Source organism: Bacteroidota bacterium (assembly GCA_020161395.1).
In the GTDB taxonomy this organism is placed as follows: Bacteria; Bacteroidota; Ignavibacteria; order Ignavibacteriales; family Ignavibacteriaceae; genus UTCHB3.
Genome location: JAIUOE010000005.1, coordinates 1 through 57,671 on the forward strand (window position 1 = coordinate 1; position 57,671 = coordinate 57,671).

General features: G+C 42.0%; 43 protein-coding genes (1 of these 43 running past the window's edge). 18 read left to right on the forward strand and 25 right to left on the reverse strand.

Annotated features, from left to right (window positions below; translation table 11 throughout):
• The first annotated feature begins 238 nt into the window (after positions 1-238).
• The gene (locus tag LCH52_09265) at positions 239-1,996 is read left to right on the forward strand and encodes an ABC transporter ATP-binding protein/permease (GenBank protein ID MCA0388670.1); all 1,758 of its coding nucleotides are present in this window, start codon (positions 239-241) and stop codon (positions 1,994-1,996) included.
• A 373-nt stretch (positions 1,997-2,369) separates the two neighbouring features.
• Here the strand turns inward: LCH52_09265 and LCH52_09270 are convergent, their stop codons facing one another.
• The 4 genes from LCH52_09270 to LCH52_09285 are packed head-to-tail and all read right to left on the reverse strand — an operon-like array spanning position 2,370 to position 10,233.
• Positions 2,370-4,340, reverse strand: coding sequence for an ABC-F family ATP-binding cassette domain-containing protein (locus LCH52_09270; protein ID MCA0388671.1), 1,971 nt, complete (start codon positions 4,338-4,340; stop codon positions 2,370-2,372).
• 30 nt (positions 4,341-4,370) lie between these two features.
• Complete coding sequence (locus LCH52_09275) at positions 4,371-5,399, reverse strand: bifunctional phosphoglucose/phosphomannose isomerase (protein MCA0388672.1); 1,029 nt, start codon at positions 5,397-5,399, stop codon at positions 4,371-4,373.
• Between the two features lie 11 nt (positions 5,400-5,410).
• Positions 5,411-7,387, reverse strand: a complete 1,977-nt coding sequence (locus LCH52_09280; protein MCA0388673.1) for a DUF2723 domain-containing protein — start codon at positions 7,385-7,387, stop codon at positions 5,411-5,413.
• Positions 7,387-10,233 carry a hypothetical protein gene (locus LCH52_09285; GenBank protein MCA0388674.1) on the reverse strand — a complete coding sequence of 949 codons (2,847 nt, stop codon included), beginning with the start codon at positions 10,231-10,233 and terminating at the stop codon, positions 7,387-7,389. The genes LCH52_09280 and LCH52_09285 overlap by 1 nt, the downstream gene beginning before the upstream one ends.
• A gap of 187 nt (positions 10,234-10,420) precedes the next feature.
• Between LCH52_09285 and LCH52_09290 the strand changes: the two genes are divergently transcribed.
• Positions 10,421-13,003 carry a T9SS type A sorting domain-containing protein gene (locus LCH52_09290; protein MCA0388675.1) on the forward strand — a complete coding sequence of 861 codons (2,583 nt, stop codon included), beginning with the start codon at positions 10,421-10,423 and terminating at the stop codon, positions 13,001-13,003.
• Positions 13,004-13,111: 108 nt separating this feature from the next.
• On the opposite strand, the gene LCH52_09295 is transcribed toward LCH52_09290, so the two are convergent.
• Positions 13,112-13,366, reverse strand: coding sequence for a type II toxin-antitoxin system RelE/ParE family toxin (locus LCH52_09295; GenBank protein MCA0388676.1), 255 nt, complete (start codon positions 13,364-13,366; stop codon positions 13,112-13,114).
• Positions 13,366-13,563: a hypothetical protein gene (locus LCH52_09300; GenBank protein ID MCA0388677.1), complete on the reverse strand. Its 198-nt coding sequence runs from the start codon at positions 13,561-13,563 to the stop codon at positions 13,366-13,368. Before LCH52_09300 ends, LCH52_09295 begins: the two co-directional genes overlap by 1 nt.
• Positions 13,564-13,870: 307 nt before the next feature.
• On the opposite strand from LCH52_09300, the gene LCH52_09305 reads away from it, so the two are divergent.
• A complete protein-coding gene (locus tag LCH52_09305) occupies positions 13,871-14,302 on the forward strand; it encodes a hypothetical protein (protein MCA0388678.1) in 432 nt (143 codons plus the stop codon).
• A gap of 16 nt (positions 14,303-14,318) precedes the next feature.
• Entirely contained in the window at positions 14,319-17,375 is a 3,057-nt protein-coding gene (locus LCH52_09310) for a T9SS type A sorting domain-containing protein (protein MCA0388679.1), read from the forward strand.
• Positions 17,376-17,525: 150 nt separating this feature from the next.
• Here LCH52_09310 and LCH52_09315 read toward each other — a convergent pair whose 3' ends face one another.
• Together LCH52_09315 and LCH52_09320 are read right to left on the reverse strand one after the other, a co-directional pair.
• Complete coding sequence (locus LCH52_09315; GenBank protein ID MCA0388680.1) at positions 17,526-18,734, reverse strand: sodium ion-translocating decarboxylase subunit beta; 1,209 nt, start codon at positions 18,732-18,734, stop codon at positions 17,526-17,528.
• 15 nt (positions 18,735-18,749) lie between these two features.
• Complete coding sequence (locus LCH52_09320) at positions 18,750-19,094, reverse strand: OadG family protein (protein ID MCA0388681.1); 345 nt, start codon at positions 19,092-19,094, stop codon at positions 18,750-18,752.
• Positions 19,095-19,368: 274 nt separating this feature from the next.
• Here LCH52_09320 and secA point away from each other — a divergent pair, with 274 nt between their 5' ends.
• The 3 genes from secA to LCH52_09335 all read left to right on the forward strand — a co-directional run bounded on the left by secA (position 19,369) and on the right by LCH52_09335 (position 25,834).
• A complete protein-coding gene (gene secA / locus LCH52_09325; GenBank protein MCA0388682.1) occupies positions 19,369-22,449 on the forward strand; it encodes a preprotein translocase subunit SecA in 3,081 nt (1,026 codons plus the stop codon).
• 14 nt (positions 22,450-22,463) lie between these two features.
• Positions 22,464-22,802, forward strand: coding sequence for a P-II family nitrogen regulator (locus LCH52_09330; protein ID MCA0388683.1), 339 nt, complete (start codon positions 22,464-22,466; stop codon positions 22,800-22,802).
• A 74-nt stretch (positions 22,803-22,876) separates the two neighbouring features.
• Positions 22,877-25,834 carry a tetratricopeptide repeat protein gene (locus LCH52_09335; GenBank protein ID MCA0388684.1) on the forward strand — a complete coding sequence of 986 codons (2,958 nt, stop codon included), beginning with the start codon at positions 22,877-22,879 and terminating at the stop codon, positions 25,832-25,834.
• On the opposite strand, the gene LCH52_09340 is transcribed toward LCH52_09335, so the two are convergent.
• The 5 genes from LCH52_09340 to LCH52_09360 are packed head-to-tail and all read right to left on the reverse strand — an operon-like array spanning position 25,831 to position 29,593.
• Positions 25,831-26,379: an RNA methyltransferase gene (locus tag LCH52_09340; GenBank protein ID MCA0388685.1), complete on the reverse strand. Its 549-nt coding sequence runs from the start codon at positions 26,377-26,379 to the stop codon at positions 25,831-25,833. The genes LCH52_09335 and LCH52_09340 overlap by 4 nt on opposite strands.
• Positions 26,372-27,442: a 23S rRNA (adenine(2503)-C(2))-methyltransferase RlmN gene (gene rlmN, locus LCH52_09345; GenBank protein MCA0388686.1), complete on the reverse strand. Its 1,071-nt coding sequence runs from the start codon at positions 27,440-27,442 to the stop codon at positions 26,372-26,374. The genes LCH52_09340 and rlmN overlap by 8 nt, the downstream gene beginning before the upstream one ends.
• Complete coding sequence (gene queG / locus LCH52_09350; GenBank protein ID MCA0388687.1) at positions 27,435-28,358, reverse strand: tRNA epoxyqueuosine(34) reductase QueG; 924 nt, start codon at positions 28,356-28,358, stop codon at positions 27,435-27,437. The genes rlmN and queG overlap by 8 nt, the downstream gene beginning before the upstream one ends.
• 14 nt (positions 28,359-28,372) lie before the next feature.
• Positions 28,373-28,708, reverse strand: a complete 336-nt coding sequence (locus tag LCH52_09355; GenBank protein MCA0388688.1) for a Rieske (2Fe-2S) protein — start codon at positions 28,706-28,708, stop codon at positions 28,373-28,375.
• Between the two features lie 39 nt (positions 28,709-28,747).
• Complete coding sequence (locus LCH52_09360; GenBank protein ID MCA0388689.1) at positions 28,748-29,593, reverse strand: MBL fold metallo-hydrolase; 846 nt, start codon at positions 29,591-29,593, stop codon at positions 28,748-28,750.
• A gap of 39 nt (positions 29,594-29,632) precedes the next feature.
• On the opposite strand from LCH52_09360, the gene LCH52_09365 reads away from it, so the two are divergent.
• Complete coding sequence (locus tag LCH52_09365) at positions 29,633-31,225, forward strand: hypothetical protein (GenBank protein MCA0388690.1); 1,593 nt, start codon at positions 29,633-29,635, stop codon at positions 31,223-31,225.
• Positions 31,226-31,316: 91 nt separating this feature from the next.
• Here LCH52_09365 and LCH52_09370 read toward each other — a convergent pair whose 3' ends face one another.
• The gene (locus LCH52_09370) at positions 31,317-31,649 is read right to left on the reverse strand and encodes a 4Fe-4S dicluster domain-containing protein (protein ID MCA0388691.1); all 333 of its coding nucleotides are present in this window, start codon (positions 31,647-31,649) and stop codon (positions 31,317-31,319) included.
• 189 nt (positions 31,650-31,838) lie between these two features.
• Here LCH52_09370 and LCH52_09375 point away from each other — a divergent pair, with 189 nt between their 5' ends.
• On the forward strand, positions 31,839-32,141 hold the full coding sequence (locus LCH52_09375; GenBank protein MCA0388692.1) for a hypothetical protein: 303 nt from the start codon (positions 31,839-31,841) through the stop codon (positions 32,139-32,141).
• Positions 32,142-32,598: 457 nt separating this feature from the next.
• Here LCH52_09375 and LCH52_09380 read toward each other — a convergent pair whose 3' ends face one another.
• On the reverse strand, positions 32,599-33,111 hold the full coding sequence (locus tag LCH52_09380) for a zf-HC2 domain-containing protein (protein ID MCA0388693.1): 513 nt from the start codon (positions 33,109-33,111) through the stop codon (positions 32,599-32,601).
• Positions 33,108-33,674 (reverse strand): RNA polymerase sigma factor, encoded by a 567-nt coding sequence (locus LCH52_09385; protein MCA0388694.1) that lies wholly within the window; start codon positions 33,672-33,674, stop codon positions 33,108-33,110. Before LCH52_09385 ends, LCH52_09380 begins: the two co-directional genes overlap by 4 nt.
• A gap of 164 nt (positions 33,675-33,838) precedes the next feature.
• Here LCH52_09385 and LCH52_09390 point away from each other — a divergent pair, with 164 nt between their 5' ends.
• Together LCH52_09390 and LCH52_09395 are read left to right on the forward strand one after the other, a co-directional pair.
• Positions 33,839-34,186 carry a hypothetical protein gene (locus tag LCH52_09390; GenBank protein ID MCA0388695.1) on the forward strand — a complete coding sequence of 116 codons (348 nt, stop codon included), beginning with the start codon at positions 33,839-33,841 and terminating at the stop codon, positions 34,184-34,186.
• A 1-nt stretch (position 34,187) separates the two neighbouring features.
• Positions 34,188-34,547 carry a hypothetical protein gene (locus tag LCH52_09395; GenBank protein ID MCA0388696.1) on the forward strand — a complete coding sequence of 120 codons (360 nt, stop codon included), beginning with the start codon at positions 34,188-34,190 and terminating at the stop codon, positions 34,545-34,547.
• A gap of 90 nt (positions 34,548-34,637) precedes the next feature.
• On the opposite strand, the gene trxB is transcribed toward LCH52_09395, so the two are convergent.
• From trxB to LCH52_09420, 5 genes are all read right to left on the reverse strand, one after another.
• Positions 34,638-35,594 carry a thioredoxin-disulfide reductase gene (gene trxB / locus LCH52_09400; protein ID MCA0388697.1) on the reverse strand — a complete coding sequence of 319 codons (957 nt, stop codon included), beginning with the start codon at positions 35,592-35,594 and terminating at the stop codon, positions 34,638-34,640.
• A gap of 82 nt (positions 35,595-35,676) precedes the next feature.
• Positions 35,677-36,801: a radical SAM family heme chaperone HemW gene (hemW, locus tag LCH52_09405; protein MCA0388698.1), complete on the reverse strand. Its 1,125-nt coding sequence runs from the start codon at positions 36,799-36,801 to the stop codon at positions 35,677-35,679.
• A gap of 1 nt (position 36,802) precedes the next feature.
• The gene (recN, locus tag LCH52_09410) at positions 36,803-38,527 is read right to left on the reverse strand and encodes a DNA repair protein RecN (protein ID MCA0388699.1); all 1,725 of its coding nucleotides are present in this window, start codon (positions 38,525-38,527) and stop codon (positions 36,803-36,805) included.
• 140 nt (positions 38,528-38,667) lie between these two features.
• Positions 38,668-39,102, reverse strand: a complete 435-nt coding sequence (locus LCH52_09415) for a DUF1232 domain-containing protein (GenBank protein MCA0388700.1) — start codon at positions 39,100-39,102, stop codon at positions 38,668-38,670.
• Positions 39,103-39,112: 10 nt separating this feature from the next.
• Positions 39,113-41,113 carry a S9 family peptidase gene (locus LCH52_09420; protein MCA0388701.1) on the reverse strand — a complete coding sequence of 667 codons (2,001 nt, stop codon included), beginning with the start codon at positions 41,111-41,113 and terminating at the stop codon, positions 39,113-39,115.
• Between the two features lie 419 nt (positions 41,114-41,532).
• On the opposite strand from LCH52_09420, the gene LCH52_09425 reads away from it, so the two are divergent.
• Positions 41,533-41,913: a hypothetical protein gene (locus LCH52_09425; GenBank protein ID MCA0388702.1), complete on the forward strand. Its 381-nt coding sequence runs from the start codon at positions 41,533-41,535 to the stop codon at positions 41,911-41,913.
• 82 nt (positions 41,914-41,995) lie between these two features.
• On the opposite strand, the gene rfaD is transcribed toward LCH52_09425, so the two are convergent.
• Complete coding sequence (gene rfaD, locus LCH52_09430) at positions 41,996-42,970, reverse strand: ADP-glyceromanno-heptose 6-epimerase (protein MCA0388703.1); 975 nt, start codon at positions 42,968-42,970, stop codon at positions 41,996-41,998.
• Positions 42,971-43,086: 116 nt separating this feature from the next.
• On the opposite strand from rfaD, the gene metH reads away from it, so the two are divergent.
• Positions 43,087-46,788: a methionine synthase gene (metH, locus tag LCH52_09435; protein ID MCA0388704.1), complete on the forward strand. Its 3,702-nt coding sequence runs from the start codon at positions 43,087-43,089 to the stop codon at positions 46,786-46,788.
• Between the two features lie 36 nt (positions 46,789-46,824).
• Here metH and LCH52_09440 read toward each other — a convergent pair whose 3' ends face one another.
• Positions 46,825-48,012 (reverse strand): SpoIIE family protein phosphatase, encoded by a 1,188-nt coding sequence (locus LCH52_09440; GenBank protein ID MCA0388705.1) that lies wholly within the window; start codon positions 48,010-48,012, stop codon positions 46,825-46,827.
• 34 nt (positions 48,013-48,046) lie between these two features.
• Entirely contained in the window at positions 48,047-51,676 is a 3,630-nt protein-coding gene (locus LCH52_09445) for a PAS domain S-box protein (protein MCA0388706.1), read from the reverse strand.
• Between the two features lie 145 nt (positions 51,677-51,821).
• Here LCH52_09445 and LCH52_09450 point away from each other — a divergent pair, with 145 nt between their 5' ends.
• Together LCH52_09450 and LCH52_09455 are read left to right on the forward strand one after the other, a co-directional pair.
• Positions 51,822-52,787: an SPOR domain-containing protein gene (locus LCH52_09450; GenBank protein MCA0388707.1), complete on the forward strand. Its 966-nt coding sequence runs from the start codon at positions 51,822-51,824 to the stop codon at positions 52,785-52,787.
• Positions 52,788-52,959: 172 nt separating this feature from the next.
• Positions 52,960-55,452 carry a T9SS type A sorting domain-containing protein gene (locus LCH52_09455; protein MCA0388708.1) on the forward strand — a complete coding sequence of 831 codons (2,493 nt, stop codon included), beginning with the start codon at positions 52,960-52,962 and terminating at the stop codon, positions 55,450-55,452.
• A gap of 152 nt (positions 55,453-55,604) precedes the next feature.
• Here the strand turns inward: LCH52_09455 and LCH52_09460 are convergent, their stop codons facing one another.
• Positions 55,605-56,195: a hypothetical protein gene (locus tag LCH52_09460; protein ID MCA0388709.1), complete on the reverse strand. Its 591-nt coding sequence runs from the start codon at positions 56,193-56,195 to the stop codon at positions 55,605-55,607.
• Positions 56,196-56,324: 129 nt separating this feature from the next.
• Here LCH52_09460 and LCH52_09465 point away from each other — a divergent pair, with 129 nt between their 5' ends.
• The 3 genes in view from LCH52_09465 to LCH52_09475 are tightly spaced (at most 47 nt apart) and all read left to right on the forward strand, a layout consistent with a single transcriptional unit that may run on beyond the window.
• Entirely contained in the window at positions 56,325-56,837 is a 513-nt protein-coding gene (locus LCH52_09465; protein MCA0388710.1) for an RNA polymerase sigma factor, read from the forward strand.
• A 10-nt stretch (positions 56,838-56,847) separates the two neighbouring features.
• A complete protein-coding gene (locus LCH52_09470; GenBank protein ID MCA0388711.1) occupies positions 56,848-57,300 on the forward strand; it encodes a hypothetical protein in 453 nt (150 codons plus the stop codon).
• 47 nt (positions 57,301-57,347) lie between these two features.
• Positions 57,348-57,671 carry the 5' portion of an energy transducer TonB gene (locus LCH52_09475; protein MCA0388712.1) on the forward strand. The gene runs 147 nt beyond the window's last position, so only the first 324 of its 471 coding nucleotides appear in the window; its start codon is at positions 57,348-57,350; its stop codon lies off the right edge, out of view.

The following is a 57,671-nucleotide window of genomic DNA, read 5'->3' on the forward strand; positions in this document are numbered from 1 at the left end:
TGAATTAAAGTTGATTGATTCAATATAAGTGAAAATGATTTACTTTTCACTATAAATAAACTATCTGATTTTCTATAAAATGAGAAATGATTTTGACCACATAAGCTGACTTCTTCACGAAGACAATTTATGTGGTCAAAACAATACCACTTCCAAAAGTCATAATTTGAATAATTTCATGAATTCGGATGACTTTAGCACTTATGTATGATTAAGATAATGAGGTGTTCAATATATCGTGAAAAAAATAGCATTGATATTATATAGAGTTATTAGTCTTACTTATGTAACTTCACCGAAATATTTTATATTAGTATTTATATTTTCAATGTTAAGAGGTATCTCGCCTGTTGCCAGCCTATGGGCCATGCGTGAACTTATTAATACAATAGCAGATTCAACTATATTGCAACAAGCGATGATAACAAAGACCCTTATAATTTTTTTTAGTATAAATTTCATAGTGAGAGTAAACAACTCTCTGGTGAATTATTTTACTCAAAAGCAGCGTTTATTAGTCGAATTTGATACAAGCATCAGTGTTTTAGAGAAATGTGAAAAATTAAATGTAAGCGACTTTGAAAATGGAGAGAAGTATAATGTTATTGCAAAGGGAGAGAACGAAGGCAGGGTTAGAATATATTCAACTTATCAAAATTTACTAGGTTTTGTGACACAAATAGTTTCTTTAACATCAGTAATTTTTGCAATATTAAGCTGGAAATCGTATGTATTCTTACTGGTTTTAATTGTTCCGTTTTTAACAACTGTTCTAAACACTTACATAAACTATAAATATTATGAAATCAGAATGAAAAGAATGCAATTAGCAAGAAAGACTTCTTACATCCGGTATTTATTGACCAATGACTTAGCATGTAAAGAAATTAAAGCATATCAAACGGGAGGATATCTAATTGGTTTATACCATTCTATTAATACAAGAATTTTAAAGCAAGATAACGGAATAAACAAACAAAAAAGCTATGTAGAAATGTTGACTAGTTTTATAGATGAGAGTATTAGCATCTTAGTGCTTTTACAAATTATTAAGATGTCTGTTTTAGGGGTGTTTAAAATTGGAGATACTGTTGCATATTTTGATAGTCTTGGCATTGTACAAGTGAGTGTTACCAATTTATTAAATCTGATTTCGAGTCTTTCAACCGATACATTATATGTCTCTCATTTCTTTGAACTAATTGATATGCAAGTTGAAAATGATACAATGGAAGGGATAAAGATAAACGAAATTGACTCAATTGAGTTTAAGAACGTATCATTCAGCTATCAAGCGAGAAACGAGTTTGTTATACGAAATGTGAGTTTTCAAATAAGACGAGGAGAGTCTATTGTAATAGTTGGAGATAACGGATCAGGTAAGAGCACCCTGGTTAAGTTGATTTGCGGGTTTTATTCAACCTATTATGGTGAGATCTTAATTAATGATATAGAGCTTTCCCTTATTGATAAAAAGTGTTTGAGAAGTCTAATGGGAATTGTGTTTCAAGACTTTAATAAATATGAGTTAACCTTGCGAGAAAATATTGGTTTTGGCTCAGTGGATCAAATTAATGAAGACGATTTAATCTGGGGTACTTTAAAAAAGGTTGAATTAGACCAAAAAGTATTAAAATTTGGTAGTGGACTAGATGCTCAAATGGGGCACTGGTTTAACGGAGAACAACTATCAAAAGGGCAGTGGCAAAGGATAGCATTAGCTCGAGCTTTTATCCAAAACCGTTCGGCTTATATTTTCGATGAACCAACATCATCGCTAGATCCAAATATTGAAAGAGAGATTTACAAGTTGATGAAAAGTCATGGTGAGGGAAAAATTTGTATTTTTGTAACTCATCGATTTGTTAACATTGATGAGTTTAATCCAAGAGTAATGTTGATTTCAAATGGTATTGTTGAAAACGACGCACGTCATAGCGATTTGATTAAAATATCAATTAAATATAATGATTTACTTGGTAATTACTATAATTAGATTGGTTTAAACATAAATACTTATAAGCGATAATTAACGGACAAGAGTTGATTGTTGTAGATTTCTACCCATATGCCGCCCAAAGGGCTCTTTCGAAGGTGGTCGCCCGATTGCTACCCATATGCCGCCCAAAGGGCTCAAAATCCCCATCCGCGGAACCATCTCTACCCAGACATGACCCCATCCGGGGCCAAATCCCCATCTGCGGAAATCTGTTTGATCTGCGTGATTCCGCGTATCCTACCCATCCGTGAAATCTGCGCTGAATCCGCGAAATCCGTGGAACTATTAAAACCCCCATCCGTGTAAATCTGTCAAATTCGTCTCATCCGTGTGCTATTTCATATCCATCGCTAAAAAGTCAGCTAATAGTTCATAGATCATAGCTAATAGTTTTCAAAGTTTCTTCCAGTTCAATCTGCAGCTCTTCCCATAAGGCGGTTTTCTTTTCGATATCTTCCTTGAGTTGCTGGTACTGACTGGTTTTCTGCATGGCTTCGCGGGCATTGTCGAAAAATCCGGGTTTTTCCATCTCGATCTCACACTCCTGTACCTTCTTCTCAAGTGAAGCAATCTCTGATTCAATTTTTTCTATTTTATCATTGATATGTTTCGTTGCTTTGTAACGCTTGTTTCGAAGTTCGGCTTCGAGTCGTTTCTGATCTTTACGGTTTACAGAGGCGGAATCTTCTGTTTTGATAGTTCCTGTTCGTCCTGAGATGTTATCCCTCTCCATCATCTCTTCACCTCTTTTACGGAGGTAATATTCGATCGTACCGGGGAAGATTTTGAAAGAGCCCCTTCTGATTTCAACAACCTTGTTCACAATTGGCTGAAGGAAATCCACATCGTGGGAAACAATTATCAGCGAGCCCGAAAATTTAACGAGTGCATTCTGCAAAACCTGCTTGCTGGTATAATCGAGATGGTTTGTGGGCTCATCCAAAATCAAAAGGTTGGCTTTCTTCAATAGGAGAAGTGCCAGAGCAACTCTGCTTTTTTCACCTCCAGAAAGAACCCCGACTTTCTTGAAAACATCATCACCTGTGAAGAGGAATGAACCTGCAAGAGCCCTGATTTGGGGAAGTGTCATGTCACCTGATTCAGATGCAATTGTTTCGAGTACATCGAGCTCGGGATCCAAAACCTCGCTCTGTTCCTGTGAAAACCATGCTATTGAAGTGTTGTAACCCAATATTTTTTCACCTGAAGTTGGTTTCAGAACAGACGCAATAATTTTTGAGAGAGTTGATTTTCCGGCACCGTTTGGACCAACAAAAGCGATTTTATCACCCTTTTCGACCCGTAAATCTATTTTATCAAGTACAAGATTATCTCCAAACCGCATAGTGATATTTTTTAATTCAAATACAATCTGGGCGGTTTTTGGAGGCTCGGGGAACCTGAATGCGATCCCTTTTTCAAAGTCGGGGAGGTCGATCTTATCAAATTTCTCCAGCATCTTCACCCGGCTTTGTACCTGCTTCGCTTTGGATGATTTGTACCTGAACCGGTCAACAAAACTTTGAATTTCCTTCATTCTTTTCTGTTGCTGCTCATACTCATGTTCAAGCCGTTCATCCCGTTCAGCTTTTGCCTTCAAATAGTGATCGAAATTGCCGTTGAAAACCGAGAAATCGTTCATGAAAATCTCAAGAGTTTTGGTAGTGACTGCATTCACAAAACGGCGGTCGTGAGAGACCAGCAAAAGTGCCCCTTTGAAAGTTTTAAGGAAACCTGTCAGCCATTCAAGAGAATCGATATCGAGGTGATTAGTCGGCTCATCCATCATCAACAGATCATTTTCAGCAATCAGCATCTTGGCAAGAGCAATTCTCATCTGCCAGCCTCCCGAGAAGTGGTCTGTCAGCTTTTCAAAATCACTCATCTGGAATCCAAGTCCGAGCAACACTTTCTCCACCCTTGCCTCTGCAGAGTATGAATCGATCTCCTCGAGCCTAAGATGAATCTCACCGAGCTGTTCCACGAGTCCGTCCCTTTCAGCAGGATCAGAATCGGGATCATTCAGCAGAGAGGTTATTTCAGCTTCTTTTTCCTGCAGTTCCTTCAGATTGGGGACACCGGCGAGGACTTCTTCGAGGAGGGTTCTCCCCTTGTGGGTTACATTTTCCTGAGGAAGATAGCCAATGGCAATATTCTTTCTTTTGAATATATCCCCCTTTTCCGGCTCGATGTATCCATTTAACATCTTGAGAAGAGAAGATTTTCCTGTGCCGTTTGAACCGACGAGAGATATCTTGTCACCGGCATTAATTTTAAAATTAACATCCTTGTAAAGGTATTTCCCACCGAACTGCAGTGAGAGATTTACTATATCTATCATATTTTTACTTAGTTACAGTTGCAAAAACTGTCACTGTTTAAGTCTTTCTTTTAATAAATGTATGTAATCAATTTCAACCGGGTCTTTTCCCCACACGATCGCCCGGTAGTAGGTTATCCAGTCACCGTAATAAATCATGTCGAACAGTCTCTCCTGATAAGTAGGAAGATTGCTCTGAATCATTACAACCGGTACCTTCAGTTTTCCGAGAATCTCATTGAATACATCAAATCGTTTTCTGATTTGAGGATGAATTGTATCATCGAGTACTTCAAAAACAAAATACGACTCATTTATTGCGCCGTAGGTTTCCCATCCAATAATCTCGTTATGGTTCATCTCAGGGAAAATATTGTGAAATGCATGCGACTTGCCGTTCTCGTTAAACTGACCTTTTAATCTTGTACCAACCGAATCAGTTACACCTGCAGCGGAATAGATCAAAGGAAGTTTTCCGTTAACCTCGGTAGCAATCGAGTAAGCGGAATTTCCGGGCTTCGAGAACTCTTCGCCTTTCATTTTCAATCTGTCCACGATTCTTGCAATGAGGTCATCATCCTTTTTAACAAGACCGAGTTTTGAAAAGAGATTCAGTATATTAAAAAATGAGGTATAGAGAGCGAACCTCGGTTGGAAGCCTGGCATGAGGGGAATGGCAGTCACTCCATCTCTGTCAGCCCATTCTCTGAGAGTCCCGCCTGTTGTCAGACATACTCTTTTTGCTCCCTTTTCACCCGCAGCCACATACGCCGAAAGGGTCTCTTCGGTTGAACCTGAGTAAGAGGAACAAATCACAAGTGTATCGGATGAAGTAAAGTTTGGCACCCCGTAATTTCTGTTGACAAACAGGGGCACTTTCAGCTCATCCTTTGCCCACAGAGAGAACACATCACCGGCAATGGCTGAACCACCAAGACCTGAGATAACAATATTTTTAATTCCTGTTACATCAAGATTTATATCAAACCTGTTTTCAATGGCGTTTTCAATTTGTTTATATGAGTTTAACAGGACTTCGAACTGGTTAGTCGGGTCTAATTTTTTAATTAATTCTAACATTTTGCTTCTTTCTACTTTAATTTTTCCATGAATTCGGGGGGAACCTGTGTCCCGGGGAAGTCTTTAATCACCTTGTCAATATAGACTTTTGCCCTCTCCTTTTTGTTGTAAGAGAGTTCATACTGCGCTCTTCTGAGCAGCATGGCACCCGTCAGTAAACGAATCTGTTCCACATATATGTTATCAACACCACCTGTCTGATATGTAAAATCTGGATCAGGAGCCGGGATGTATTCGTCTTCGTCCGTCAGACGGAAGAAGAAAAGGTCGGGCACCAGTTTAATATTTGGCGGCAATTCAAATTCCTTGTTGGCAAGCTCTTTATCAACAAGTTCCGGTGCGAGAAATACAGGCCTGTCTTTCATATTTTTCAGAAGTATCGCCAGAATTACATTTCGATAAGCTCTCTCGATAATCTGTGCTTCATAAGGCTTCTCTTTCTCAAACGGTACCACTTCCCTCAAGAAAACATCAGCTTCAGTTTTGTAAGAGGAAGTCAACCACGGGTAACACACATTCAACTGGTTATAGTACCACGAACGCCTCAGAAGTTCCTTGTCGATCACCGCCACATCCTTCCGAAGCCCTTCAACATGCTGAAAATAGTATGATGCAGAAAGGAAATAGTCCCACTGATAACTAAAAATAAGAGAATTCTTTGGCGATTTCTCAAGAATAGCCTTTGTGTACTGTTCGAAAATCAAATTATTACTTTGATTTACAGAACCATAAGTGAATCCAACCTGAACAAGAACGATAAAAATGCCGGTTGCTACGGTCTTTTTCATATCCCTGACTTTTTCGTGCAGCCAAATAATCCCGAATACAGCAAGAAGTGATATCCCGACATATGCGAGAAGAAAATATGATTCGAGATCGACGATATCGTAGTTTATTGCATATAATACCGTACCAAAAATCAGCAGAAGTGTTGTGATCAGGAGTTTGGTGGAGTTTTTTATCTGGTAAATTATTCCAATCAGCGAAGCGAGCAGTGACAGATAAAACTCTGCCGGGAGACCTGAAAAAAACTTTGCGAAATTTTTTGCCGCAGCAGCCGATGAGCTGAAAAGCCAAACCTGATACTGCTTACCGGAAACATGTCTAAGAATTCGTTCCAGATCGACAGGATTTCCCCAGTTTATTTCAGGATTTGCCGAGGCCCTTATCGGAAGCCAGGCATACAACAAAATTAACAGAGGGAAAAAGAGAGCAAGCATTTTCCCGAGTGTGAAGAACCCTTCTTTCCGTAACCTGAATCTTAAAAAGAAAAGATAAGCAGTCGCCGGAATTATCAAAAGAGTAGTCATATGGTTCGAGAATGACAGTGCCAATGCTCCCGCAAACACAAGCCAGGGTATCTCTTTTCGTAAAATGAACCCGGTATCCTCTCCGCCTGTCCGATCTTTTGAACTCAAAGCAAAAGCTCTTAAAAGTGTGTAAAAAGCTCCCGAGATTAGTGCCAGATGAAGCGAATACACTTCAACTGATGTGCTCTGAAACCAGACGGTTTTCCCAAAAGCAAGGATTAATCCACCAAGAACTGAGAAAAGAAGTACCTCATCTGATTTGAATCCTGATTTGGCCGGCTCATCACTCTGCAAGTCCACTTGTTTCGGTTTCTCATTCTTGCGGGAAGACTTGTTTTTACCTGATTTTCGAGCTTTTGCAAAATTTTCAAAAGCGGAGAAATTCACAAGGATGTATTCCACACTCTTTATAAAGAAATAAACACCGATGGAGGTGGTAATCGCTGCGAAAAGATTAAGTTGATAAATCACAGAAAAAGGCAAAGGTATTGATGCAAACAGCCACCCGAGCATGGTAAACAAAGGGTACCCCGTCGGGTGTGCAATCCCCGCCAATGCCTGTGCTGCGGCAAGTTCTCCCGTGTCTATCTGAAGAACGGATGGAGCCATTGTTGAATAATAGACAAGGAATACAACTACCGTTGTAATTGAGGCGTAGAATCTTTTAATTGTTTCCATTAACCTTTAAGCAATTTTTGAAAGATTTCATTGTTCTTTTTAAGTGTTGTTTGAACCGTATAATACAATTCTTCATATGATTCGAATCCCAGGAATCTAAACAGCTTATCCCCTTTCGCCTTTGCAGGAAGGAGATTGTTACTTGTCCGGTACATTACTTCGACAGCAAGTCTTGTCTTTCTGAGAAATTCGAATCCTTCCAAAAGATTTTTCATCATCTCGATATCCAAAGTTACAGATGATTGTGGTGCTGCGAGTACCTTCCTGTTTCCGTTTCCCATGAATAATTTCAAAAAAATCGAATCCAAAAGTAAGAGGTATTGAGAAATAAATTCAATGTCAGTAACACCACCTCTCCCTTTTATGAGATCGGGGAGATTGTTTAGTCCGCTAAACGAGGCGGGATACAGTTTTCTTCTCATCTCGTAAACTTCTTGTCGAAGTGTCTCTTTATCGAGGGAAGCAACCTTTTCAAGTATCAGATTAATAAACTGAGAATAAACTTCATTATCCCCGTAAAGAAAGGAAACCTTGGTTAGCGACTGTAACTCCCATATCTGAACCCTCTTTCTGAAATAGTGCTCGTACGCTTTAATATCCCATATGAGCTGTCCAGATTTCCCCTCGGGTCTCAACCTGCAATCTGCAGTCAGTGGAGACAGCTCTTCCCTGATATCTGCGAGCACCTTAATGAACCATTCCTCCATTTCGGGATGCGAGGTCATGTCATCACAAACCACTATTAAATCGACATCGGAAAAAAGGTGCATCTCACCCAGGGAAAAACTGCCCGCAATGGAAACAAAAAATCCGCTTTTTCCCCGTGAAGATTCTTTTATAAGCTTTTCAACCTTAAACCGAATTGTATCGGAAATGTGTTGCGATGCTTCCGCCTCATCTATGAACCCGAGAAAAAACTGGGATGCAGCGAGGAAAAGTATCGCTTTGGTATCTAAGCCATAGTCTGATTCAGGATCAATCTTTTCAAAAATCTTTCCGGAGAAGATCAGTTCCTTCAGCGAATGATCCTCTGTCAATAAATTTATGGCATAATCCGAATATTCACACAGGTTGAGGACACAATCCATCAGGAATTCGTCCTTCATTGCCTCATACCAGTACGAAGGAAGGGCACTTCGCTGAATAACCTTGGCAAGATTTGAAAGAGCAATGTCGGGAAATTTTCGACCTGAGAGAAGGAAGAGGAGTTTTTGTTCAATCTCGAGATAGAGAGCCGTCGTTCGGGAGTCAAATTCCTTTATTTCGATCAAACCCTTGCCTTCCTTCAGAAAGAGAAGATTTTTTTTTGCTTTTGCTTCATCCTTGAAAAAAGAAAGATCGATAGCCGGTTTGGAGTCTGATTCGTCAAGCCCGATAATCGATTCATAGATGCTCCTGACCTCCTTGCGGTATGTTGTGAGCTTCGCATTGAAGGCATCGACATGATAGAATCCGAGATATCGCGTGAGACTTTGCAGCAAATCACCTTCGTCGGGAATAATATGTGTCTGCCTGTCATTCATCAATTGCAGGTAGTGTTCGATCTTCCTGTAAAATATGTATGCATCCGTCAGAAGCTTTGCCTCCTTTTCAGTCAGGATTTTGGACAACTGCAATTCGGAGATCGCTTTTAGACTGTTTCCGGTCCGCAACTGTTTGTTTTTACCTCCGTTCAGGAGTTGGAGAGCCTGAACTCCAAATTCTATGTCCCTGATTCCTCCTTTGAACAACTTAATATTTTTATCGTCACCAATCGTTCTTAGCATCGTGTTTCTTAGCCGTGCTACCTGCTCCTTTGGCGAAGAATAGAATGATGCCGGATAGATAAAAGGTGTCACGGAATCAATAAAACGCTTATAAAGCTCCTGACTTCCACAAAAATATCCCGCCTTAATCAGCATCTGTCTTTCCCAGTTCTCACCCCGGGTCTCGTAGTAAAGGATAGTATCCCGCAATGTCCTAGCAAGAGGAGCAGCATGCCCGTCGGGTCGCAATCTGAAATCCACCCTGAAAAGATAACCTGAATCTGTAACTGTGACTGCCGATTCAGTAAACAGAATTATTGTCTCATTCAGCAGTTCGAAATATTCCCTTCCGTTCGGCAGACGAAAATTATCGTTGAAGATTACAATCAAATCGATATCTGAACTGTAGTTAAGCTCACCCCCGCCAAGTTTTCCCAGACTGACAACCGCATAGCCGGTCAACCCGGAAAACAACTCTTCATCTTTTTTATCAACTTCCCTGATCCCTGCCAGTTCCGGAAAACCGATGTTATCAATTTCATACTTCTTTAATACCTTTTCAAAGCAACAAAGAAACAGTGCCTCACCCAATACGGCAGACATGTTTGAAAGTTCCTCCGTAGCCCGCTTTAGATCGATATACCCGATCAGATCTTTTACACCTGTAGAAAGGATTTCCTGTCGTTTGAGTGATTTTATTCTGCGTACTTTGTGGTCAAATGATTTTTGCATCAGAACTGAAGCAAAAACCGTTTCCCTGAAAAAGTTTCTTTCAAGGCGGGATTCCAGATGTGTAGGATCAAATATCCGGTACAGAAATTCAGGATTTCTGACAAGCACATCAGAGAGATAGTTACTATTGGCTGCCACTGAAACAAGGACCTCAAGTTGCTGTGGGAATTTTATCAAATCCCTGACAAGCGCTGCCTTGTTAAAACTGCTCTCTAAAATTTTTAAGAAATTATTCTCACACCCCCTGTGGAAGTGGTGTTTTACAACCTCTGTTTGTATCAGCTCAGACAACTTCCCGATTTCCACGGAAGGGAGATATCCTGAGACAAGTTCGAACAATCGTAAATTAAACTCTTCCGAGAGTGCCAAATCAAAACTTTAAAAGTTGAAAAAAATTAAAACTAAATGTACGGTTTATTTAAATTATTGTTATATTTGAAACAGTTACTTTTTTAATATTACAGAAACAGCACCCTTTCCCCAAAGTTTTTAAATAGTTCAATAATACCCTTGCGGAATTATTCGTAGCCACTTTTAATCAATCATGGAGTCTCAAGTGAAAAAAAATGTTTTTTCATTCATTTCTGTCTTTATAATCCTGGTCTTTACCATATTAGCCTTTAAATCTGCGGATCAGGCAAATGGGTATTACACCAAAGAAGCCTTTCTTCAATTTAAAATTGAGAAGAAAAAGAAACCATCCAAAATGAGTTACGACAAGCCGGATGAGGCAATTAAATGGCTGGTCGAGCAAAGAATGTCTGCCACCGGTTCAATTCCGGCTGACTGGCGACAGAATGCCCTGAAGCATATCGCAAAATACAATCTAAACCCTCTTGCAACCGAAGCATTCAGTTGGACAGCCCACGGTCCCGGTAACATTGGTGGAAGAATCAGGGCAATGGTGATCCATCCAACAGATACGAATACCATCTACATTGGCGCCGCCAGTGGCGGTGTTTGGAAAACCACAGATGGTGCCGAAAGCTGGACACCTTTGAAAGACCTGATGGAGAATCTAGCCGTAAATGCTCTCTGTATGGACCCCGCAAACCCCGACATTTTGTATGCGGGTACAGGTGAAGGATTTTTCAATGTAGACGCTCTTCAAGGTGAAGGAATTTTCAAGACCACAGATGGCGGCGCATCGTGGACACAACTGAATTCCACCATGAACGACAACTTCTATTTTGTAAACAAAGTGGCAATCGACCCTTCAAACGGGAAACTTTGGGCAGCTACAAGAGCGGGTCTATTCTACTCGACCGATGGTGGAGGCAGTTTTCAGCAAAGGTCACTTGGCGACAATTCGAATGTAACCGATCTCGCCATCAAAGGATCAAACATCTTTGTAGCTCAAGGATTAAGCCAGCAAGGCAGAGTTTTGGTTTCGACCAATAATGGAGAATCATTCTCTCCTTCATTTACACGCTCGGGCATTGGAAGACTCGTAGTTGCAATAGCTCCCTCAAATCCAATGATTGCCTACGCCTCGGGTCAGAACATGACCAGCAATCAGTGCGGTGCACTCGTGAAAACAACCGATGCAGGGGCTTCCTGGAATGATATCACAATTCCCGGTCCGACTGCTTCAGGTGATCCGACCTACACGGGTCAACAAGCCTGGTACAACAACATTCTTGCAGTCCACCCGACCAATCCGGATATTATTTATGCTGCAGGGCTCGACATGTTCGGTACCACGAATGGTGGAACAAGCTGGGAGCAGATTACTCAATGGGATGCTGAAAGAACCAACCCGATTTTCGCACATGCCGACCACCATATCATTGCGTTTAACCCTCTGAATCCAAATACCGTTTATGTAGGAAATGATGGTGGTGTCTACAGAAGTATTAATGGCGGTTCCGGTTGGGAAATGAAAAACAATAATCTTGCAATTACACAGTTTTATTACGGTGCTGTTCATCCTACACAGGAGAAGTACTATGGGGGTGCTCAGGATAATGGTACTCTTGTTTCTGAAACAGGTACAAACTGGAAAGAAATTATCGGCGGCGATGGCGGTGCTACAGAAGTTGACTATAACAATCCCGAATTTGTTTATGGTGAGTACACCAACTTCTGTTTCTACAAATCAACTGACGGCGGTACCAATTTTGTTAAATCGATGAGTGGTATTCCTGTTGGACCCGGAACTTTTGACGGTACAACCGACAGAACGCTCTTTATTACACCCTTCATTATGGACCCGAACAACCCGCACATTTTGCTGGGTGGTACCTACAGAGTCTGGAGAACTACAAATCAGGCAACCAGTTGGACAGCTATATCAGGTGATCTCACGGGTGACGGCACAGGTACAGAGGGAGGATCCATCTCCACACTCGCAGTTGCAAAAGGAAATTCGAATGTCATCTATATCGGTTGTACCAACGGCAGAGTTCAGGTGACGACCGATGGAGGCGGCTCCTGGAATATACGAGACAACGGTCTCCCAACTGCCTACGCAACGAGAATAGTTGTTGATCCTGCAAATGAAGCAACAGCATACATCTCATACTCTGGTTTTGCTGCCGGAAACAAGGTTTACAAGACCACCGATTATGGTTCAACATGGACAAACATTTCAGGAAATCTGCCCAATATCCCCGTGAATTCACTTTTGGTTGTTCCAACCCGCACCGAGGCAGTTTTTGCAGGTACTGACCTTGGAGTTTTCACAACCACAGATGGTGGAAACACCTGGTACAGAGACGGTTTAAGTCTCCCCAATGTCGCGATCTTCGATATGGACTACAGAGCGTCAGACGATAAGATATTTGTTCACACCCACGGAAGAGGAACCTGGTCTACCCCAGCTGCAGCCACTTCCATAAAGGAACTGGCAAACAATCCGGCTGATTTCAATCTGTTACAGAATTATCCGAATCCTTTTAACCCGTCCACAAAAATCAGATTCTCGGTACCTGTTTCCGGAATGGTGACTGTAAAAGTTTATGATCTGCAAGGGAAGGAAATCGCTACACTCCACAACTCCTCGATGAATGCAGGTTCATATGAAGTTGACTGGAAAGGATCGGATTCATTTGGGAAACCTGTAAGTTCAGGAATTTATTTCTGCAGGCTTGTATCAGGAAACAACCAGAAAACAATTAAAATGATATTAAGCAAATAAACAGAATTTGCTTTAATTACGATTATGAAGAGGCTGTCTCAAAAGGGCAGCCTTTTTCATGATTTGCTAATCCGGAGGGAAGATAAGATAATCAGTCACAATGATTATTTATCTGTAAATGTCTTTTCTGTGTGCTGCAGTAAAAATAACGACAAGTTTTGAATCATCAACTATTTGATAAACCACCCTGTAATCTCCAATACGGATACGATAATCCGATTCCGTACCGGCTAATTTTCGGGAGTTTTTTGGTCTTGGATCATCTTTCAGTTTTTGGATCTCTTTCCAAATTTTCACCTGTTGTGTTTTTGGAATTTTTCTAAAATCCTTTTCAACTGAGCTTTTGAATTCCAGTGTATACATTAATCCAATCCAAATTTGCCGGAAAAATCTTTCTCGTCAATATTTGGTTCTTTATCTCTTTCTTGAATGATTTTGACACACTTTGAATCTTCAATTAATTCAAGCATCTCAGTATATACCTTGTAATCAAGCAAGACCGTTTCGGGTTTGCCATTTTTACCGTAAAAAATTTTCTCGTTTGTTCTGAGCGTTGACAATTTTGTACCTATATTCATTATTGTTTGTGACGAACTTAAACTCGACATTTGACTAATCTGTTAGATTAAACAGTATGACTTTTATCAAAATGTATTTGAAATATATAACTTGAATCTATTAAATACAAGTTAATTTTTATTTCTTTCATCGACTTGCCTGTTCGCAACATGTCAGAGGTTAATTAATCAGGTCTATAATATTTGTATTACCTGCTTATAAGTATGATTTAAATCATCTGCCATAATTTTCATGCACAAATTGACGAAAAATAATCTTATATTTCCAAAATTAATCGAGGAATATCTTATGAAAATAATCAAATCACTTCCAATCCTTTTTATCATATTCTTTTTCTATGGATGTTGCAATTGTTCGAACAAGGACGCCGTTGACACATCCAACAAAAACAATCCACCTTCCCAGCCGGCAAGCATTCAGACAAACAAAACTATCGCTGAAGTGCAGGTTTTGAGTATGGATGTCAAAAGTGAAACTGACTATACAGCGAAAATTGCTGTCACAAAAATATTTGAAGATGATGCCTATCCAAGCATCGCAGTAATTAATGGACAATATGAAATTTTACCCAACTTCAGACTTGGTGAAAACAAGGAACTCTTAAATAATGACGAAAATCAGGCTTTAAAGGAATTCTCAAAGAAGAAAGCCGGGGATAAGGTCAAAATTGAGTTCTTCCTCAGCGATACAAAGTGGATACTCCACAAAGTTTTAAAATAAAAACCGGACAAAAAAAATGAAAAATCAATTCAAATTTGTAATCCCGTCTATCACCATCACCATCCTTCTCGTCTTTGCATTTTCATTTGCGTACGAGCATACCGGTGTAATGACGATGGAGGACTATTTACAGTATAAAATTGAGAAAAAGAAGCATGCCAAATTGAACTACGGTTCACCCGACGAGGCGATGAAATGGTTCATAGATCAAAGAAAATCGGCTACAGGTTCAATCCCCAATAACTGGCGTGAAGAAGCTCTTCAACACATTGACAGATACAACACAAGACCTGATAATTTGGATAATTCCACCGCTCTTTCCTGGTCTGAAGTCGGACCGGGCAATATAGGCGGCAGAGTAAGAGCTGTCGTAATAAATCCTAATAATGCATCAATTATTTATATCGGTGCAGTGGGTGGTGGTGTCTGGAAAACCACAAATGGAGGTACTTCATGGACCCCTCTAAAGGACCAGATGGAGAATATTGCTGTTTGTGCACTGGTTATGGACCCTTCGAATTCCAATATTCTTTACGCAGGAACCGGTGAAGGTTTCTTTAACGCAGATGCGATAAGAGGCGAAGGAATTTTCAAAACAACAGATGCCGGTGCCTCCTGGACCAGACTGAGTGCTACCACGGGATCGGATTTCTACTTTGTTAATAAACTGGAATTCGACGGAACCACCAACACGCTTTGGGCAGCCACACGAGGCGGACTGCTGAAATCCACAAACGGCGGTACATCGTTTACAAAAATAGTTAATGCCTCCAATTGTATGGATCTTGAAATTGCGGGAACATCTCCCACAACTCTATACGCCTCCTTTGGACATTTTTCTCAGGCAACTGTGCGAAGATCGACTGATGCAGGAGCAACATGGTCACAGATATTTACACAGTCGGGCATCGGCAGATATGAAATAGCTGTTTCGAAATCCTCACCCTCCACTGTTTATATATCCGGACACGATTTGAGCACGAATCAGTGCGGTGTTTTGTCCAAGTCCACAAACAGCGGTTCGAACTGGTCAAGCGTAACCATTCCTGGACCTGCCTTCTCTGGTGCAACCACCTACACATCAGGACAGGCATGGTACAATAACATAATTGCTGTTGATCCAGCAAATGCAAATATCGTATATGTAGCCGGCCTCGATGCCTGGAAAACGACAAATGGCGGTACTTCATGGACACAAATTTCCAACTGGTACACACAGGCGGGCGCACCACCTTTCATGCATGCTGACATACATGCAATCGCATTCAGCCCTTCTTCATCCTCAACCCTTATTGTGGGGAATGATGGTGGTGTCTACAAAACCACAAACAGCGGCAGTACATGGACATCCCTTAACAATGGACTGAACATCACACAATTCTACTACGGTACTATCCATCCAACTCTTGCCAAATATTATGGCGGCACACAGGATAACGGTACCCTGGGTCTCTCATCGGGAACTTCCTGGAGCGAACTTATCGGTGGAGACGGTGGAGCAACGGAAATCGACTATAACAACCCGAGTCTGATGTATGGAGAGTATGTTAATTTCTGCTTCCTTAAGTCGACAAACGGTGGAGCATCATTCAACAAATCAATGAGCGGTATTCCCGTTGGTTCAGGATTCTGGGATGGGACAACTGACAGAACTCTCTTTATCTCACCTTTCACCATGGACCCGAACAACCCGCAGATATTGGCAGGTGGAACATATCGAGTCTGGAGAACAACCAATTCTGCATCTTCATGGACAGCAATTTCAGGTGATCTGACAGGTGACGGAACCGGTGGAAATGGTGCTACAATCTCCGCACTTGCCATCGCAAAAGGAAATTCGAGCGTGATTTATGCAGGTACTTCTAACGGGCGTGTTCAGGTAACCACTAATGCCGGATCGAGCTGGAACCTGAGAAATTCAGGACTTCCTGCCTCCTACATTACAAAAGTAGTGATCGATCCCGCAAACAGTAATGTTGCCTATGCAACTTTCTCTGGATTCAGTTCGGGACAGAAAATCTACAAAACCACAAACGCGGGTGTATCCTGGACAAACATCTCATCAAACCTGCCAAACATTCCTGTTAATTCATTTGCAATTAATCCGGCTTCCACTTCGAATCTGTTTGCAGGCACAGACCTTGGTGTTTTTTCAACCACTGATGGTGGTACCTCATGGGTAAGAGATGGAAGTTCACTTCCAAATGTGGTCGTTTCCGATCTGAGAATCAGAGCTTCTGACAACAAAATTGTTGCCTTCACTCACGGAAGAAGTGTATGGACTTCTACCATTGGCGGAGGTTCGGGAGGTCAGATTACCGAGCTTGTCTATGACAATGGCTCAGTCCTGAGTGGATATAACTGGCCCAACAATGGTCAGGGATCTGCCAACAGAATGACCTCACCGGTTGCCAATGCGAAACTGACAGCAATCAGTTTCTATATCACCGGAACCACTGCCGGCACAGCCACATTTAAACCAATTGTCAGAACAAAAGCCGGAAACGGAGCACCGGGTGCAGACCTCGTGAATTACAACCCTGTTACGGCATCGACCGTACCGGGATGGAACACATGGAATACATCTGCCCAAAACATTACCGTAACGAATGATTTCTTTATCGGAATGATATATGACGGTGTAAACAGACCCAATTTTGGCTACAACCAGACCAATAACAGCAGAGCCTGGGATTTTGACGGAACAACCTGGTCCGCATGGAACGAGACATATTTCATGAGAGCAACTGTTCAGTCACCAACAGCAATCATCGACTTTGACAATTCTGTTCCGACAGCTTTCGAACTCTCACAGAACTACCCGAATCCGTTTAATCCAACAACGAAGATAAGGTTTGCTCTGCCTGAATCAGGAAATGTTACGATGATAATCTACGATATAAACGGCAAGAAAATCGCCGAAATCGCAAATGGTTATCACCAGTCAGGAAGATACACTTACGAATGGAACGGCAAAAACGATTTTGGCAGTGCAGTTGCATCCGGTGTTTACCTCTGCACAATCAAAGCGGGTGGTAAAATTCAGACCGTAAAGATGATACTGCAGAAGTAGAGTTGTTAGTTATGACTTATGATTTATGAGTTATGAATTTGACCGGTCAATGTGTGGTGGTTGAAACATAACGAGTAATGAATCAAAAATTGAAAGAGGCTGCTTGATTGTGATATCAGGCAGCCTCTTTTTTTGAAAGGTCATAATTAACTATTTGAAAAAGATCGGAATCAATGTGATGTAGAGACCTGCAATAATTGCTGAGGTTATCACTCCGCTGATGTTTGTACCAATGGCTTCGGGTAAAATTATCGATTGCGGATTTGCCTCATGGACAGATTTTTGCGCAACTTTTGCTGTCGTTGGTACACAACTCACACCTGCAATTCCAATCACAGGATTGAATTTTCCTCCCGTGATAAAATACATTATGTACCCGCCCATCAGTCCACCAACTGCTGAAAGAATCAGTGCAACTATGCCCAAAACCAGAAGGGTCAGAATCTGGGGGTCAAGAATCAATGATGCATCACAAAGAACTCCAAGCAAAAGTCCCAGAAGAAAGGTTGATCCGTAAAGCAGGGGTCCGGCAATGAAATCAACAATATGCTTCAGCCCTGCTTCCCTGACAGCGACACCCACGAACAACGAAAGGAACAATGGAGCTGCGACAGGGAAAAGGAGACACAAAATTGTACAGGCAATTACAGCAAAGTAAAGTTTTTCCGAAGCTGAAATCTGCCTGATCTTTTTCTTGGGCGGCATCTTTATCGCCCTGAGCTTTTTCGGTACCAGTAACTTGATCAGGTAGGGATAACCTCCATAAGTCAAACCCAGGTAGAGATATGCCACAACTGTGATTGCGACAAAAAGTTTTGGTGATAATTTGAGCGCCGTAAAGAGCACCATGGGACCATCCGCACCACCAATCATTGCAACAGAGGCAGCATCCTTCACATCAAGTCCCATCGCCATAGCAACAGGTACTGTGAGGAATGTGCCCAGTTCCGCACAAACTGCGAGAAACATACTCAGGAAAGGTCTTGCGAGAAGAAATCCAACATCGAGCAGAACACCTATTCCCATAAAAACAAAACAGGCGATAAGACCGTTGCTAAAAGTCAAAGTATAAATCGGCTGCAAAAAGTCAATCTGAAGGATATCAATCAACTGTTTCGGGTCTGAGACCATCGGATCAAGGAAAAGATTGCCTGTTTTTCCGGGTCCCATTATCAGCACACCTGCGTTTACCGCTGCCATGCCTATGCCCATTGGTATCATAAGAAGTGGTTCAAGTACCCCCTTTTTACCGAGATAGACAAGCAACAAACCGAGTAACATTAAGCAAATTCTTCCGATCGAAATTGTCAGGTCGGAAGTAAACAATGTAGATATTCCGGGGAATATCTCCTGTAAGATTTGAAAGTCCACTTTTTACCTCCCTTTCGGATTTTGTCTTAAGCCATAAATTTTCGAACTCCAGGGAGAGTACGGTTTCACTACTTTTTGAATGGTCATGACCGTTCTTTCGTAATCATGCATTTCTTCAAGATACTGATGTATCGCCAACCCGATAGCTGCAACTATTTCGAGATCACTCTCCTGACCTGAGGCTTCAGACTGGACCACAGCAAGATCCTCATGGACATCCTGTGATTTTTCTTTTTGAATTCGTGTGAAGTTTATTGCCAGGGAAATGAGCCTTATTAGACCTGCTACAAGGAAGGATATAACGAAGGTGGAAAGGAATATTATTCCAATCGCTGTAAATATATTCATATGTCATCTATTTTTCTTTAAACTCAACTTTTTTCAGTATAAATAATAAAAAAAGTTATCTTACAAATATAAATACCCTTTCCAATATAATCATCAACTTTTCATTTTTTTCCATCTCAAACTTCAAACTTCAAACTTCAAACTTCTGACCTCAGCCCTCAGCCTTCTGCCCTCACCATCCACCGTTGATCCTTAATACAAAAATATACATTGTTATTGTGTGACAATATAGCTAAATTTACAGGTTATAATAATTTTTTGGAGCAGACTCTAAATGTTAAAATCGGTCTTAAAAGCCATTTTTGGCGATAAACACAGCCGTACATATAAAGAATTACAACCTGTTGTACAGGAAATAAACGAGCACTACGAAACCCTCGCCTCTTTGAGCGATTTTGAATTGAAGGAAAAAGTCAAGGGTTTCAAGGAATATCTCAACAAGGAAACTGAAGAAATAAGAGGCAAACTGGCGGAATTGAATGACCGCCTCACCAGCGTTGAAGGTGAAGTTGAGAATGCAACCGAAATTCATGATGAAATTGAAACTCTTGAAAAAGAGCTTGATGATAAATACGAAGACCTGCTCGATGAAATTTTACCGGAGGTTTTCGCAGTGGCAAAAGATACCTGCCGCAGACTTGTAGGAAAATCTTACACCGTAATGGGTCAAAAAGTGACCTGGGACATGGTACCCTATGATGTACAGCTGATGGGTGGTATTGTTTTACATCAGGGTAAAATAGCAGAAATGGCAACCGGTGAAGGTAAAACACTTGTGGCCACACTTCCCCTCTTCCTCAATTGCCTCACCGGCAGAGGAGCACATCTCGTAACAGTGAACGACTACCTGGCACAAAGGGATTCCGAGTGGATGGGAGAAATTTTTAAATTCCACGATTTGACTGTCGGCGCAATACTTGGTACAATGAGTCCTGACAAAAGACGCGAATCGTATGGCTGTGATATTACCTACGGGACAAACAACGAATTTGGTTTCGATTACCTCAGAGATAACATGGCAATCGATCCTGAACACCAGGTCCAAAGAAAGCATATTTATGCGATAGTGGATGAGGTGGATTCAGTCCTTATCGATGAAGCAAGAACCCCCCTCATAATTTCAGGTCCGGTCGATTCCGACAATCAAAAATATGATGAAATGAAGCCAAAGATCGAGAGACTCCACAGGCTTCAGTCCAATATCGTTTCAACCATGCTCGCTGAGGCTGAAAAGACCCTCACTTCAAATCCTTCGAAGGATGATGTAACAGAAGCCGGTGTGAAAATTTTCAGAGCATACCGTGGTCTGCCCAAACACAAAAAGCTTATGAAGGTAATCTCCGAGCCTGAATACAAACAATTGATGCAGAACACTGAGCTTGAATACCTCAAAGATAAAAGCAGAAACATGCACATTATCGATGAAGAACTCTACTTTGTTATCGATGAGAAAAACAATTCCATCGAACTTACAGAAAAAGGGAGAGAAGAACTTGCGAAGGGTACAGCCGACGGAAAGGAATTTTTTATCCTGCCTGATTTTGGCACCGAGATAAGCAAAATTCAGAATGACACCTCCCTAAATGAGGCTGACAAAAAGAAAAAAGAGGAAATACTTCACTTCGAATACTCCGAAAAGTCGGACAGACTTCATACCATCAACCAGCTCTTAAAAGCCTACACACTTTTCGAAAAAGATGATGAGTATGTTATCACCGAGGATGGTAAAATTGCGATTGTTGATGAATTTACCGGTCGTGTACTCCCCGGAAGAAGATACTCTGACGGATTGCATCAGGCAATTGAAGCCAAGGAAAATGTTAAGGTTGAGAGAGATACTCAAACACTCGCCACCATCACACTCCAGAACTATTTCAGGATGTACAAAAAACTCGCCGGTATGACCGGTACAGCCGAGACAGAGGAAGGTGAGTTCGATGAAATTTACAAACTTGATGTAGTGGTAATCCCTACAAACCGTCCGATGACAAGATCTGATGAAGACGATCAGATTTACAGAACCAAACGGGAAAAACTTAATGCGGTTGTCAGCCAGGTTGAAGAACTTCAGAAGGAAGGACGCCCCGTCCTCGTGGGTACCACTTCAGTGGAAGTTTCGGAAACCATAAGCAGAATGCTCAAACTGAGAGGCGTCAGGCATAATGTTCTTAATGCCAAGCAACACCAGCGGGAAGCCGAAGTGGTAGCTTTTGCGGGTCAACCGGGGGCAGTTACAATTGCAACCAACATGGCTGGTCGTGGTACCGACATTAAACTCGGTGCAGGCGTTAAAGAAAAGGGCGGACTATTCATTTTGGGTACCGAAAGGCACGAATCGAGAAGAATTGACCGTCAGTTAAGAGGTCGTGCGGGAAGACAGGGTGACCCCGGAACCACTCTCTTCTTCCTTTCGCTCGAAGATGATCTCCTCCGGCTTTTCGGAAGCGACAGGGCTGCCGCCATAATGTCGCGTGCCGGTTTCGAAGAAGGAGAAGTGATTAAGCACCCGATCATTACCCGTTCTGTAGAAAGGGCTCAGAAAAAAGTTGAGGAAAACAACTTTGCGATAAGAAAGAGACTGCTCGAGTATGACAACACCATGAACCAGCAGAGAACCATCATCTATTCAAGAAGAAACCGCGCACTTCATGGTGAAAGACTAAAAACTGAAATTCTTGACATGATGGAGGAATACGCTGCTGAACTCGTTGAAAAATATTACGATAATGCGGAAATAGAGCAACTCGAAAAAGATCTTGAAACTTACCTTCTTTTGAACATGAAATTCAACAGAGAAGAATGGGGTCTCCTGAATAAAAACGGTGTAACTGAAAGAGTAATTAAAGCTGCTCACGACTACTACGCTCACAAAGAAAACATGCTCACATCTGAAATGATGGCACGAATTGAAAGATTCGCCTTCCTCACTGTTATCGACAACAAGTGGAAAGAACATCTCCGCGATATGGACGATTTGAAGGAAGGTATAAATCTTAGGGCTTATGGACAGAAAGATCCTCTCATTGAATACAAAAACGAGGCTTTCAATCTCTTTACCGAGCTGCTTGATACCATCAGAAATGAGACGGTACAGATTGCCTTCAAACTCTACCCTGCCCAACCCGAGAGTGTCCAGATTTCACGCAGACCCGAGAGAAGGCCAACCAGAACTATAAAGGAATCGGCTGATAATGCCGGTATGCACGGTGGTTATGTCCCCTCTCCCAAAGAGCAGGAGACTGCACCTGTCGGCAGACCACAACCCGTAAAAGTCGGGGAAAGAATCGGTAGAAACGATCCCTGCTGGTGTGGCAGCGGCAAGAAATATAAACAGTGCCACGGTAAAAACGCCTGAGAACGGACACCACCATGAAAAAAATAGAAGCAATTATACGACCTTTCAAGCTTGACGAAGTAAAAGAAGCCCTCATCGAGGAGGGCTTCAAAGGTCTCACTATCACCGAGGTCCGCGGTTACGGCAGGCAGAAGGGACACAAAGAAGTCTATCGCGGCAGTGAATACAGGATAGAGTTCGTCCCCAAAATGAAAATCGAACTCGTTGTTGATGATGACCGCCTCGAAACTGCCATAGATGCTATCATCAAAAATGCAAAAACCGGACAGGTTGGCGACGGAAAAATATTCATTTCTGATGTTGCTGATGCAATCAGGATAAGAACAGGCGAATCAGGATTTGATGCGCTTTGATTTTTATTTGCATTGAATAAATTCCAACTGTTCTCTAAATTCCTTCTGACTCAAATTAATTTTCGGAACCGGCTTTGAAGCTCAAAGTAATCAAATCCCTGATCCTGCTCACATCTGCCTTTTTGATATCAGGATGTGGTGTCTGGCAGGATTTCACAACATACTTCAATCTTTATCACAACGCAAAAACTCTTTACTATGATGCTGAAGAACAAATCATCAAAGAGAGGAAAGATATTTTTGCCATTTCAGAGGCAGCAATCCCTGCCGGAGCCAATCAGAACCTGCCGAAGGTAATCGAAAAATTTTCCAAACTTCTACAGTTCCACAACAAGAGTTCTTATGTTGATGATGCCCTCTTCCTTATAGGGAAAGCCTTTTTCTATCAGAGAAGTTACATCAAGGCTTCACGAAAATTTCAGGAATTGATAGCAACCCAGCCAAACAGCAGTCTTGTTATCGATGCCACTCTTTGGCTCGCAAAGTCCGAGATTCAGATGAAAAAATTTGATTCAGGGCTAAAATATCTCGATGAAGCAAAGCAGCTTGCCCTCAAAGAAGAGGACAGGGAAGTGTTGTCAGAAGTATATATCGAAGAGATAAGGTATCTGAAATTCATTGAAAAATACCTCGAAGCCGTTCAGAAATTAAGAGATCTCGTTGCTGTTGATATTTCAAACGACATCTCAGCTAAAGCACAATATGAAATCGGCGAGCTCTTCTTCAAAAAATTGAGTGATCCTCAAAAAGCTGCAGTAGCCTACAAAGCAGCTCTTGAATTTGGTCCCCCGTTTGAGATCGAATACAATTCCAACCTGAATTACAGCATCTGCCTCAGGGCAATGAACAAAATTGATGAGTCGCAGGCAAATCTTCAAAAAATGTCGAAAGAGTTTAAATATCAGGACAAAATTGATGAGATCATGCTCCAAAAGGGGTTGAGTCTAAAAAAACTCGGACAATATGATGAGGCTTATAAACAGCTTTATGCTCTTGATACACTCACACTGAATTCGGTATCATCGGGAATAGCCCGGTTCGAATTGGGTGACATGTTTGAGAACAACCTGAAAAATTTTGATTCTGCTTACATTTATTATGTAAAGGCTGAAAAAAGCGCCTCTACTGCCGACTATGTGAAGAGGATCAGAGAAAAATCGAATCTCTTCAAGCGATATGAAGGGCTTCAAACCAATCTTTATGTTTACTCCCGACAGCTCGCCTACCTGAATGATCCCATGGAATTCAAAAGAGATTCGTTAAATTTCTATGCCGATTCAGCAGACGCCAAGCTCGCAGATCTCTTCAAAGCTCCCGTTGAACTTTCCGATTCCGCTAAAAAAATGAGGGATTCGCTGCTCGCTGTCAAGGATTCGCTGAAAAACAAACCTGCACCTGAAAAACCCTCCGAACCATTGGACGAAGAAATGATTGTGGGGAGACCGAAACAGGGTGATAATCCCGAACAGCAGGGTCAAAACAATCCAAATGCCACCGTGGCTGTATTAAAAAAGGGGTGGGCACCTGTAATGCCTCAGATCACCTCGGATTCTCTAAAAAACCTCCTCTCAAAGGTCTATTTCGACCTTGGAAATGTGTTTTTTGGTGAAATCGTAATTCCCGACTCTGCCTATAATTATTATACAAAGCTTCTCGGTGAATTTCCAAACTCACGGTATAAAGGTCAGGCACTTTTTTCACTCGGTTCTTATTACCTCGACAAAAATGAAAAATCGACTGCGGATTCCATCTTCCAGATTGTCTATGATAATTTTAAAAACGAATCAGTTGTGAATCTTGCGGCTGATAAACTCGGCAAACCAAAAGTAATTCTGAATGCCTCGCCTGCCGATCTTCTTTTTGAAGAAGCAGAAGGCATTTATGTGAAAAAAGATTACCATCAGGCGGTTCAAAAGTATTATTCAGTTTATCTCAAGTTCCCCGAAACATTTACCGCTCCCAAGTCACTTCTGGCTGCCGGTTTCACTCTTGAAAATGATTTGAAATTGCTCGATTCCGCTTTTGCTGTCTACGATACTCTTGTTGCTAAGTATCCTCAAACACGCTTTACAAACAAGATCCTTCCAAAAGTTAACTTTTACAAGGAGGAAAAAGCCCGTATCAAAAAGAAAATTGAAGACTCTCTTAAAGTAATCAGGGACAGTCTGAAAGCCGATTCTATTGCGCGGAATACTCCTAAAATCGATTCCACTGCAACTCAAATCAAGGACTCAACAGGAAAGAGTATTCCAAAAATCGATTCGACTGCGATTCCTAAAAAGGATTCTGCAGCCAAACCCCAGGCTGTGCCACCAGCAAAGACGATCGAAGAGCCTAAAAAAGAGGAAATCAAAGAGGAGGTACCACCATTGAGCAATTTCATCAAACGAAGAGACCTGCTCGATCTTATTGAGGAGGGTGAAAGCACCACTACGGAATTCAAACTGAAGTTTACAGAGCCCGAGAAGATTGCCAAAGTGATGATCTCATTCGCCAACACAAAAGGCGGGTACCTGATTTTTGGAGTGAATGACAACAAAAAAGTGGTGGGACTTGAAAGCGAAAAGACTGAATTTGAGTTCATAAACGAAACCACAAATTTCTATATAACCCCAAAAATCGACTACCTTCTGCAATTCATTAATATTGACCAAAAGGAACTCGTGGTGGTTTTTGTTCCTGAATCAGACAATAAACCTCATCGAATTCAGGATTACAAAGAAGATCTTGATATAAATACCGCTCAGGTTTATATCAGAGTGAACGACAAGAGTATTCCGGCATCGAAACAAATGATCAGAATTCTCAAGGCGAGAAGTTCTTCAAATCCGCTCGTTAAATTTTCGGTCGGTGATCTCGAAAAAAAAGTTTTTACCTGGCTCGAGAAGCATGAAAAAATCAATGTGAAGGATCTTGCAAATGCTGCGAATATCTCCGAAAGAAGGGCATCGAGAACTTTAGTCACGATGGTAAGGGCAGGTTCATTAAGTATCCATACAAAGGACAACGGCGAAGAGTTTTTTACAGTCTAATCAGTTTTCCCATCGAAAACCACTCTCAGTCTGTAGACAGCAATTCCATAAGCCACAGCAACATTCAACGACTGTTTTATCCCGTATTGTGGCAGTTCTATTGTAAAATCACATAAATCCAGCAAATTTTGATTCACTCCTGTAATCTCATTTCCCAAAATGAAGAGGAGTGGGTACACTTCATCACCAATATCACAGTAGTCTATTGAAGTATCGGTCAATTCTAGAGCCGAGATTTTGTAACCCGACTCTTTATATTTTCGCACCACTTCCACTGCATCTTTCACAAATTCCCACTCCACGCTTTCAGTGGAACCAAGAGAAGTTTTCATGATATCCTTAACCGGTGGTGCCGGAGTATAACCGCAAAGGTAGAGCTTTTCAATCATTGCCCCGTCTGATGTGCGGAAGATGGAACCAACATTGTAGCTGCTGCGGATGGAATCGAGCAAAACAACAACCGGCATTTTTTTTACTTCATGCAGATTATCAAGTTTGGCTCTGTTTACGGAAATTTCTGCGTGACTGAGTTTTCTGTTACTCATGGCTTCTTATCGTAACTCCTGCAAGTTGACCACAAGCGGCGGCTATTTCATCTCCCTGGGTATCCCTGACCATCACTGTAACATATTCGTCCCGCAAACGGTCGGCAAATTCTTCGATTCTCTCCCGGGAAGTGGAGCGAAGTTCACCCGAGAATCCCTCGGGGTTCATGTGCTCAAGCGAATTGAATGGTATAATATTTACTTTGGATGGCATCCTGCGGCAGAGTTTACCGAGTGCTTTTATATCCTTGTCCCGGTCATTAATTCCCTCAAGCATTGTGTATTCGTAGGTGATTCTTGTGTTCGTCTTTTTAATGTAATACTCAATTGCATCGATATTTTCCTTCAGAGAATATTTTGCATTAATCGGCATTATTTTAGTGCGAATATCCTCAAAACAGGAATGAAGTGACAGAGCAAGTTTTGGGCGTAATCCCGTGTCTGCAAGGTCTCTGATTCTTGGGGCGATACCTGCCGTGGAAACTGTGATCTTTTTCAGACTGATACCTTTGGTAAGTTCCTGCTGAAATATTTCGAGCGATTTTACAGTGGAATCAAAATTCAGAAGTGGCTCCCCCATTCCCATGTAAACAATATTTGTTATATCCCTCTCATAAATCGACTGTGCAATTGCGTACTGATCAAATATCTCTCCGGCAGTCAGATTCCTTTTATATCCGAGCAAACCTGTTGCACAAAACTTGCAGTCCAGGGGACATCCAACCTGAGTGGAGACACACAGCGTACACCTCTTCTCCTCAGGGATGATTACACATTCAATAAGGTGATCAAGTGCAGTTTTAAGAAGAAGTTTTACAGTCCCCTCACTACCCGAAACGGATTTATCAGTCAGCTCGAGGGTGTTGATAATCGTCTCATTTTTTATCAATTCCCTCAGCGACTTTGAGAGATTAAGCATCTGATCTGCATCATCAACCAGATAATTGTACATCCAGTTGAAAACCTGCTCACCACGGAATGATTTTTCACCCTTTTTTATAAACCATTCCTTTAACTCAGGGAGTGTCATCCCCTTTAATTGTACTTTTTTTGTTTCAATCATTATTCTTGTTTCTTCTTAAAAAACCGCTGTTCCGTCTCATTCCCTTCAATTTGCTTCTTAGAATTGGACTTTCGGCGAATCTTGTTTTAAATTCCTTGTTATCAATCTGATCAAAAAAACCGGGATCAAACTCTTTGTTCAATCCGGATGTTTCATTGAATCCTGTAAAATTCTTATTGTTTGTTTCTGCACTGAACTTCCTGTTCCACGGGCACACATCCTGACAAATGTCACAACCAAAAATCCAGTCATCCATTTTTCCTTCAAATTCCGGACTGATCTCTCCCTTGTTCTCAATAGTCAGATATGAAATGCATTTGCTTCCATCAACTATATATTCACCGACGATGGCGTTTGTCGGGCAGGCGTCGATGCAGGCAGTACAGCTTCCGCAAAAATCTTCGAGGGGTGAACTGTAGTCAAACTTGATATTCGAAAAGACATTCGCAATGAAAAACCAGCTCCCCATCTCCCTGTTGATGATATTTGAATGCTTCCCCTGCCAGCCAATTCCCGCTTTGGCTGCCCAAACCTTGTCCATTACGGGACCTGTATCCACATAGCTTTTTGTCTCACACCCGGGAAAAAGGTCTCGAAGTGAGGCTTCAAATTTTTCAAGCATTTCCCACATCACGAAGTGGTAGTCCCTCCCCCAGGCATATCTTGACACTTTTTCTTTCCCAGGAGTGTAATCTCCTGACTGCCGGTAATTCAGCCCGAGCGATATCACGGAGATTGCTGAAGGCAGGATATTTTTAGGATCATTTCTTTTTTCGATATTTTTTTCGAGATACGACATTCCCCCAGAAAATCCTCTCCCGATCCATTGCCGCAAAAATTCTGTTTCCCACTCGAGCGGTTCAATCTCTGCAAAACCTGCAAGATCGAATCCAATTTCCCTGGCTAATTTTGTCACGGTCTGATTATTTCCTACCACTTCCAATGAGGAGTCTCATCTTCTACCGTGACATATATATAACCGTTTTTCACCTCGTAAGGAAAAACTTTCAGTCCCCTGTGTCCGTTTTCCTTGTTGCCGGTTTCAAGATCAAATCTCCATCCATGGATTGGACAGACCACGAATCCATCTTCAATAAATCCGGTATAGATTGCAGCCGGATGCATGTGAGGACAAATATTACTTAGCGCATGTATCTTGCCGTCAACTTTGAACAGGGCAATTTCCTCCCCGTTCACCACGAATCTTTTACCTTCACCTTCATGGAGTTCGCTTACTTTGCACAGTTTTTTTACAGCTTCATCCATACAATTCTCCTTTTGTGGCAATTTCACTCGCCAAAATAATCAGATTTGGGACAATTTTTCTTTGATTTTAAAGCCCCTGTCGGTTTTCTCCACTTTCACTGCCGGAATTAACGGATCGTGTTGCAGGATGAGTGTCCAGTCCTCCTCCACTGCTTTAGCGAGAACTTCCTTTTTTTCCTGAAGAGTAACCAGCGGTTGAAGATCGTAACCCATAATGTAGGGTAGTGGTATATGTCCGTGGGTTGGAATCAGATCAGCACAGAAAAAAAGCGTGGACGAACCGTCTGATATCTTCACTGCCTGCTGCCCAAAAGTGTGACCGTTAAGAGTGTGGAGGGTTATTCCATCCATAAATTCCGGATCCTTTTCCTCAACAAGTTCCAGCACCCCCTCTTCTATCAGAGGAAGGAAGTTGTTTTTTATATAGCTCCCCCGGTCGCGATCTGAAGGATTGACACCCCATTCAAAGTTTCTTTTTTGAACAAAATAACGGGCATTTGGAAATGCAGGTTGCAATTTGCCATCTTTTTCTACCACCGAGCCGCCCGTATGGTCGAAGTGAAGATGTGTCAATAACACTTTTGTAATCTCCAATGGTGAAATTCCTTGTGCCTTCAAACTCTTTTCGAGTGTGGTCTCAGGGTCGTGGGCATAAATATCTCTCGATTTGGCATCCCACTTCTCACCCATTCCGGTGTCAATCAACATTTTCTCGTTATCCCATTCGAGAAGAATTACACGGGTGGACATGGCTATACGGTTTACTTCGTCTGCCGGGTTGGTTTTCTCCCAAAGAGGTTTGGGAATTATTCCAAACATGGCACCACCATCAAGTTTAAAGTAATCTGATTCAAAAACTTTTACAGAGTATTTGCCTGTTCTCATCACTTTTCTTTATTTTAATAATGTACAAAAATAATAAAATTGAAAATCCTTTCACCTGTTTTTGATCCAATGCAATTGAATAAATCGTTAAAGTTCGATGTTATCATTACCGGCGCCGGAATTTCTTCGTTTGCGTCTGCGATTATACTGCAAAAATTTTTCAAAAAGAAGACCGCCCTGGTTACAGGCATAGCCCAGTCCCTCGATAACCCTGAAAAGAATTTCTATCTCGATGCATTTTATTCGGGTCAAATGGAAAGCGACAGTTTTGTCAGAAAGATATTTGATTACCTTTCAGATGATAAACTCCTTTGGGAGAGACTGCCATCGATTTATGAGCGACTCTTCTATCCAAAAGCAAAATTAAACATTTCTGACAATCTTGCACAATATATGGATGGTCTGAAAAGTCTTTTCCCAAAAGAAAAAGGAAATGTGGACAGTTTTTTCAAGGATATTCAGCATGCTGCAAACTACACAAGCTTCTACCTGCTGAGATTTATCCTCCCGCCAACTTTGCACAGACTTACAGAAAGATTTTTTGTCTCCGGAAAAAAATTCGCTGCATTGAATTCGGAAGATTATCTGAATTCTTTGTCATCTGACACTAAATTCAAGACTGTTATATCAGGGCAGTTGCAGAACCTCGCATCCTGCCGCGAAGGCACTTCCTCAATCTTTCAGGCAATCAATATGATGGGACTCCTCAACGGAGGTTTCGCTCCGGCAGGGGGAATCGATGCCATCTACAATTCCCTTAGAGAGAGTTATCTCTCATCCGGTGGAAAACTGTTTGAAAACGGGATGATTGACGATATCGTCATTTCCGGGAGAAAAGTCACTGAAATTAAAATTAAAAGCCCTGATGAAAAAATCTCTTTGAGAGCAGCCAAACTCTTTTGGGGTTCCGGCATTAAGACTCTTCCGGAGTATGTGTCCGACTCGGAAACACGGGAACGGTTGAAAGGATATTTCCCGGTTCAGGAGTTCGTTCCCTTCCCTGTGGCTTTCAAATTAAAATTTAACGAAAAGAGTGAAAAGCTCAATCTAAAGGGGGAAATATTACGATTTTTCCCGGCAAATTCAGCCGATCAGGATGAAATCCCACAGGCCTGTAATCTGTTTCCCTGGTTCCCGGAAAACTCTACATCAACTCTGCCAGCCGGATACTTCGCTGTTATCTTCATCAATGGAGACGATCCTCAATCATTTCTCACACAGCCTGACAACATTGAGGACTTAAAAAAATACCTTGATCAGTTGATGCGTTTGTATGTCCCGGAATTACCCGATTGTATCGAATCAGTTGAATTCATACCCCCTTCTTCAACAGGTGCAGGGGGATTATACAATCCTTTTGGTACAGTCATGCCGACCACGCAAAAGGTCATGCGTGAACCCGTGAACAACCCGTACAAACTAAAGAACCTTTTTATCAACGGTGCGGATTTGTTCATCCCGGGAATCACTCCCTCGATTATGGCGGGTATTACAACTGTCGGAATGGCATTCGGAGCATTTAGATTTTTCAAATTTTTCCGCTATCTAAAAAGAGTGTCAAACAAAAAAGTGAAAATAAAAATCAAGCCTTTAAAATATAAAAACGGAAAAATCGAGGGAGAGTTGGGGTGAGAAGATGCGACCGGGAATTCCAAACAAAAATAATTGGAAGAAAGCAGGAATTAATTCCCGCTTTCTCCACTAAAATAGAAGCGTTGAGAGACTATCTTCCGAGTTCGTCCAGATAATCTTTTTTCTTCAGAAGTTCTTCTTCCGTTTCAACATGCGCAGGATCAGGAACACAGCAGTCAACGGGACATACTGCCGCACACTGCGGTTCATCATGAAATCCTTTACACTCGGTACACTTGTCAGGAACGATATAGTAAAAATCGCCCGAGAAGAATCCTTCAGCACCGGATGGGGCTGCATTTCCATCACCGAAGGTTTTTCCGGCAAGTTCCCATTCTCTGCCGCCTTCGTAGATTGCAGTATTAGGGCACTCTGGTTCACATGCTCCGCAATTGATGCAATCGGTTGTTATCATTATTGCCATAATTTTTCTCCATTTATTACAAAATTTTTTAACTGTTCTGCCACCATCGCCGGCAAAGTCTCTCGGAACCGAATATCTAAAAATTTATTTTTACGACTCCAACATTAAGCATTTTTTGTCTTTTAGTCAATAGACAAGAAGGGTATTACCCTTGTTTTGCTTATTTTTGAATAAAAAACCAAGAAAATTATGAAAAACATCCTCGTCACCCTCGAAGTAGATAAAAAAAATCTCGACTATACAACAAAACTTGTAAACGATTTTGCCCAAAATATTAAAGATCTACACCCCGGTCTCAACTTCTTTAAGGCGATGACGAGTGCAGCAAAACCCGCCAATTTTTATATTTTCCTCTCTTTCGATTCCGACCATGATTACGATTCATACAAAATGCACGAACGAACCAAAAAATTCACTGTCCGACTCCATGCCATGTCAAAAGGCCTCCCCGTCTTCACAGAGCTGAATGAAGTAAAAGAGAAGGCTGAATAAAGAAGGCTGAAGGCTGAAAAGCCCGTTAGGGCGACATATGGGTAGGGGACGCAGATACACGCAGATTAAACGGATTTTCGCAGAGGGGATAGTTTCACAGATTCCACGGATTTCGCACGGATTCCACGAATGAGGATTTTGAGCCCGTTAGGGCGGAATATGGGTAGAATCTCGGTGTACAAAAATTACAAAAGCCCGTTAGGGCGACATATGGGTAGAAACATTCCAAATCTTCCCCATTTTAACCGTAGGCTTTGAAAATCTTTTCCTCTCAGAGGTGCTACACATATGCTGCCCTAACGGGCTTAAAACCTTCATCCGTGAAATCCGTGGAACTATCCCCGCTGCGAAAATCTGCGTCCCCTACACATATGCCGCCCTATCGGGCTCACACATCTTCATCTTGATTATCGTGTTCAAAAACGAAAACTAATAACTAATAACTCAAAACTAATAACTAATTCTTTCCTTCTTTGAGTTTCTCGATGATGAAGTAGGAAGCCACTGAAATTGCGAGAATCAAAAGCATTCCTCCAAAATCAGGAGTAAAGATAGATGTGAATGAGCCGAGAGGTTTTGACAAATCTTTCATGAATAAAAAATCAATTTTTGAAAAGTCGAACAATGGTTTTTGTTCTGCGGCAGAGGTTCCAGAACTTGTGTTCAGCGCATAGCCAAAGAGCAGCAACAACAAAGAGGTAAGAGTTACGAGCATTCCAATAAAAAACTTTTTACTTGCTTCAGACGGTCGAACCACCTTGGCAATTCTTCTCATCACTAACGAATTAATCGAAAGAGGAGCCTCTTCCAGTTCCATTTGAGAGAAACCATTGTGAGCTTTGAGTAAAAGGTTGTATTCATTTGCGCAAGCTTCACATGTTTTGATATGCGAAAGGAATTCCTGACGGGAAGAAGGATCAACTTCGCCGTCAATAAAATGATTAAAAAAATCGTCGTTATAGTGTTTCATCTCAGTTCATCCTCGAGATTATTTTCTTTTATCAATTTTTTAAGTTCCGTCCGGGAACGGTGGAGCAATACTTTCACATTTGGAGTATTTGTTCCCATCACTTCGGCAATTTCCTCACAACTCATCTCTTCCATGTAAAAAAGATTAACCACCATGGAATAGTTTGGGGGCAGTTTAGCCACAAGTGTGTTCACCAGTTCTTTAATTGCGTTTTTCCTCCCGGAAGTATCAGCCTCCAGATCCTCAATGTCGAGTTCGTCCCCTATCGAGAGCATCGACTGCTCAATCTGTCTCTTTTTCATCCCCAGTTTTGAGAGTGTAGTGTTATATACAATTCTATAGAACCAGGTTGAAAATTGAGCATCTCCTTTGAATGATTTCAGGTTATTGTATGCCTTGACAAAGCAATCCTGCAGCACTTCCTCTGCATCCATTCTGTTTTTCAACATTCGGAATATCATTGAGAAAGCCTTTTGCTTGTAACGGTCTATTATGAGAGAATAATCGGAAGTGTTGCCTCTTTTAACCGATTCAATTATCTCGTGATCATCAAGTTTCTTCATACAACCGTTTAGACCTGAGAGTCCTTTAAATGGTTACACCGTCATTAAATTAAAATTCCAACTGTAATAATACAAAATGAAAAAAATATTTTACCATGGTGTAACCTTTTATTTAAGCCGCTTGTCTGAAGTAGTAGAAACAAATAACAATTATGGAGAATAAAATGCCATTCGAATTCATGATACCGATAATCTTTTTCATAGTTACCGGTGCAGTCATAATTACCACCCTCTACTTCAGATCGAGGGAGAGAGAAATGATCCTTTCGAAGGATTATACTGCCGAAGAACTTAAGCTTCTCCTTAATCCCGGAGACAAGAAAAAGGGAGTGCTGGTCGTCCTTGGAATCATCACAGCAACATTCGGACTTGGAATGTTGACCGGGACAGTAGTCAAAAATCTGACCGGCGAAAATGATTATATCCCCTTTATCATGTTCATTTTTGTGGGTGCCGGGTTAATAATATCCTTTTATGTGAGAGAAAAACTCAACAAACAGAAGGAGGGCTAAAATGGAAGATGTTTTGATACCCATAGTTCTTTTTATGGTAATCGGAGCTACCATTATTGCATCTGTCAGTTTCCGTTTCCTCGAGAAGAAAAAACTTCTTGAAAAAGACCTGCCGGCAGATGATCTCTACAATCTGATGGGAGTTGACAGGGAGGTAAGAAAATCATACTGGCTCGCTGTCTCAGGTACAATAATGATTTTCTTCAGTGTGGGACTTGGAGCAGGCTTCTGGCTCGACAAACTGACAAATGAAAATCCACTTGTAGCCGTCTCTATCTGTCTGTTCACAGGGATCGGACTTATTACAGCTCACTACTACCGCAGCCATCTGGTCAACAAAGAACTGCAAACAAAGAAATAACCCAACCTTAAAATAAAAAACGCAAAGAGAACCAGTCAGGTCCTCTTTGCGTCTGTCCAATTTAATAAATCATAAATCAAAACTAATAACTCATAACTCCTGCGTTTCCAGCCATCTCTCGACATCAATCGCAGCCATACAACCGGAACCTGCCGCAGTTACAGCCTGACGGTAGGTTTTGTCGGAAACATCACCCGCAGCAAAAACACCCTCGATATTTGTGTAAGTTGAACCCGGTTTCACGATCAGGTACCCGCTCTCATCTGTATCGAGTACTCCCTTAAAGAGGCCTGTGTTTGGCTGATGACCTATCGCGATGAAAACACCTTCACACTCGTGCAAGACTTTCTCCCCGGTTTTTACATTTTTCAGTATGACACCGGTAACGGTTTTCTTGTTTCCATCTTCGGTACCAACGACCTCATCTACAACAGAATTGAGAGCGAACTTGATTTTCGGATTCTTCTTTGCCCGGTCAACCATGATTTTCGAACCTCTGAATTCATCTCTTCTGTGTACAATCACTACTTCAGAAGCAAATCTGGTAAGATATGTAGCCTCTTCGAGAGCAGTATCACCTCCACCAACAACCATGACGCGCTGATTTCTGTAGAAGAATCCGTCGCAGGTGGCACAGGCTGAAACGCCATAACCCATAAATTTACTCTCTGAAGGAAGATCAAGAAGCTTTGCTGAGGCACCGGTTGAAATTATTACCGCGTCAGCAGTGTATGTATCATCATAACTTTTTATAGTAAAAGGTCTTTTTGAAAAATCAACTTCTGTAACTTCCTGGTAGATCGACTCGGCACCAAATCTGTGTGCCTGTTTTCTCATTATATCCATAAGTTCGGGACCCTGAATCCCATGCTCAAACCCGGGATAATTTTCCACTTCAGTGGTAATGGTAAGCTGCCCGCCCGGTTGCATTCCTTCAAAGATTAACGGATTCAAATTGGCTCTGCCTGTGTAAACTGCTGCAGTAAATCCTGCAGGACCTGAACCGATTATTATCACTTTTCTGTGATTATTTTTATTCTCTGACATTAATTCTCCAAATTTTTATTTCAATAACAGTATGATGCAAAAAATATATTCAATGATTCAAAATTACCACTTTTTACCCTCATCACAGCAGTCTTTCCACAATCTCGTCGCACACAAGAAACCCGTTCCGGGTTAATTTCAGGTTGTTTCCCTCCAAACAGACCTTCCCGGCAGAAATCAGTCCATCGATAATAAGTCGCCTCCCTGCATACCAGTCCTGCATTTCCGGAGAATCCAAACACAATCCCCTGCTTCTTAAACCAAGCATTATGGATTCTTCATAAAGATCGTTTTCAGATAGCTTTTCACTGCCTGCTACCGCTTCATTTCTCTTCTGAACAGCGGCATTGTAAATACTGAGAGCGGAATAGTTCCACCACCGTTCTCCATCCATATACGAATGAGCGGAGGTGCCAAAAGAGAGGTAATTTTTACAGTCCCAGTAAATCTGGTTGTGCCTGCACTCGAATCCCGGTTTGCAGTAATTTGAGACTTCGTAGTGTTCAAACCCTTTTTCGGCAAGAAAATCCATGGTGATTTCGTAAAGTTCTGAATCAATCTCCTCATCCTGCATTTCGACCTCACCCTTCAGCACCATTTTGTTCAGGATGGTACCCCGTTCGAGAATCAGGCTGTACGCGGAGATATGAGTGATCGGAAGTGTGGCAGCAATTTCAAGATTTCTCAACCACTTTTCTTTACTCTGACCGGGGAGATTGAAAATGAGATCAAGTGAAATATCTGTAAACCCCGCGTTTTGTGCATCTTTAACTGTCTGTATCGCCGACTCTGCTGAATGTATCCTCGTAAGAAATTTCAGGTCATCCTCATCAAATGACTGAATTCCGATGCTGATTCTGTTTATTCCAATACGCCGAAACTGCCTCAACTTTTCAAGATCAACGGTGCCGGGATTTGTTTCCATTGTAATTTCGGCATCAGATGAGACAAAAAAGTTTTGTTTAAGATGGTTGATTATCGAACCAAGGTATTCGGGTTCAACTAATGAAGGGGTTCCGCCACCAAAATATATGGTATCGAACTTGTGTGTTTTCGAGAAAATTTCAGAAAAATGCTCTATTTCATTTTTTAAACAAGTCAGGTAAAGGGATTTATTATCTTCTTTGATGATGGAATAAAAATCGCAGTAGATACATTTATGGTCACAGAATGGAATGTGGACATAAAGTCCGGCGTTTTTTAGCAAACTAACCAAAAAGTCCTTCGCCTTCGATAAGCTCTTTCGCACTTTTTATGGATGCACTTGTCACCTCGGACCCGCTGATCAGTTTGGCGATCTCATTAATTTTATCTTCAGGTGATAGTTTGTTAATCTGCGTGGAAGTGGAGCCATTCTGTTCGAATTTCTGAACCGAGAAATGGATGTCAGAGTATGCGGCGATCTGTGGCAGGTGTGTGATGGCAATAATTTGATGAAACTGCGAAAGCGATTTAAGTGCAATACCAACTTTTTGGGCAATGCGTCCACTGATTCCCGTATCAATTTCATCGAAAACGAGCACGGGTATCCGATCCATTCCGGCAAGAACCGATTTAAGGGAAAGCATGACCCTGGAAACTTCACCCCCCGAAGCAACTTTTACCAGCGGCTTCGGGTGTTCCCCTGCGTTTGTGGAGATATAAAATTCCACTTTGTCAATTCCGTTTTCATCGAATTTTACTGCCTTACCGTCGTTCACAATAAAACTTCCATCTTTTGGACCCGGCTCTTCATGTGCTATATTTACAACGAAATTGCCACTCTTTATTCCGAGTTCTGAAAGTTTGGCAACTATCCCTTCAGAAAGTGCCCCTGTTGCCAAAGCTCTTTTCTCCGAAAGTTCTTTTGCAATATTTCCACAGACCTCTCTCTGTTCAGCGATCAGTCTGTTAACACCGGCAAGATGATCTGAAAAATTGTCAGCAAGATCAATCTCCTGGAGTAGCTTTTCACGGGTTTCGATGACTTCTTCCAGACTGCCGCCAAATTTTTTCTTCAGCCGGTTTATGGCAACGAGTCTCTCCCGGCATGCCTCAAGTCTGGAGGGATCGAGATCGATGTTTTTCATATAATCCCGAATCATTTCGGCACTCCCCTGAATGGCAGCAAGTGCCTGCTCGAGATCAGGAACAAGTTCCGCGAAAGAAGCATCAATCCTGCCCAATGACTCCACCTCCTTCCTGGCGGAAAAAACCAGATCATAGGAAGACGGTTCACCTTCATACAATTTAGCAAAAGCTGAGGATGTGAGGGTTAAAATCTTCTCGGCGTTCTCTAAAATATTGAGCTCTTTTTCGAGATCGACATCTTCGCCCGGTTGAGGTGAAACAGAATCAATTTCCCGAAGACGAAATGCATAAAACTCCCTTTTCTCTTTCAACTCTTCTTTTTTGGTTTCTATTTCCCTCTGTTCGGAAAGAAGTTTTTGGAGTTTGAGGGCTTCGGCAGAAAATGTATCCCGAAGTGAAGAAGTCTTTGCAAAGCTGTCGAGATATCCGATGTGATTGTCGGGGTGAAGTATCGCCTGATGTTCGTGCTGACCGTGAAGATCCACAAGGCAATCGCCAATCTCTTTCAGAGTGTTGATGCTTACTGGAGTATCATTGACAAAAGCGCGACTGCTTCCTTTCAGCGAGACTTCCCGTCTGATAATTATTTCGGTCGAGGGTTCAATTTCATTTTCAGTCAGGATCTGTTCAATACGGTCTGCAGAATTTTTGCCGGGTCTGAAAACCCCTTCAACGAAAGCTTTTTGCGATCCCGTCCTCACTGATTCGACATACGCTCTGCCTCCAAGAACCAGGCCGAGTGCATCAAGCATAATCGATTTACCGGCACCTGTCTCACCCGTAATGATATTGAGACCGGGACCGAATTCTATCGTGACTTCTTTTATGAGAGCGTAATCTTTGATGTAGAGTGAGGTGAGCATTTTTTACTTTTTAACCGCTAAACCAAGAATTTAACAGATCAACAAAAAGCATATAAGAATAAATTAAGGAGGAATCCTTGATCATTCTTATATGCTTCTGTTTCTTCACACTTTTTCCGGGTCCTTTTGGGAAAAACGAATTAACTGTCGTAGTAGGATGACAGTTCATGTCCCAAATATTTGAGGATAGATCCGATTACCCCAAGATCATCCATGTATCCGAAAAGGGGAACCAGATCGGGAATGGCATCAATTGGAGTAATAAAATAGATCAGCCCTACCACAACGATAGCTTTCCTGTACCATGAGACACGGGAATCAAGCATGTAGTTGTAGAGAGCAATAATATCACGAACAAAGGATATTTTGGTTCCGGATTCTTCAAGCTTCTGCCAGATATTGGCATCGACATACTGAGCCTGCTTCTCGTATTCCTCTTCGCTCTCGATATAATCGAAATCAAAATCTCCCTCACCGTTCCCGTTATCCTTCAGCCCCCCGTCCATGGGGACATCATGAAAGTCGAGGTGCTCTTCGCCCAAGTGATCCACGGTTTTGTCTTTTGTTTCTTCCATGACAACCTCTCTATTTTTTCTTTTCCGGTGTGTAATGTTTTTCGAACCAGTCGTAAACAGTCAGCCACCAGAGTCTTGAGTTTTGTGGTTTTGCAACAAAATGAGTTTCGTCGGGGTAATATAAAAATTTACTTTCAATTCCCAAGCGTTGAAGTGAAGTAAATAACTGAAAAGCCTGTTCTTCGGGCACTCTGAAGTCTTTTGCACCGTGTACTACGAGCACGGGAGTCTTGCAGTTGTGTATGAAACGATGGGGTGACCATTTTTCATACTCTTTTCTCTTCTCCCACGGTGTGCCACCGAACTCCCATTCAGGGAACCATAACTGCTCGGTCGTTCCGAACATGCTCTCGAGATTGAAAACTCCGGCATGCGAAACAAGTGCTTTAAATCTGTCGGTATGGCCCGCAATCCAGTTTATCATATAACCACCGTAAGATGCTCCGGCAGCAAAAGTATTGTTCTTGTCGAGGTACTTAAAATTTTTAATTGCGTAATCATAGACATTCATCAGGTCGGTGTAGACTTTCCCTCCCCAGTCCTTCGAAATCTCATCAGTGAATTTTTGTCCGTAGCCGATACTTCCTCTCGGGTTGGGGGCAATGACAACATATCCGCCTGCTGCAAACATCTGAAGGTTCCAGCGATAGTGGAAATCATCATTCCAGTGCCCCTGTGGACCACCGTGGATCAGGAATACGAGAGGGTATTTCTTTGAAGGATCAAAACCCGCAGGTTTCACCAGGATCGACTGAACCGAAGTACCACCCGCACCTTTTGTCGTGAAAGTTTCGATATCATTCATGTCGAGTTGATTCAAAACCTGCTGATTCACATACGAAATTCTCATCATTCCGCTTCCATCCACATTGGCGGAATAGATTTCATGTGGCATCGTGGAAGCCTGTTTTCTGAAAAAGAATTTCGTGCCGTTTGCCGCCAGATTAACGTCGGTTATGTTACTTCCCTTAATGATTGTTGTTAGCTTTTGTGTTGCAACATCTACACTGTAAATCTGATTGTAAACTTCGAAAGGAGCGATGAAATAGATTGTTTTACTGTCGGGTGACCAGATCAGATTTTCTGCTGTCAGATCAAATTTGGCAGAGATATCTGTCAAACTCCCTTTTGCTCTGTCGAAAATTATGATTCGTTTTTTATCAGCTTCAAATCCTTTTCTCTCCATCGATGTAAAGGCAATGTATTTTCCATCGGGCGAGTAAACAGGCTCACAATCATTTCCTTCGCTTTTGGAAATCTTCACATGCTTTGGAGTTCCACCCTTCAACACTTCTGTGAGATTGACTGTCCAAATGTCATTGTTGGTGCTTGTCGCAAGGAATTTATCCTTGTTGGCAGTGAAAACAGCTTCTTTGCCGTCAGGTGAGAAATTAAAATCATTCTCCGAGCCGAGAGCAACCGGTGGCACATCATAACCGGCATCGGGTGTAAGATCATACGCTTTTTTCGAGGCGATATCAAACAAATAAAGAAGACTTCTCTTGTCACCTCTCCACCTGTTGAAGTCACGATAATACAGTTCGGTAAACACAGAAGCTTTTACTTTGCTCTCTTCTTCTTTTTTGTCCCGGGTCTCATTGCACTCGTTTCCCAGTCCGCATGAAGGATAAACCGAGGAAGTGAAGAGTATATATTTTCCGTCATCAGAAAACTTAAAGGAATTCACTCCAGTGTAATAGCTTGTCAGAGCCTCTTCCCCCGTTCCGTCTGTATTGCAGAGATAAATCTGATCATCGAACAAGTAGGCGAGTTTATTCAAAGCAGGTACAAAAACTGGCGAACCTTCATTTTTTTCGCTTGTTTTAATCCCTTTTCTACCGGAACCGTCTGAATTAATAGTGCTGATGTTGCTGTTTCCCTTGTTTAGTTCCATGCTGTAAACAGATGAGGCATAGAATATTTTGCTTCCATCGGGTGAAACAGTTATTTTGTTTATTCTCTCCATCGACCAAAGATCATCGATGGTAATTAACCTTTTCTGCTGTGGCATCAGTAATGTACTCATGAATAATATGAAAATAAATAACCTCAAGACGGCACCTCGCTAACTTGATAAAAAAGTTGTAATAATGAGTGAAAATTTACGAAATTTTAAGGGATTGGCAGAAGGGAAAATGATGGCAAATCAGATTACCCGATTTAATCCCGACAAATCTCTAATGGTTTCCAGCCGCCATAAGACTGACAATAAAAATGAATATTGAACAAAATAATTCTTTTTTAACTATTTTTCTCATTTTACGGATTTGTTTCCCAAAAAATTGCCGTCCGTTCCACAAAAAAATTGTAAAAAATTGTCTGCATCGTGTGTATTTAAAAAATTTTCCTTATTTATTTACGATTCAAATTTTTTAATTTATAGTATAGTTTTTCAAAAAAAGTGAACAGGAATAAGAAGGAGTATCTTTTATGCCAATTATTGATGATTCAGAGAGTTTAGGAATGGAATTTTCTGAAGTTGAGCAGCCGGTCTGGCATCTGGCACAGGAATTTTTTGCATCACCCAAAAAAAGGAATCTGGATGATGAAATGGGTGATGACGATTTCGATGATGAAGATTTCGATGATGAGGATCTGGACGATGAAGACCTTGCCGAGGAAGACGAAGACCTTGACGACGATTTTGACGAAGAAGACATAGAACAGTTTCTGGAAGATTTTGACGACGGTGAACTTTTCGACGATGACGACTACGATGTAGATGATGAGGATCTTGATGATGACGATTTTGATGATGATTTCGACAGCAACCCGAAAAAAAACATAGATGATGATGACGACGACTTTTAAGTCGCTTCCCCGCTCACCTGAATTGTAAGATTATGAATACGGGCTGCCTTAAACAGCCCGTTTTCATATAATACCGCTCTGACTACTCTCCCAGAAATTTACCCGGCAACAGATAGTTTTTCACATAATCTGCAACACCTTCTTCAAGAGAATACAGTGGTGCCGTGTAACCCGACTTCCTGATTTTGGAGATATCAGCTTCTGTAAAATACTGGTATTTTGGAGCAAGATAATCCGGCATGTCAATATATACAATGTTTGGTTCCAAACCCATTGCGCTAAAAATTGCTCCTACAAGATCATTCCATGTTCTCGCCTTTCCCTGCCCCAAATTAAACAATCCGTTTTGGTCGGGGTTCCTGACAAGATGGAGTGTCATGTTTACGGCATCCTTCACATAAACAAAGTCGCGCATCTGTTCCCCGTCCTTATAAGCCGGATGGAGGGATTTGAAAAGGGTGACCAATCCGGTATCTCTTATCTGTCCGTAAGCCTTGTGAACAACACTTCGCATATCACCTTTGTGCGATTCATTCGGTCCGTAAACATTGAAGTATTTCACCCCGGCAATTTTTTTCAAATTTCCGGTCAGATAAGCCCACTGATCGAACATGTTTTTTGAATAACCGTACATGTTCAGAGGTTTTATTTTAAGGCAGTTTTCGTCGGTGTCATCGAAACCGAGTTCACCGTCGCCATAAGTGGCTGCCGATGAGGCATAAACGAATCTGATATCTCTCGCCAGACAGTATTCTGCGAGCACTTTGGTGTAACGATAGTTATTTTCCACAAGATGGTCGGCATTTCTTTCTGTGGTGGAAGAATTCGCACCCATGTGAATTATCGCCTCAACATTGCCGAAATGTACACGGTCTTCTATTTTTTTTATGAACTCTGTTTTATCGATAAAGTCACGATATTGCAGGTTTACAAGGTTTTTCCACTTCTCATCGCTGCCGAGAGTATCGACTATGAGGATGTCAGTTATACCTTCACGGTTCAACTGCCAGACTATTGCGCTGCCTATAAATCCGGCAGCACCAGTAACTATATACATCTAATTCCTGATTTCTTTGTTAATTGCGGGGATAAATTTTAAATTTGTAATCACATTTTAACGAATTGATCAAAAAAAATCAAATACTTTACACAATCTCACGAATATATTTTCATATGAACGACACAAAAGCAATTTTAGAAGCCCTTTTAAGAGAACGAATACTGATACTTGACGGCGCGATGGGCACGATGATACAGAGATACAGACTGACTGAGGAAGATTTCAGAGGTGCAGAGTATAAGAACCACCCATCCGATCTGAAGGGAAATAACGATCTTCTCTCGATAACGAAACCTGAAGTGATTAAGGAGATTCACAGAAAGTATCTTGAAGCAGGTGCTGATATCATCGAGACCAATACATTCAGCGGCACATCGTTCGCCCAGGCTGATTACGGACTCGAAAGCGAGGTTTACAAACTGAACTTCCATTCGGCAAAAATTGCAAAAGAAGTGACTGCAGAGTTTAACATCCCCGGTAACACAAAGCCCAGATTTGTGGCAGGAGCACTCGGACCTATGAACAAGTCGCTCTCACTCTCCCCCGATGTTAATGATCCGGGATATCGTGCAGTCAAATTCCAGGAAGTGGCAGAGGCTTATGCGGCGCAATTAAGAGGTCTGATTGACGGTGGAGTCGATATTATTCTGATTGAAACGATATTTGATACCATGAATTCAAAAGCTGCGATTTATGCAGTAGAAGAAGTTTTCACAGAGAAAAAAGTTTCCCTGCCTGTTATGATCTCGGGAACCATAGTTGACCTTAGCGGGAGAAACCTTTCGGGACAGACAGCCGAAGCGTTCCTGATCTCGATCAGCCATGCAAAAAATCTTGTAAGTGTTGGTCTGAACTGTGCACTTGGTGCCTCTCAGATGAGACCGTTTTTAAAAGAGATTGCTGACAAGTGTCCCTGGTTCGTGAGCGTCTATCCAAACGCCGGACTGCCGAACGAGTTTGGAGGATACGACGAAACACCTGACATGATGGCTGACATCCTGAAGGAATTTGCTTCAGAGAATATGTTCAATATCGTAGGCGGCTGTTGTGGCACAACACCAGATCATATCAAATTGATCGCTGAAACGGTGGCATCTCTTCCACCAAGGGTTCCACCGACTCCACCGAGATACCTGAGATTGAGTGGTTTCGAACCTCTCGTTGTGCGTCCTGAAACCAATTTTGTAAATATCGGTGAACGAACAAATGTGGCAGGCTCCAAAAAGTTTGCAAAACTTATCATGTCGGGCAATTACGAGGAAGCCCTCTCGATAGCGAGACACCAGGTCGAGGGCGGTGCCCAGGTTCTCGATGTAAACATGGATGAGGGGATGCTCGATTCAGAAGCAGCGATGACAAAATTCCTCAATCTGATGGGTTCTGAACCCGATATTGCCAAACTTCCTGTTATGATCGATTCGTCAAAGTGGACAGTGCTTGAAGCAGGTCTCCGTTGCCTTCAGGGAAAATCGATTGTAAACTCAATCAGCCTCAAAGAGGGTGAGGATGTCTTCAGGGAGCATGCTAGGAAAGTATTGCAGTATGGTGCAGCCGTAATCGTAATGGCATTTGATGAACAGGGCCAGGCAGACACTCTTGCAAGAAGAATTGAAATTTGTTCGAGAGCCTATAAAATCCTCACAGAAGAAGTTGGTTTTCCTCCCGAAGATATTATTTTCGATCCCAACATTCTTACTGTGGCTACCGGAATGGAAGAGCACAATAATTACAGTGTTGATTATCTCGAAGCCACCCGGTGGATCAAAGAAAACCTCCCTTACGCAAAGGTAAGCGGTGGTGTTTCCAATGTTTCCTTCTCATTCCGCGGAAATGATGTTGTCCGTGAAGCCATGCACTCCGCCTTCCTCTACCATGCCATAAAAGCAGGTATGGACATGGGAATCGTGAATGCCGGCCAGCTCGCTGTTTACGAAGACATTGACAAGGAACTCCTCGTTCTCGTGGAAGATGTGTTGCTCAACAGAAGAAGTGACGCCACGGAAAGACTTATCAACTTTGCCGAACATGTAAAAAGTAAAGACAAAGCGGAAGTAAAAACAGAAAGCTGGCGCGAAACTTCTGTCGAAGAAAGACTGAAGTATGCCCTTCTTAAAGGAATTGTCGATTATATCGAAGAGGATACCGAAGAAGCCCGGCTTAAGTACCCCGCTCCGCTCAATGTAATTGAAGGTCCGTTGATGGATGGCATGAACCTCGTGGGTGACCTTTTTGGTGCTGGGAAAATGTTCCTGCCACAGGTTGTAAAATCTGCGAGGGTAATGAAAAAATCGGTTGCTGTCCTCATTCCCTATATCGAAGAGGAGAAAAAAAAATCACCCGGTTCCAGTCAGAGTGCCGGTAAAATTCTTCTCGCCACGGTAAAGGGTGATGTTCACGATATCGGGAAAAATATAGTCGGAGTAGTACTCGGTTGCAACAATTTCGATGTCATCGATCTCGGCGTGATGGTACCTGCTGAAAAAATACTTGATACCGCTGTCAAGGAAAATGTCGATATCATCGGATTAAGTGGTCTAATAACACCCTCGCTCGATGAAATGGTAAGCGTTGCGAAGGAGATGGAACGCAGGAAGATGAATATCCCGCTTTTGATTGGTGGAGCCACCACTTCAAGAGTTCATACGGCAGTTAAAATTGCCCAGAACTATTCGGCACCCGTTGTTCATGTTCTCGATGCATCGAGAAGCGTGCCGGTGGCTGCAAAACTTATTAACCCTGAAACAGCGGGAGAGTTTGCAGAATCAATTCGAAACGAATATGACAAGGTAAGGGAAGATCACCGGAAGAAACGGGATACCAAAGAGTTTGTGACCATTCAGGAAGCAAGAAGAAACCGTTTCAAACCCGACTGGGAAAAGTACACCCCCCCTGTCCCGAAAAAGACGGGAGTTATTGAGTACAAAAACATCCCTCTCGAGACTCTGAAAGAATATATCGACTGGACTCCTTTCTTCCAGGCATGGGAAATGAAGGGTAAATACCCTGAGATTTTCGATACAGCAAAATATGGAAGTGAAGCTAAAAAACTGTTCGCTGACGCAAATGTTATTCTGGACAAGATAATCAGCGAGAAACTGCTCACTGCGAATGGTGTCACGGGAATTTACCCTGCAAATTCCGTTCATCATGACGATGTTGAGGTTTATACTGATGATGAAAGACACGGAGTTCTGACAGAATTTCATTTTATCAGACAACAGGCAATAAAAGCAAGCGGTCTTCCGAACCACTGCCTCGCTGACTACATCGCTCCGAAGGAGACAGGAAAGAAAGATTACATCGGCTTCTTTGCAGTTACCGCTGGAATTGGCGTTGATGAGCTTGTGAAGAAGTATGAATCTGAAAATGATGATTACTCGGCTATCATGGTGAAGGCTCTTGCAGACAGGCTTGCGGAAGCGTTCGCTGAATATCTCCACAAAGAGGTTAGAACCCGACTGTGGGGATATATGGCTGAGGAAAATCTGACCAACGAAGATCTTATTGGCGAGAAATACACCGGTATACGACCGGCACCCGGTTACCCCGCATGCCCCGATCATTCAGAAAAAATCACTCTCTTTGACTTGATGAATGTTACTGAGAGAACAGGTATAACCCTTACTGAAAATCTGGCAATGTATCCCACAGCGGCAGTATGCGGAATTTACTTCTCACATCCCGAATCGAAATACTTCACAACGGGCAAACTGAACAAAGATCAGGTGATCGACTACCACCGCAGAAAAGGGATGAGCCTCGACGAAATCGAGAGGTGGTTGCGTCCCGTTTTGAATTATGACGAAGGTGACTAATTAATTGTATCAGGTAAACTGGTTCGAATACTCGAATCAGTTTACCGTTATTTTCATAAGGGAGATGTCATCCGCATCGGGATTGTTATCGTAATATTTCTTCATCTTCTCACTAAGTGTGGAATTTAGATCCTCTTTCCCGAGATGTTTGTGTGCCTCAAGCCAGTCCGCCATAATACCCGTTACTTTTCCGTCCCCGATATCAAAACATTCCGAAAATCCGTCAGAATAGATATAGACCACATCACCCTTGGATAATTTTACAGACGCCTTTTCGTAGTCGGAATTGTCAAACATCCCTATCGGTATGCTGTTCAATTCGATTACTGTGGGTGTCTTATCTTTGTGAACTATGATCACAGGAGGATGTCCCCCCAGACTTATCTCAAGCTCTTTCGTTGATCTGTTGTATTTTCCGTAAACCATTGTAAAATATTGCATTACCTCCAGACCCATTTCAAAGAGTTTGTTGAGCTCGGTAAGCACCACTTCGGGTGGTGTATTCGTAAAGCTCATGGTTTCGGTTGAGTATGTTTTCAACAGTCCTCTCGTGTCCCCCTGATCCACACTTAAGAATTTGCTCAGAGTGAAAGAGAGCATCGCCGAGGAGACTCCGTGCCCCGAAACATCGAGGAGGTAGAATCCGACATTCTCTTCATCGAGTTCAAAGTAGTTAAAGATATCGCCAGCCACAAAAAGTGACGGGAGAAAAATTGAATCAAATGAAAGATCATGAATTTCGAGATGGTGCATCGGCAGGAGGCTTTTCTGCAGGTCAGCAGCAGCTTTAAGGTCTTTCTCCAACCTCTCATTGTACTTTTGCAACTTGAAATTCTTCTCTTCAAGGTCTTCCTGCAACCTGATAATTCTTTCGCCTGCTCTTATCCTTACATTCAGTTCCTGATTATTGAATGGTTTGGTAATAAAATCGTCGGCACCGGCTTCCATCCCCTCAACCAGTTCATTTTTTTCATTTTTTGCTGTAAGCAGGATCAGATAAACATATCTGCCCATGTCGGTTTCCCTGATTTTCTTGCAGAGTTCTATACCTGTGAGATTGGGCATCTCCCAGTCACTTATCACCATCGCAATATTTGAGTTTTGAAGTGCTTCCCAGGCTTCCTCTCCATCTTCGGTAGTGGTAACATTGTGACCAAGTTTTTTTAGTATTGATTTCAGAAGCAATCTTGTTTCAAGAAGATCATCAGCAACCAAAATATCCATAATTTCTTTTCCTGTTTCTTTAAATTTTTGTGAGTTATTTTTCCGCCTGATTTTCCTTGATTTCTCTCAAGGCTTCATTCGAATAGTAGTCCAGCATGTCGAGAAGTCCCGGAATTTTCCCTTCAGGATCGTTGTCAAGGGCGAGTTTTTCGATCTGTGGAACGACACCTTCAAGCTCCTTGATACCCATATAAGAGAGTGTTGGTTTGAACTTGTGTGCAACTTTTTTTATCTCCTCCCACTCTTTCTCTTCATAGAGTGATCTCAGTTTCGACAATACCTCGGGAGTATTTTCAGCGAATAAATTCATCATTTCTCCGATAATATCATCGTCACCCCCCGTCAGCTCATTCAGATAGTCAAGACGGATATATTTGAATCTGGAATCCACAGGCATAATTACCTCACTTTTTTCATCTTCTTCATTAATTTTTTCCGCCGGGATCCGGTCTCGTCCCGTGAGGGTAAAAATCTTTTTCTGAAGTTCCACCGGTTTTACGGGTTTGCTTATATAATCATTCATGCCACTCGAGAAGACCCTGTCCTTCGATTCAATCATCGCCGATGCGGTAAATGCCAGGATGGGGATATCTTTTTTCGGGAAAGGGAAATCGAGCCTGATTGCTTCCGAGGTTTCGAATCCGTTCATTACAGGCATCGAGAGATCCATCAGGATGATGTCAAAATCCTCATTTTTGAAAAGCTCTATTGCCTGTTTGCCGTTTGGTGCCACTTTATATGCACACCCCCACAGTTTGAGAATATTGGTGGCTACAAGCTGGTTCATCTCATTATCCTCGACCACAAGCACTTTTAATCCGGTTAAATCTTTTCGGGTATGGGTTGTTTCTTCAATCAGATCGCTTCCAAGGATGAGATCATCCCTTTTTGAGATTTTAAACGGCATTTTTACCGTAAATTCAGATCCAATCCCCTCGGTACTCGTCACATAAATTTCACCTCCCTGCTTTTCAACAAGGGATTTTACAATCGCAAGACCGAGACCGGTACCCATTTTTGCTCTTCTGTCCCTGTTTTTAACCTGTTCAAACGAGTCAAAAATTTTGCTCAGATATTGTTTTGGAATTCCAATGCCTGTGTCGGAAACCCGGAATTTGAGTCTGATTTCTTCCTCGTCTTTGGCAAGGACCTCGACACTCACCTTTACTTCCCCTTTTTCCGTAAATTTTACAGAATTTGAGACAAGATTCAGCAGGATCTGCCCGAATCTTACCTGATCACCCTTCACCCAGAATGGAACATCATCTTCAACCGAGGCTGCAACTTTTATCCCTTTTTCTTCCGCAGAATATCTGACAGATTCAATTACATGATTAACTGATTCGAGAATGGAGAAGTCATCGATGAAAAACTCAAGCTTGTTTGCTTCAATCTTCGAAAAATCGAGAATATCATTAATAATTACAAGCAGATTGTCGGTGGAATATTTAATCGCCTTCAGGAATTGTACCTGTTCTTCCGAAGGATTCAGTTCAAGAAGAAGGTGTGTAAATCCGAGAACGGCATTCATAGGAGTTCTGATCTCATGACTGATGTGAGCCAAAAACTGTTCTTTCGCTTTGGTTGATTCGACAGCCAGGTTTCTCGCCGCCTCAAGCTCTTTTAATCTTCTTCTTCTTTCAGTTATGTCACTTAGAGCGACGGTATAATAGACCTCCATGTTGAATTCCATCCTCGAGACATGAATTTCAACGGGAAAAGTGGTGCCGTCGCGTCTTACTCCGGTAAGTTCAATGCTCTGTCCCATTATCTCCCTGTACATCGAATCGACATCACCGGTCCATATCGAGAGATCAAACATCCCCTCCTTGAAGAGCATCTGGAAATCCTCCCGGATGAGGGCTTCCTTCGAGTAGCCCCAAATCCTTCTGACCTCTTCATTAATTAGCATTATTCTGCTGTGACTGTCGAGAAGTATAATCCCATCTGCAACAGTCTCAAGCACAGTCTGGAACAGTTTTCTCGATCTTTCCAGCGATTCGTTTGCTGCCCGCAGATCAGTGATGTCAAGACCGTAACCGATGAGATAATCTACCTCCCCTTCACTGTTCAAAATTGGATTGATCACCCTGAGAATTTTCTTTTTATTATCTTTGTTCCCCACCTCCTCCTCAAAATGGAGAGTCTTCTTTGTTTTAATTACTTCCCGAAGTGTATCCTCCCTTTTTGCTGCAGATTTTGGATCGTAACCCCGGTAAGCAAAATATTCCGAGTCTGTCTTTCCGATAATATATTTTCTTAACCCCTCATTCTTCAGACTTTCGGGGTTTATGAAAATGTAGCGAAGATTTTTGTCAAATACCGCAATTTGACCCGGAAGATCATTTAGAATTTTCTCATAAAACTGCTTCAGACGGTCGATTTCTGCGTTAAGACTTTTCGATTCTGTAATATCCCGTGCAACTGCATGCAGACCTGACAACCTGCCATCCAGTATATTTAGTCTGACATTTTGACCAACCCAAAGGGTTTTCCCGCTTTTGGTGGTCATCCTGAATTCGAGATAGGTATTTTCCGTCTGACTCACAATTTGATTAATGTAGTGTTCTTTAACCCTTTGTTTATCTTCAGGATGAACGAGTTCCAGGTAGTTCATCTTCAACAGCTCTTGAAGCGAAAATTCACTCAAAGTCTCACCTTTGGGATTCACAAATGTAAAATCCCCCTTCACGGTGGCACTGTAAATGATATCGCTTGCATTTTCAATAATCTGACGGTACTTGAATTCATTTTCACGCAACTGTCTGTCAGCTTCCTTTCGGGCAGTTATATCACGGTATGCCCAAAGATGACCTTTGTATTCGGACTGCACGAATATCGGAACATAGTCTCTTTCGAATGATCTTCCATCTTTTAGCTGCAGTTCTTCATTTTTTACCAACTCCTTCCTTCCCAGTAAAGTAACAATCCCTGACACAAACTCCTCGGGATCGAGGAAAAGGTTTTTCGATTCCTCTGCTGAATTACTGCAATCCGCCCCGATCAATAGTGCCGGCTCAACAGGAATCGAGAAAAGATCGCAGAACATCTTGTTTAGTGCTATTATTCTTCTATCCTCATTTTCGACAAGAACCCCTGCATTCAAATTCATCAGCAGTGCTTCCAGTGTGGAAGAAAATTCCCTGATCTTTCGGGAAGCTTCCTTCTCTTTCACGCTGTGAATTATCCGATGACAGTTTAGAGACATGATTCTGGTTAGAAATGATGACAGTGATTTGAATTCTTCGTTGTAGAAGTCAGGAAATTCACTCACATAACCAACACATCCGTAACATTCGTCATCATGAAGAAGTGGAAAATATATTCTGGAATTGACATTAAATGATCTTTTGCTAGAAACTGAAATGTTGTCATTTTCTGAGTCCCCATCACCTGTGACAAGATTCTTCCTGTTTCTTATAACCCAGCCGGGGTGTCTTTCCCAGGCTGTTCTCTCGGCTTCCAGTCTCTCGACCTCTGAAAATCCTTTCGAGTGAAGGAGGCGAAGATCATTTGTGTAGGGGTCTATCAGATAGAGAGCTGTTTTTTCAATATTGCCATATGCTTCTACAAAAACATCGAACGCATGTGCAAATTCTTCAATTGATGTGGCGGTTGAAAATAAAACTGTTACTTCTTCGAGGAGTTGTAATTGTTTGTCCATTTGAAGCCAGAAGTCGTGGTTAAGATTTTTAAAGATTCTTCAATTCCATCCCTAAAATATGTAAAATGGCTTAAAAAGTTATCGATCTAATCAATAATTTATTTATTTTTACAAAAATACTTATGAAAATTCGACTAAAATCACATTGAAATTCACCTGTCTTATTACATTTATACTGTTACTGTTTATCGCAATCCCGGTACAGGGACAGTTCGCCAAGGCATATTCGGTTGTCGCCGGATCAGGAGGCAGCAGGGATGCCGTGGACAAAATAACGGAAAAAGTGAATTCTGCCGGTTTTGTCGCGTTTACGATCGATTTTTCAAATGACAAGAAATCCCTTTACAGAACCTGCTCAGGTTATTTCTCAAATCAGAGCGATGCCATTTCCCTTCGTGATGCTATAAAATCGAAAACAGGAATAAAAGATGCATGGGTTTTCAATATTGCTTCTGAATACGAACCCCTGTTTTCCGAACTTAAAACGGGTAAACCGGTTGAAGAGCCGGAGAAACCCGTGGATAAAGATAAAGATATTGACACTCAAAATCAGACTCCTGTCCCAAACAGTGATACAGGAAAACCGCCTTACCTGATTGACACCTCCCCGGATAATGCTGGTGATCTCGACAAACTGATTTCAATTTACACGGAAATCAACTCGGCTCTGACAAAAAACAAACCTGATTTGATAGAAAAATATATCGATCCCGAAACCGGAATAATCGAGATCATCGACCCTGGTGGCATACCTTTTCCTATCCACTCCGTTTCATTCTCTCAGGCTGTAATTCAGGGGCTTTTCCTGTCACTTTCGGGTAAAACACCCGTGAAAGACTACCTCCCCGAATTCGATTGTAATGCCGGCATTTGGACCAAAAAGGGTACCTTCATTTCGAAGATTAAAAACTACTCCAAGCTTACCTCAATTCTCCCCGGAGCCTCGGAAATAATCTATCTCGACAAATCTCTCCTCTCCTCCATCGAAAAGATGGAGTATCGTATTTCAGTGATTATTCTGGCAACTGACGAGTCCCTCCTCGGCTTCTTCAAAAAGGAAGGGAACTGGTACCTCGGCATCATCGATAACAGTTTTGACTGCGTTCAATAAATTTACAAATTCCACTTGTTTTGTATTAACTCAATTGTTTATCTTCGCTTTTTAGATAATAGTATTTTAATATCTCATCGAAATCTTGAATCCGCCCCAAATGCGGCTAAATTAATCTATACCTGAATTATTTCAATCAATCTATTCACTTACCAACTATAAAGAGGTTTCCATGCGGAAATTATTACTTCTTTTTGTTTTGGCTGTTTCCATGTCCAGTCTCGTTTACTCACAAACGGGCACTGACTGGAAGTGGCTTCACCCTTCACCACAGGGCAATACCCTCAGGTCAATCCAGGCTATGAGTGCCACAACCTGGTATGCTGTAGGAGCTGCCGGTACTTTCATGAAGACCACGGATGCGGGCGCTACCTGGACTTTCAACCACCTTGCAGGAGCTCCTTTTGGGACATCAGGTCAGTCTTCGAACGCATTCGATCTCCACTTTTTTGACCTGAATAACGGGCTCGTATGTGGATCAACGGGTGGAATTTATAAAACCACTGACGGTGGTAACACCTGGGCACCTGTGGCAACAAATCCCATCGCAAACACTGTCACTCTTAATCAATTTCAGTTTTACGATGCCACTTCCGGTTTTGTTTGTGGATCAAGTGGAAATTTGGCTAAAACCACTGATGCCGGAAATACATGGACAAGCGTCCCCTCAGGCGTTACAACCGCCTTTGGTGATGTCTGGACAGAAGATGGAAACACCATCCTTCTTGCAACCACCGTGGGTAATGTAAGAAGATCGACTGATGGTGGTGCTACATGGGCAAATGTTAATACAGGTGTCTCATACACCGTTCAAAAAATCGGCGGCAGTGGCTCAACAGTCATGGCTGCTGGTACAGCCGGTAATGTCAGAGTATCAACGGATGCAGGCGCTACCTGGGCAGCAGCAAATACAGGCTTGCTCGCAACGAATGTTTACTGGGATGTAGATTACCTCAACAATACATTTTATCTCACCGGACCAAGTTTCAACCTCTACAAATCAACCAACCTTGGTGTTTCATGGGATACTCTTGCACTGTTAAATCCCGGTCAGCCCTGGACCTCAACTTACTACGCATCAGTTTTCTCCCCCACCGGTGATTCTGTAGTGACTGTCGGTGCATTCGGACTTATCCAGTCCAGATTCGGCGCTACTGCTACTCCAACCAATCACACAAAACTCATTAAACCGGGTACATGGTATGATGTATGGTCTTCAGCTCCCGATGGAATTGTCATCGCTGTAGGAGCCCCGAGTCTGCCGGCTCAGGATCAGGTTGCCAGATCGACGAATGGAGGAGGAACATGGACTTTGGTTCCAATGCCTGCCTACTCCACTGCATCATTCTGGAGTATTGACATGATTGACAATAACAACGGATTTATCTCCGGTACAAACAGTGCAGTTTATAAAACCACCAACGGTGGTGCCTCATGGGATTCTGTTGCTGCCACGGGACTTCCTGCCGGTGCAACATTCAGAAAAGTTGACTTCGTCGATGCAAATACCGGATGGGTGTTTGCGAGCGCTCCAAGTACGCTTACCAATTTCATCTTTAAAACCACTGACGGTGGTGCAACATGGACTGCACAGTCACATGGTATTATTGCTGCAAGTGCCGGTCAGGTTTATGGTGCCCATATGCGCGATGCAAACAAAGGTGTGCTTCTTACCTGGGAACCTGTTCCGTACAGCACAGTCGATGGTGGTGCTACCTGGAGAAGAGATACAACAAAAGACGACTTCGGTGGTTTCCTTTACGATGTGAAAATGGTAGATGATTCACTCGGTTACATGGTAGGCAGCAGCGGAAGAATCTATAAAACGACAAACGGTGGTATCATGTGGGATACACTCTCCAAACCAACCGGAAGCAGTTACTCTTTCAATTCACTCGAAGTATATTCGCCAAATACTTTCGCAGTTTTTGGCGGAACCGGAACATTCCTTCTGACGACAGATGCAGGTATTACCTGGAGTGTAAAAAACACCTCGGGTGGCACTCTTAACGGTTCTCACTTCTCAGCGAACAACAACAACAGTACTTACGCATGGTTTGCAGTTGGAGTCAACGGTTATATGTTCAAAAACTCATTGAGCATTGTTCCCGTCGAACTGGCAGCACTGTCAGCGACTGTAGCGGGGAACGATGTAAACCTTTTGTGGACAACAGCTTCAGAACTGAACAATAACGGTTTCGAAATCGAGAGAAAATCGGGTGAAGGTTCATGGTCGAAAGTTGCTTTTGTTAAAGGTAACGGAACAACCACTAAAATCTCTGAGTATGCTTTCACTGATAAAGGCGTAAAAACGGGTAAATACCAGTACCGCCTGAAACAGATCGATTTTGACGGATCGTTCAGTTATTCCTATGCAATCGAAGTTGAAGTCGGTACTCCGATGACATTCGAACTGTCACAGAACTTCCCGAATCCTTTCAACCCGACAACAACCATATCCTACAGAATCCCTGAGACTTCAGGTGTTACTCTTAAGATATTCGATGTTACGGGCACAGAAGTTATGACTCTCGTCAACCAGAAACAGGAAGCCGGTTCATATACCATCAATTTCGATGCAACAAATTTTGCTTCCGGAATGTACATCTATAAAATTGAAGCCGGAAAATACTCATCTGTCAAGAAAATGATGTTGATGAAATAAATGTTTAGCTATGAGGTATGAACTATGAGCTATGAGCTTGTGGTTTAATCCTGGATGCTGAAGTTTTTAAGCCCCGTCGGAACCGGCGGGGCTTTTTATTAAGGGGGGTTACAAATAAACCTGAAGTTAATATTGGCTAAGCATTTTACAGATTAAAATCTGTATCCAACACTGCAGGTAAGAAGACCTTTCATCCCGAATCCGAGTCCCGCATGGACAATAAATCTTTTGCCAAACCGCAAAACCACCGGTTCGAACTGTGCAGCCAGAATGGTTTTACTCACAGATTCACTCTTTCCGTCGTAATTGCTCTCAGAACTGATAAAAGCGGCTCCAACTCCCAGACTTAGACAGGCACCAAACGATTCAGAACTTGCGTACTCATAACGAACCTCAAGCATCGGTGAAGCAATTACGGCTTCTATCCTCCCTGCATTTCGGGCACCGTATGCCACATCTTTTACCAGTTTTTCGTAAGTGATTGAACCGCCAAAGGAATAGCGGTCGCTTTGATAGAATTGATAGCCGAGTGAAACTGCCGGCACAGCAGACCGGGTATCGCTTCCCGAGTATCCTGCCGTGAGTGCGACAAGCCATACATCTACAAACTTGCTCACGATTTCAGGTGCACTAAGAGTTCCGATTCCGGTGTAGATAAAATGCTGCTTCGGGTTTTCCTGAGGAAACGAATTTGAAGTGAAGAGCAGAATGCATAATGCAACGACTAATGTTGATTTTTTCATTTTTTGCCGGATTAAAAATAAAAAACACTCGAAAAATATTATAAATTATACGGAAATTGACATTTTTTTAATGATTGTACCAACTTTTACGGTTTTTCAGCATCTTCATAGTAAAGAAATTTATTTTTTATGGACAGCACACTCGACTTCACAATCTGTTATAACAGATACAAAAAGAAACTTTTCAATTTTGTTCTCCGCATGACCGGCGACCGGATGACATCGGAGGATATTGTCCAGACTGTTTTTCTCCGTTTCTTTCGAAATATGGGAAACATCAGGAACAGTTCGAGTGTTGTTTTTTGGCTCTACAAATCTGCAAGAAACGAGATATACACCCATTTCAGGACAAAGAAGAGATTTTCAGAAAAACATGTATCCGATGATGTCTCGGAGTTAAATCTGAAATCGGGTGGAAATGCAGAGACTGAATTCATAAAAAATGAATTGCGGGAAGCTTTGATGACGCAGATAAATTTACTCCCCGACGACCAAAAGGAAGTATTCCTGCTAAAAGAGTACAGCGATCTCTCTTATGAGGAAATTGCTTCGATCTGCGAAATTGAAACTTCACTCGTAAAAAGCAGACTTTATTCTGCGAGACAAAGACTGATAAAAAAAATTCAACCTGACCTAAATTAGTGAGACAATCATGAGCAATAACGATATTTATGAAAAAATTGATTCCTGGTACGATGGTGAACTGGATCGAAAAGATGAAGCGAATCTCTTTGCCCTTCTCTCGGTTGATGAAAATGCACGGGACTATTTCCAGCAGCTCAGCAAGCTAAAAAACGGACTTGGACAGATAGAGGAGGATTTCCCCGATGCACTCGATGAAAGAATTTTGAGATCAACTCAACCGGCTGACAGAAGCATCCCGGTTACTTATAAAAGCAGTTTTCAACCATACCTGGGATATGCCTTTTCGATAGTATTTGCACTCATTGCTCTCTTTTTCTACATGGAGATTCGCAGTTATCGTACAAATCTCGAGAATATTTCCGTGAAAGTAAAGGAGCAGGATCAGACTATTAAAATGATGTTCAATGCTTACCCCACTATAGTAGTAAAACCGGGTTTAAACAACCCGTCGGAACAATAACCGGACTTTATCATTCAAAAAACAATTTTAACTTAATGGAGAAAAAAATGAAATCACTGATGTTGGCAATGTTCATACTTATTGGAGCAGCTTTAGCCCAAAGCGGAGAAGCCAAATCGATGGCATCTTTCGACAAAAAAGCCCCGAACAAGCTTGATGTCGAATTGAAAGCAGAGAAAAAAGCACCTGCAAAACTCGATATTGATGCCCCCGCAGATTCGATTTATCTTGAAGTCGATAAAATGCCCGAACCGGTCGGCGGCATGGAAGGAATAATGAAACTTGTCGTGTACCCTCCAGAGGCAATGGAAAAACAGATTCAGGGAATGGTTGTGGTCTCGGGTGTTATTGACGAGAAAGGAAATGTAATC

Bases quoted from the DNA above. Each gene is read 5' to 3' on its own strand.
- LCH52_09360 (MCA0388689.1), bottom strand. From the start codon at position 29,593: ATGAGAACAGGCAAATACTCTGTAAAAGTTTTTGAATCAGATTACTTT.
- LCH52_09275 (MCA0388672.1), bottom strand. From the start codon at position 5,399: ATGTTAGAATTAATTAAAAAATTAGACCCGACTAACCAGTTCGAAGTC.
- LCH52_09370 (MCA0388691.1), bottom strand. From the start codon at position 31,649: ATGGCAATAATGATAACAACCGATTGCATCAATTGCGGAGCATGTGAA.
- recN (MCA0388699.1), bottom strand. From the start codon at position 38,527: ATGCTCACCTCACTCTACATCAAAGATTACGCTCTCATAAAAGAAGTC.
- LCH52_09445 (MCA0388706.1), bottom strand. From the start codon at position 51,676: ATGGACAAACAATTACAACTCCTCGAAGAAGTAACAGTTTTATTTTCA.
- LCH52_09415 (MCA0388700.1), bottom strand. From the start codon at position 39,102: ATGGAAGAAACAAAAGACAAAACCGTGGATCACTTGGGCGAAGAGCAC.
- LCH52_09420 (MCA0388701.1), bottom strand. From the start codon at position 41,113: ATGCCACAGCAGAAAAGGTTAATTACCATCGATGATCTTTGGTCGATG.
- LCH52_09395 (MCA0388696.1), top strand. From the start codon at position 34,188: ATGGAAGATGTTTTGATACCCATAGTTCTTTTTATGGTAATCGGAGCT.
- rlmN (MCA0388686.1), bottom strand. From the start codon at position 27,442: ATGATTGAAACAAAAAAAGTACAATTAAAGGGGATGACACTCCCTGAG.
- LCH52_09310 (MCA0388679.1), top strand. From the start codon at position 14,319: ATGAAAAATCAATTCAAATTTGTAATCCCGTCTATCACCATCACCATC.
- rfaD (MCA0388703.1), bottom strand. From the start codon at position 42,970: ATGTATATAGTTACTGGTGCTGCCGGATTTATAGGCAGCGCAATAGTC.
- LCH52_09330 (MCA0388683.1), top strand. From the start codon at position 22,464: ATGAAAAAAATAGAAGCAATTATACGACCTTTCAAGCTTGACGAAGTA.
- LCH52_09270 (MCA0388671.1), bottom strand. From the start codon at position 4,340: ATGATAGATATAGTAAATCTCTCACTGCAGTTCGGTGGGAAATACCTT.
- LCH52_09440 (MCA0388705.1), bottom strand. From the start codon at position 48,012: ATGGATATTTTGGTTGCTGATGATCTTCTTGAAACAAGATTGCTTCTG.
- LCH52_09385 (MCA0388694.1), bottom strand. From the start codon at position 33,674: ATGAAGAAACTTGATGATCACGAGATAATTGAATCGGTTAAAAGAGGC.
- secA (MCA0388682.1), top strand. From the start codon at position 19,369: ATGTTAAAATCGGTCTTAAAAGCCATTTTTGGCGATAAACACAGCCGT.
- LCH52_09455 (MCA0388708.1), top strand. From the start codon at position 52,960: ATGCGGAAATTATTACTTCTTTTTGTTTTGGCTGTTTCCATGTCCAGT.
- metH (MCA0388704.1), top strand. From the start codon at position 43,087: ATGAACGACACAAAAGCAATTTTAGAAGCCCTTTTAAGAGAACGAATA.
- LCH52_09295 (MCA0388676.1), bottom strand. From the start codon at position 13,366: ATGTATACACTGGAATTCAAAAGCTCAGTTGAAAAGGATTTTAGAAAA.
- LCH52_09280 (MCA0388673.1), bottom strand. From the start codon at position 7,387: ATGGAAACAATTAAAAGATTCTACGCCTCAATTACAACGGTAGTTGTA.
- LCH52_09380 (MCA0388693.1), bottom strand. From the start codon at position 33,111: ATGAAACACTATAACGACGATTTTTTTAATCATTTTATTGACGGCGAA.
- LCH52_09425 (MCA0388702.1), top strand. From the start codon at position 41,533: ATGCCAATTATTGATGATTCAGAGAGTTTAGGAATGGAATTTTCTGAA.
- trxB (MCA0388697.1), bottom strand. From the start codon at position 35,594: ATGTCAGAGAATAAAAATAATCACAGAAAAGTGATAATAATCGGTTCA.
- LCH52_09465 (MCA0388710.1), top strand. From the start codon at position 56,325: ATGGACAGCACACTCGACTTCACAATCTGTTATAACAGATACAAAAAG.
- LCH52_09390 (MCA0388695.1), top strand. From the start codon at position 33,839: ATGCCATTCGAATTCATGATACCGATAATCTTTTTCATAGTTACCGGT.
- LCH52_09320 (MCA0388681.1), bottom strand. From the start codon at position 19,094: ATGAATATATTTACAGCGATTGGAATAATATTCCTTTCCACCTTCGTT.
- LCH52_09460 (MCA0388709.1), bottom strand. From the start codon at position 56,195: ATGAAAAAATCAACATTAGTCGTTGCATTATGCATTCTGCTCTTCACT.
- LCH52_09355 (MCA0388688.1), bottom strand. From the start codon at position 28,708: ATGGATGAAGCTGTAAAAAAACTGTGCAAAGTAAGCGAACTCCATGAA.
- LCH52_09375 (MCA0388692.1), top strand. From the start codon at position 31,839: ATGAAAAACATCCTCGTCACCCTCGAAGTAGATAAAAAAAATCTCGAC.
- LCH52_09340 (MCA0388685.1), bottom strand. From the start codon at position 26,379: ATGAGTAACAGAAAACTCAGTCACGCAGAAATTTCCGTAAACAGAGCC.
- LCH52_09305 (MCA0388678.1), top strand. From the start codon at position 13,871: ATGAAAATAATCAAATCACTTCCAATCCTTTTTATCATATTCTTTTTC.
- LCH52_09470 (MCA0388711.1), top strand. From the start codon at position 56,848: ATGAGCAATAACGATATTTATGAAAAAATTGATTCCTGGTACGATGGT.